General features: G+C 71.6%; 57 protein-coding genes (1 of these 57 cut by a window edge). 30 read left to right on the top strand and 27 right to left on the bottom strand.

Translation table 11 applies throughout. From position 1 onward, the window contains the following. Positions 1-79, bottom strand: the 5' end (the start) of a protein-coding gene (locus ACIPFH_RS32225) for a nucleopolyhedrovirus P10 family protein (RefSeq protein ID WP_401832030.1). It extends 635 nt beyond the left edge of the window; 79 of the gene's 714 nt are visible here — the first part of the coding sequence; its start codon is at positions 77-79; its stop codon lies beyond the left edge, outside the window. A 96-nt stretch (positions 80-175) separates the two neighbouring features. Here ACIPFH_RS32225 and ACIPFH_RS32220 point away from each other — a divergent pair, with 96 nt between their 5' ends. From ACIPFH_RS32220 to amaP, 5 genes are read left to right on the top strand one after another with little or no spacing between them, the layout of a single operon-like run. Continuing rightward, positions 176-661 (top strand): Asp23/Gls24 family envelope stress response protein, encoded by a 486-nt coding sequence (locus ACIPFH_RS32220; RefSeq protein ID WP_401832028.1) that lies wholly within the window; start codon positions 176-178, stop codon positions 659-661. A 43-nt stretch (positions 662-704) separates the two neighbouring features. After that, a complete protein-coding gene (locus ACIPFH_RS32215) occupies positions 705-890 on the top strand; it encodes a hypothetical protein (RefSeq protein WP_356262149.1) in 186 nt (61 codons plus the stop codon). After that, positions 887-1270: an Asp23/Gls24 family envelope stress response protein gene (locus ACIPFH_RS32210; protein ID WP_401832026.1), complete on the top strand. Its 384-nt coding sequence runs from the start codon at positions 887-889 to the stop codon at positions 1268-1270. Before ACIPFH_RS32215 ends, ACIPFH_RS32210 begins: the two co-directional genes overlap by 4 nt. Then, entirely contained in the window at positions 1267-1893 is a 627-nt protein-coding gene (locus ACIPFH_RS32205; RefSeq protein ID WP_401832024.1) for a DUF6286 domain-containing protein, read from the top strand. The genes ACIPFH_RS32210 and ACIPFH_RS32205 overlap by 4 nt, the downstream gene beginning before the upstream one ends. Before the next feature lie 5 nt (positions 1894-1898). Continuing rightward, a complete protein-coding gene (amaP, locus tag ACIPFH_RS32200; RefSeq protein ID WP_401832022.1) occupies positions 1899-2477 on the top strand; it encodes an alkaline shock response membrane anchor protein AmaP in 579 nt (192 codons plus the stop codon). 432 nt (positions 2478-2909) lie between these two features. Here the strand turns inward: amaP and ACIPFH_RS32195 are convergent, their stop codons facing one another. Genes ACIPFH_RS32195 through ACIPFH_RS32175 form a run of 5 tightly spaced genes read right to left on the bottom strand, consistent with a single transcriptional unit; the run spans position 2910 to position 7953 of the window. Continuing rightward, positions 2910-3665 carry an SDR family oxidoreductase gene (locus ACIPFH_RS32195; RefSeq protein ID WP_401832020.1) on the bottom strand — a complete coding sequence of 252 codons (756 nt, stop codon included), beginning with the start codon at positions 3663-3665 and terminating at the stop codon, positions 2910-2912. Positions 3666-3670: 5 nt separating this feature from the next. Further along, positions 3671-5458 (bottom strand): glycoside hydrolase family 15 protein, encoded by a 1788-nt coding sequence (locus ACIPFH_RS32190; RefSeq protein ID WP_401832017.1) that lies wholly within the window; start codon positions 5456-5458, stop codon positions 3671-3673. Positions 5459-5492: 34 nt separating this feature from the next. Beyond that, on the bottom strand, positions 5493-5822 hold the full coding sequence (locus ACIPFH_RS32185) for a hypothetical protein (RefSeq protein ID WP_401832015.1): 330 nt from the start codon (positions 5820-5822) through the stop codon (positions 5493-5495). Continuing rightward, complete coding sequence (locus ACIPFH_RS32180; RefSeq protein ID WP_401832014.1) at positions 5819-6400, bottom strand: SigE family RNA polymerase sigma factor; 582 nt, start codon at positions 6398-6400, stop codon at positions 5819-5821. The genes ACIPFH_RS32185 and ACIPFH_RS32180 overlap by 4 nt, the downstream gene beginning before the upstream one ends. Continuing rightward, positions 6397-7953: a sodium:solute symporter gene (locus tag ACIPFH_RS32175; protein WP_401832012.1), complete on the bottom strand. Its 1557-nt coding sequence runs from the start codon at positions 7951-7953 to the stop codon at positions 6397-6399. Before ACIPFH_RS32175 ends, ACIPFH_RS32180 begins: the two co-directional genes overlap by 4 nt. Before the next feature lie 216 nt (positions 7954-8169). Here ACIPFH_RS32175 and ACIPFH_RS32170 point away from each other — a divergent pair, with 216 nt between their 5' ends. Then, on the top strand, positions 8170-10335 hold the full coding sequence (locus ACIPFH_RS32170) for a carbon starvation CstA family protein (RefSeq protein ID WP_401832010.1): 2166 nt from the start codon (positions 8170-8172) through the stop codon (positions 10333-10335). A 371-nt stretch (positions 10336-10706) separates the two neighbouring features. Beyond that, on the top strand, positions 10707-10958 hold the full coding sequence (locus tag ACIPFH_RS32165; RefSeq protein ID WP_401832008.1) for a YbdD/YjiX family protein: 252 nt from the start codon (positions 10707-10709) through the stop codon (positions 10956-10958). A gap of 323 nt (positions 10959-11281) precedes the next feature. Here ACIPFH_RS32165 and ACIPFH_RS32160 read toward each other — a convergent pair whose 3' ends face one another. From ACIPFH_RS32160 to ACIPFH_RS32150, 3 genes are all read right to left on the bottom strand, one after another. Continuing rightward, positions 11282-12073: an SURF1 family protein gene (locus ACIPFH_RS32160; protein ID WP_401832007.1), complete on the bottom strand. Its 792-nt coding sequence runs from the start codon at positions 12071-12073 to the stop codon at positions 11282-11284. A gap of 92 nt (positions 12074-12165) precedes the next feature. After that, positions 12166-12399 carry a hypothetical protein gene (locus tag ACIPFH_RS32155; protein WP_078615750.1) on the bottom strand — a complete coding sequence of 78 codons (234 nt, stop codon included), beginning with the start codon at positions 12397-12399 and terminating at the stop codon, positions 12166-12168. 80 nt (positions 12400-12479) lie between these two features. Then, positions 12480-13481, bottom strand: coding sequence for a DEDDh family exonuclease (locus tag ACIPFH_RS32150; RefSeq protein ID WP_401832003.1), 1002 nt, complete (start codon positions 13479-13481; stop codon positions 12480-12482). Between the two features lie 318 nt (positions 13482-13799). Between ACIPFH_RS32150 and ACIPFH_RS32145 the strand changes: the two genes are divergently transcribed. The 3 genes from ACIPFH_RS32145 to ACIPFH_RS32135 all read left to right on the top strand — a co-directional run bounded on the left by ACIPFH_RS32145 (position 13800) and on the right by ACIPFH_RS32135 (position 16463). Next, the gene (locus ACIPFH_RS32145) at positions 13800-14507 is read left to right on the top strand and encodes a VIT family protein (protein WP_356250480.1); all 708 of its coding nucleotides are present in this window, start codon (positions 13800-13802) and stop codon (positions 14505-14507) included. A 349-nt stretch (positions 14508-14856) separates the two neighbouring features. Then, positions 14857-15750 (top strand): sterol desaturase family protein, encoded by an 894-nt coding sequence (locus tag ACIPFH_RS32140; RefSeq protein ID WP_401832000.1) that lies wholly within the window; start codon positions 14857-14859, stop codon positions 15748-15750. Then, positions 15747-16463, top strand: a complete 717-nt coding sequence (locus ACIPFH_RS32135; protein ID WP_401831998.1) for a lysoplasmalogenase — start codon at positions 15747-15749, stop codon at positions 16461-16463. Before ACIPFH_RS32140 ends, ACIPFH_RS32135 begins: the two co-directional genes overlap by 4 nt. Before the next feature lie 66 nt (positions 16464-16529). Here ACIPFH_RS32135 and ACIPFH_RS32130 read toward each other — a convergent pair whose 3' ends face one another. The 3 genes from ACIPFH_RS32130 to ACIPFH_RS32120 all read right to left on the bottom strand — a co-directional run bounded on the left by ACIPFH_RS32130 (position 16530) and on the right by ACIPFH_RS32120 (position 20678). Continuing rightward, a complete protein-coding gene (locus ACIPFH_RS32130) occupies positions 16530-17486 on the bottom strand; it encodes a CopD family protein (protein ID WP_401831996.1) in 957 nt (318 codons plus the stop codon). A 94-nt stretch (positions 17487-17580) separates the two neighbouring features. Next, positions 17581-19044: a CoA transferase gene (locus ACIPFH_RS32125; protein WP_401831993.1), complete on the bottom strand. Its 1464-nt coding sequence runs from the start codon at positions 19042-19044 to the stop codon at positions 17581-17583. A 104-nt stretch (positions 19045-19148) separates the two neighbouring features. Beyond that, positions 19149-20678 (bottom strand): S8 family peptidase, encoded by a 1530-nt coding sequence (locus tag ACIPFH_RS32120; protein ID WP_401831990.1) that lies wholly within the window; start codon positions 20676-20678, stop codon positions 19149-19151. A gap of 313 nt (positions 20679-20991) precedes the next feature. On the opposite strand from ACIPFH_RS32120, the gene ACIPFH_RS32115 reads away from it, so the two are divergent. From ACIPFH_RS32115 to moaA, 3 genes are all read left to right on the top strand, one after another. Beyond that, entirely contained in the window at positions 20992-21348 is a 357-nt protein-coding gene (locus tag ACIPFH_RS32115) for a DUF485 domain-containing protein (RefSeq protein WP_356250468.1), read from the top strand. After that, positions 21345-22970 (top strand): cation acetate symporter, encoded by a 1626-nt coding sequence (locus ACIPFH_RS32110; RefSeq protein ID WP_401831988.1) that lies wholly within the window; start codon positions 21345-21347, stop codon positions 22968-22970. Before ACIPFH_RS32115 ends, ACIPFH_RS32110 begins: the two co-directional genes overlap by 4 nt. 173 nt (positions 22971-23143) lie before the next feature. Beyond that, positions 23144-24133: a GTP 3',8-cyclase MoaA gene (gene moaA / locus ACIPFH_RS32105; protein ID WP_401831985.1), complete on the top strand. Its 990-nt coding sequence runs from the start codon at positions 23144-23146 to the stop codon at positions 24131-24133. A 77-nt stretch (positions 24134-24210) separates the two neighbouring features. On the opposite strand, the gene ACIPFH_RS32100 is transcribed toward moaA, so the two are convergent. Then, entirely contained in the window at positions 24211-24429 is a 219-nt protein-coding gene (locus tag ACIPFH_RS32100; RefSeq protein ID WP_359123759.1) for a hypothetical protein, read from the bottom strand. A gap of 197 nt (positions 24430-24626) precedes the next feature. Next, positions 24627-25034, bottom strand: a complete 408-nt coding sequence (locus ACIPFH_RS32095) for a DUF3099 domain-containing protein (RefSeq protein WP_401831981.1) — start codon at positions 25032-25034, stop codon at positions 24627-24629. Between the two features lie 246 nt (positions 25035-25280). On the opposite strand from ACIPFH_RS32095, the gene ACIPFH_RS32090 reads away from it, so the two are divergent. Further along, positions 25281-25559: a GlsB/YeaQ/YmgE family stress response membrane protein gene (locus ACIPFH_RS32090; RefSeq protein ID WP_401831979.1), complete on the top strand. Its 279-nt coding sequence runs from the start codon at positions 25281-25283 to the stop codon at positions 25557-25559. Positions 25560-25695: 136 nt separating this feature from the next. On the opposite strand, the gene tyrS is transcribed toward ACIPFH_RS32090, so the two are convergent. The 3 genes from tyrS to ACIPFH_RS32075 all read right to left on the bottom strand — a co-directional run bounded on the left by tyrS (position 25696) and on the right by ACIPFH_RS32075 (position 29966). After that, on the bottom strand, positions 25696-26964 hold the full coding sequence (tyrS, locus tag ACIPFH_RS32085) for a tyrosine--tRNA ligase (protein ID WP_359123756.1): 1269 nt from the start codon (positions 26962-26964) through the stop codon (positions 25696-25698). 78 nt (positions 26965-27042) lie between these two features. Then, positions 27043-28446: a metallopeptidase TldD-related protein gene (locus ACIPFH_RS32080; RefSeq protein WP_401831976.1), complete on the bottom strand. Its 1404-nt coding sequence runs from the start codon at positions 28444-28446 to the stop codon at positions 27043-27045. Continuing rightward, positions 28443-29966, bottom strand: coding sequence for a TldD/PmbA family protein (locus ACIPFH_RS32075; protein ID WP_401831973.1), 1524 nt, complete (start codon positions 29964-29966; stop codon positions 28443-28445). Before ACIPFH_RS32075 ends, ACIPFH_RS32080 begins: the two co-directional genes overlap by 4 nt. Before the next feature lie 244 nt (positions 29967-30210). Between ACIPFH_RS32075 and fabG the strand changes: the two genes are divergently transcribed. The 3 genes from fabG to ACIPFH_RS32060 all read left to right on the top strand — a co-directional run bounded on the left by fabG (position 30211) and on the right by ACIPFH_RS32060 (position 32220). Continuing rightward, on the top strand, positions 30211-30930 hold the full coding sequence (fabG, locus tag ACIPFH_RS32070) for a 3-oxoacyl-[acyl-carrier-protein] reductase (protein WP_401831972.1): 720 nt from the start codon (positions 30211-30213) through the stop codon (positions 30928-30930). 5 nt (positions 30931-30935) lie between these two features. Then, a complete protein-coding gene (gene fabI, locus ACIPFH_RS32065) occupies positions 30936-31703 on the top strand; it encodes an enoyl-ACP reductase FabI (RefSeq protein ID WP_328482730.1) in 768 nt (255 codons plus the stop codon). 163 nt (positions 31704-31866) lie between these two features. Further along, positions 31867-32220 carry a hypothetical protein gene (locus ACIPFH_RS32060; protein ID WP_401831969.1) on the top strand — a complete coding sequence of 118 codons (354 nt, stop codon included), beginning with the start codon at positions 31867-31869 and terminating at the stop codon, positions 32218-32220. Here ACIPFH_RS32060 and ACIPFH_RS32055 read toward each other — a convergent pair. Then, positions 32201-32890: a FadR/GntR family transcriptional regulator gene (locus ACIPFH_RS32055; protein WP_356250445.1), complete on the bottom strand. Its 690-nt coding sequence runs from the start codon at positions 32888-32890 to the stop codon at positions 32201-32203. The two genes, ACIPFH_RS32060 and ACIPFH_RS32055, sit on opposite strands and share 20 nt — an antisense overlap. A gap of 70 nt (positions 32891-32960) precedes the next feature. Here ACIPFH_RS32055 and ACIPFH_RS32050 point away from each other — a divergent pair, with 70 nt between their 5' ends. From ACIPFH_RS32050 to ACIPFH_RS32035, 4 genes are all read left to right on the top strand, one after another. Then, positions 32961-34415, top strand: a complete 1455-nt coding sequence (locus ACIPFH_RS32050) for a CynX/NimT family MFS transporter (RefSeq protein ID WP_401831967.1) — start codon at positions 32961-32963, stop codon at positions 34413-34415. Positions 34416-34458: 43 nt separating this feature from the next. Continuing rightward, the gene (locus ACIPFH_RS32045; RefSeq protein ID WP_267926429.1) at positions 34459-34575 is read left to right on the top strand and encodes an SGM_5486 family transporter-associated protein; all 117 of its coding nucleotides are present in this window, start codon (positions 34459-34461) and stop codon (positions 34573-34575) included. 208 nt (positions 34576-34783) lie between these two features. Next, complete coding sequence (locus tag ACIPFH_RS32040; RefSeq protein WP_401831966.1) at positions 34784-34990, top strand: hypothetical protein; 207 nt, start codon at positions 34784-34786, stop codon at positions 34988-34990. Between the two features lie 79 nt (positions 34991-35069). Continuing rightward, positions 35070-35588: a SixA phosphatase family protein gene (locus ACIPFH_RS32035; RefSeq protein WP_401831964.1), complete on the top strand. Its 519-nt coding sequence runs from the start codon at positions 35070-35072 to the stop codon at positions 35586-35588. Between the two features lie 210 nt (positions 35589-35798). On the opposite strand, the gene serB is transcribed toward ACIPFH_RS32035, so the two are convergent. After that, positions 35799-37013 carry a phosphoserine phosphatase SerB gene (gene serB, locus ACIPFH_RS32030; RefSeq protein WP_401831962.1) on the bottom strand — a complete coding sequence of 405 codons (1215 nt, stop codon included), beginning with the start codon at positions 37011-37013 and terminating at the stop codon, positions 35799-35801. A 142-nt stretch (positions 37014-37155) separates the two neighbouring features. Then, entirely contained in the window at positions 37156-39264 is a 2109-nt protein-coding gene (locus ACIPFH_RS32025) for a streptophobe family protein (RefSeq protein ID WP_401831960.1), read from the bottom strand. A gap of 245 nt (positions 39265-39509) precedes the next feature. Here ACIPFH_RS32025 and ACIPFH_RS32020 point away from each other — a divergent pair, with 245 nt between their 5' ends. Then, positions 39510-42035, top strand: a complete 2526-nt coding sequence (locus tag ACIPFH_RS32020) for an FHA domain-containing protein (protein ID WP_401831957.1) — start codon at positions 39510-39512, stop codon at positions 42033-42035. Positions 42036-42105: 70 nt separating this feature from the next. Here ACIPFH_RS32020 and ACIPFH_RS32015 read toward each other — a convergent pair whose 3' ends face one another. From ACIPFH_RS32015 to ACIPFH_RS32005, 3 genes are all read right to left on the bottom strand, one after another. After that, complete coding sequence (locus ACIPFH_RS32015; protein ID WP_356250430.1) at positions 42106-42840, bottom strand: transglycosylase SLT domain-containing protein; 735 nt, start codon at positions 42838-42840, stop codon at positions 42106-42108. A 331-nt stretch (positions 42841-43171) separates the two neighbouring features. Then, positions 43172-44245 carry an S-adenosylmethionine:tRNA ribosyltransferase-isomerase gene (locus tag ACIPFH_RS32010; protein WP_401831954.1) on the bottom strand — a complete coding sequence of 358 codons (1074 nt, stop codon included), beginning with the start codon at positions 44243-44245 and terminating at the stop codon, positions 43172-43174. Continuing rightward, positions 44242-44940 carry an SDR family NAD(P)-dependent oxidoreductase gene (locus ACIPFH_RS32005; RefSeq protein ID WP_401831952.1) on the bottom strand — a complete coding sequence of 233 codons (699 nt, stop codon included), beginning with the start codon at positions 44938-44940 and terminating at the stop codon, positions 44242-44244. Before ACIPFH_RS32005 ends, ACIPFH_RS32010 begins: the two co-directional genes overlap by 4 nt. A 241-nt stretch (positions 44941-45181) precedes the next feature. Here ACIPFH_RS32005 and ACIPFH_RS32000 point away from each other — a divergent pair, with 241 nt between their 5' ends. The 4 genes from ACIPFH_RS32000 to ACIPFH_RS31985 all read left to right on the top strand — a co-directional run bounded on the left by ACIPFH_RS32000 (position 45182) and on the right by ACIPFH_RS31985 (position 47828). Beyond that, positions 45182-46327 (top strand): GAF domain-containing sensor histidine kinase, encoded by a 1146-nt coding sequence (locus tag ACIPFH_RS32000; RefSeq protein WP_401831951.1) that lies wholly within the window; start codon positions 45182-45184, stop codon positions 46325-46327. Further along, positions 46320-46961, top strand: a complete 642-nt coding sequence (locus ACIPFH_RS31995; RefSeq protein WP_401831950.1) for a response regulator — start codon at positions 46320-46322, stop codon at positions 46959-46961. The genes ACIPFH_RS32000 and ACIPFH_RS31995 overlap by 8 nt, the downstream gene beginning before the upstream one ends. Before the next feature lie 189 nt (positions 46962-47150). Then, positions 47151-47396, top strand: a complete 246-nt coding sequence (locus ACIPFH_RS31990) for a chaplin (protein ID WP_356250420.1) — start codon at positions 47151-47153, stop codon at positions 47394-47396. 192 nt (positions 47397-47588) lie between these two features. Then, a complete protein-coding gene (locus ACIPFH_RS31985) occupies positions 47589-47828 on the top strand; it encodes a chaplin (RefSeq protein ID WP_356250418.1) in 240 nt (79 codons plus the stop codon). Between the two features lie 201 nt (positions 47829-48029). On the opposite strand, the gene ACIPFH_RS31980 is transcribed toward ACIPFH_RS31985, so the two are convergent. Next, positions 48030-48818 carry a hypothetical protein gene (locus ACIPFH_RS31980; RefSeq protein WP_401831947.1) on the bottom strand — a complete coding sequence of 263 codons (789 nt, stop codon included), beginning with the start codon at positions 48816-48818 and terminating at the stop codon, positions 48030-48032. 153 nt (positions 48819-48971) lie between these two features. Between ACIPFH_RS31980 and ACIPFH_RS31975 the strand changes: the two genes are divergently transcribed. The 3 genes from ACIPFH_RS31975 (at position 48972) to ACIPFH_RS31965 (ending at position 51359) form a co-directional block, all read left to right on the top strand. After that, positions 48972-49769 (top strand): ABC transporter ATP-binding protein, encoded by a 798-nt coding sequence (locus ACIPFH_RS31975; RefSeq protein ID WP_401831945.1) that lies wholly within the window; start codon positions 48972-48974, stop codon positions 49767-49769. Between the two features lie 53 nt (positions 49770-49822). Then, the gene (locus ACIPFH_RS31970; protein WP_356250412.1) at positions 49823-50254 is read left to right on the top strand and encodes an NfeD family protein; all 432 of its coding nucleotides are present in this window, start codon (positions 49823-49825) and stop codon (positions 50252-50254) included. Positions 50255-50396: 142 nt separating this feature from the next. Then, complete coding sequence (locus ACIPFH_RS31965) at positions 50397-51359, top strand: SPFH domain-containing protein (RefSeq protein ID WP_401831943.1); 963 nt, start codon at positions 50397-50399, stop codon at positions 51357-51359. Positions 51360-51445: 86 nt separating this feature from the next. Here the strand turns inward: ACIPFH_RS31965 and ACIPFH_RS31960 are convergent, their stop codons facing one another. The 3 genes from ACIPFH_RS31960 to ACIPFH_RS31950 all read right to left on the bottom strand — a co-directional run bounded on the left by ACIPFH_RS31960 (position 51446) and on the right by ACIPFH_RS31950 (position 53591). Then, the gene (locus ACIPFH_RS31960; protein WP_401831941.1) at positions 51446-51952 is read right to left on the bottom strand and encodes an HNH endonuclease; all 507 of its coding nucleotides are present in this window, start codon (positions 51950-51952) and stop codon (positions 51446-51448) included. A 199-nt stretch (positions 51953-52151) separates the two neighbouring features. Continuing rightward, positions 52152-52688, bottom strand: a complete 537-nt coding sequence (locus ACIPFH_RS31955) for a YbhB/YbcL family Raf kinase inhibitor-like protein (protein ID WP_401831938.1) — start codon at positions 52686-52688, stop codon at positions 52152-52154. A gap of 120 nt (positions 52689-52808) precedes the next feature. Further along, positions 52809-53591 carry a sporulation protein gene (locus ACIPFH_RS31950; protein ID WP_359123722.1) on the bottom strand — a complete coding sequence of 261 codons (783 nt, stop codon included), beginning with the start codon at positions 53589-53591 and terminating at the stop codon, positions 52809-52811. Positions 53592-53742: 151 nt separating this feature from the next. On the opposite strand from ACIPFH_RS31950, the gene ACIPFH_RS31945 reads away from it, so the two are divergent. After that, entirely contained in the window at positions 53743-54384 is a 642-nt protein-coding gene (locus ACIPFH_RS31945) for a DNA-3-methyladenine glycosylase (RefSeq protein WP_401831935.1), read from the top strand. Positions 54385-54745: the final 361 nt, after the last annotated feature.

Below are 54745 nucleotides of genomic sequence, written 5' to 3'. Positions count from 1 at the left end.
CCCGTGGCCCGCCCAGGGGGAGCAGCCTGCCGAGGCCCAGCTGATGCCGTACCGCGCTCGTCCATCCGTCCGACGTCATTGCTCCAGCCTGCCGCATCCCCGGGGCGCACCGGCGCAACCGCGCTTACCGTGGTCAGAGAGACCAGGAACGAACCGGACGTAAGGACGTACGGCGATGACCGAGGCAACGGAGCAGCAGCACCGGACGCAGATTCCCGACGGCGGCGCCGAGCCACTGGGGACCCGCAAGGCGACCAGGCGCGGCGGCGGGGACCCGTCGACCCGGGGACGGACCACCATCGCCGACGGGGTCGTGGAGAAGATCGCCGGCCTCGCGGCGCGGGACGTCCTGGGCGTCCACACGATGGGCAGCGGGTTGAGCCGCACCTTCGGCGCCGTACGGGACCGGGTGCCCGGCGGCTCGAAGTCGGTGACCAGGGGCGTGAAGGCCGAGGTCGGCGAGGTGCAGACCGCGCTCGACCTGGAGATCGTCGTCGACTACGGCGTGGCCATCGCCGACGTGGCCCAGGCCGTGCGGGAGAACGTGATCGCGGCCGTGGAACGGATGACGGGACTGGAGGTCGTCGAGGTCAACATCGCCGTGAGCGACGTCAAGCTGCCCGACGAAGAGGACGAGGAGCCGGAGCCCCGGATCCAGTGACACGCAGACGGCCGGGTGACCGGACCGCCGAGGGGAGAGCACCTTGAGCATGGCCGTGGCCGGCATGATCGCCGGCATGGCACTGGGCTTCGCCGGATACTTCGGCGGGTTCGGGGCCTTCCTGCTGGTGGCGGCACTGGGCGCCATCGGGTTCGTCGTCGGCCGGTTCCTCGAGGGGGACCTGGAACTCGGCGACTTCTTCCGTACCCGTGACGACCGGCGCCGGTGACCTCCGTGGACGAGGGGAGCGTCGCCGTCGGCGGCCGCCCGTCCGTCGTTCCCCCGGGCGAACGCGGCGCGACCCGCATCGCCGACCGGGTCGTGGCGAAGATCGCCGCCCAGGCCGCGCGCGAGGCGGTGGGCCCGCTGCCGGCCGACGCGGCGGGCCCGCACGCCACCGTCGTCGTCCACCATGAGGCCGCGCACGTCCGGGTCCACCTCGAACTCGACTACCCGACCGATATCGGCGGACGCTGTCATCGGGTGCGTCGGCATGTCACCGAGCGGGTAGGCGCGTTGGTGGGAATGGAGGTCCCGGAGGTCGCCGTCGACGTGGAGCGGCTGCACCTGACCACGGCCTCCGGCGTGGCACACGGGAGGACGCGATGAGCGAGCCCGGAGGCTTGCAGGGCACACTGCCCGTTCTGGAGAAACCCACGCGGGACGACGGCCCCGGCGCGGCGGCCCCCGCCGACCACCGCTTCTGGTCGACGCGTCGCGTCCCGGCGGCTGTCGTGGCGGCGTTGCTGCTGGTCGTCGCGGGCGCCTTCCTCTACGACGTGGCCGCCGTCCGCGCCCACCGGTCCGCCATGGCCTGGCGGAGCGGACTGGCCCGGCAGCTCGCCGAGCGCCCCCTCGACGACGTCTGGGTACTGGTCGGCGCCGGGGCCGCGGCGGCCCTCGGCCTGTGGCTGATCCTCCTGGCCGCCACCCCGGGCCTCAGGGACCTGCTGCCGATGCGCCGCACCCACCCGGACGTCCGGGCGAACCTCCACCGGGACGCGGCCGCCCTGGTACTGCGCGACCGGGCCATGGAGGTCGCCGGCGTGCAGTCGGTACGGGTACGCGCGGGCCGCCGGAAGGCGGACGTCCGCGCGCTCTCCCACTTCCGCGACCTGGACGACGTGCACGCCGACCTGGACGCCGTCCTCACCGACGCGGTCCGTGGCCTCGGCCTGGTCCGGCCGCTCACCCTGTCGGTCCACGTACGGCGACCCGGGAAGAAGGGGTGAGGACGATGCTCGCCACCGTGAACCGCGTGCTTCTCGGGGTCGTCGGCCTGGTGCTGCTCGCCGTCGGCGGCGCGGTGCTGGCCGTGGGCCTCGGCGCCTCGGCGCCGTCCTGGTGGCTCCACGACGGGCCGCACGACAGCCTGCTCACCACCGCCGAACGCACCCGCTGGCGCGGCGAGGCCTGGTGGTGGCCGACGGTGATCGCGGTCCTGGCCCTCCTCGTGCTGCTGGCCCTGTGGTGGCTGGCGGCGGTCCTGCGCCGCCGCCGACTCGGCGAACTCCTGGTCGACACGGGCGACGGCGCGGGGGCGCTGCTGCGGGGCCGCGCCCTGGAGGGCGTACTCACCGGTGAGGCGGGGCGGCTGGACGGCGTCGCCCACGCCCACGTGGCGCTGACCGGCAGCAGGGAGGCGCCCGCGGCGCGGGTCCGGCTGCAGCTCGAGCCCCACGTGGACCCGGCGACGACGCTGGACCACCTGACGGAACAGGCCCTGACCCACGCGCGCGATTCGGCGGCGCTGAGGACGCTCCCGGCGGAGGTACGGATGCGAGGCGTCAAGCACAAGGCCGAAAGGGTCAGTTGAGCTGCCCCCGGAGCGCGGGGGCCGCGCCGGACCGCGCCCCGGCCGCAGTGCGGCCGTGCGGCCGGACCGCGCCCCGGCCGCACGGCCGCGACCGGCCCCCGAGCCCCGCACCCACGAAACCGGCCGGAACCCGCGCCGCGCCGCCGCCGAACCGGTCCGGCCTCCCGGCCCGGCAGCGGATGTCGCACCCGTTCGGCCCTCCCGCGCAGCCCGGCAGTGGACGTGGCACCCGTTCGGCCCTCCCGTGCGGCCCGGCAGCGGACGTCGCACCCGTCAGGTCCGACCCCCCGGGCCGGCAGCGGACGTCGCACCCGTCAGGTCCGACCCCCCGGGCCGGCAGCGGACGTCGCACCCGTCAGGTCCGACCCCCCAGGCCGGCAGCGGACGTCGCACCCGTCCGGCACTCCTGCCCGGCGCCTGACGTCGGACCCGTCAGAAGCCGTGTCGCATTCCGCCGTCGACCGGGACCATGAGGCCCGTCAGATAGGAGGCCGCCGGCGACAGCAGGAACGCGGCCGTCCGGCCGAACTCGGCCGGGGTGCCGTAGCGCCGCAGCGGGATCCGGGACTCGTTCGCGGCCCGGGTCGCCTCCGGGTCGGCCGACAGCCCGTCCAGCTCCCGCACGCGGTCGGTGTCGATGCGGGCCGGCAGCAGGCCCACGACCCGGATCCCCCTCGGCCCCAACTCGTCGGAGAGCGACTTCGCGAACCCGGCCAGTCCCGGCCGCAGGCCGTTGGAGATCGTCAGCCCGGGGATCGGTTCGTGCACCGACCCCGACAGCACGAACCCGATGACCCCGCCCGCCTCCAGCTCGGCGGCAGCCGCCCGCGCCAGCCGGACCGCCCCGAGGAAAACCGACTCGAACGCGGTCTGCCACTGCTCGTCCGTGTTGTCCGCGACGAACCCGGGCGGCGGACCGCCCACGCTCACCAGCACCCCGTCGAACCCGCCGAAGGCATCGCGCGCCGCCGCGATCAGCCGCGCCGCCGCCCCGGGGTCGGCGTTGTCCACGGCGACACCGACGGCGTTCGGCCCCAGTTCGGCCGCGGCGTCGGCGACGCTCTTGTCGCTCCGCCCGGTGAGGACGACCTTCGCGCCGTCCGCGACGAGCTCGTGCGCGGCGGCGTTGCCGAGGCCGCGGGTGGCCCCGGTGACGACGTACACCCGGTCCTTCAGTCCAAGATCCATGCCCTCTATCCTGCCTCCTCGTCCCCGAACAGGGCGAGGGCGGTGTTCACCAGGCCGATGTGACTGAACGCCTGCGGGAAGTTTCCGAGGTGGCGGCCGGTCGTCGGGTCGTACTCCTCCGCCAGCAGCCCCACGTCGTTGGCCAGGCCCACCAGCCGTTCGAACAGCTTCCGGGCCTCCTTCCCGCGGCCCGTCATGTGCAGCGCGTCCGCGAGCCAGAACGAACAGGCCAGGAAGGTGCCCTCGTCGCCCGGCAGGCCGTCGACGGTCGCGCCTTCCGTGCTGTAGCGGCGCAGCAGACCGCCGTGGCCGAGTTCCTCGCGGACCGCGTCGACGGTCCCGACCACGCGCGGGTCGTCCGGCGGCAGGAAGCCGACGCGCGGGATCAGCAGCAGCGAGGCGTCCAGGTCGCGCGAGCCGTAGTACTGGGTGAACGTGTTGCGCACCGGGTCGTAGCCCTTCTCGCACACCTCGCGGTGCACCTCGTCGCGCATCGCCCGCCAGCCCTCCAGGTCGCCGCGCAGCTTGGGATACTCCTCCAGCGCGCGCACGGCCCGGTCGGCGGCCACCCACACCATCACCTTGGAGTGCACGAACTGACGCCGGCCGCCGCGCACCTCCCACAGTCCCTCGTCAGCCTGCCGCCAGTTCTCGCAGAGCCACTTCATCAGCGCGCACTGCAACGACCACATGTGCGGCCTGGGCGACATGCCCGCGGTCCGGGCCAGCGACAGCGAGTCCATGACCTCGCCGTAGACGTCCAGTTGAAGCTGGTCCACGGCTCCGTTGCCGATGCGTACGGGCCTGGAGTCCGCGAAGCCGGACAGCCAGGGCAGCTCGCACTCGGGCAGTCGGCGCTCGCCCGCCAGCCCGTACATGATCTGGAGGTCCGCCGGATCACCGGCGACGGCGCGCAGCAGCCAGTTGCGCCAGGCCTCGGCCTCGTCCTCGTAGCCGGCCGCAAGGAGAGCGCCGAGGGTGAGGGTGGAGTCGCGCAGCCAGCAGTAGCGGTAGTCCCAGTTGCGCACGCCGCCCATCTCCTCGGGCAGGGAGGTGGTGAGCGCGGCGGCGATACCGCCGGTGGGCACGTAGGTGAGGGCCTTGAGCGTGATCAGGGAGCGGACGACGGCGTCCCGGTGGGGCCCGTCGTAGCGGCAGCGGGCGGCCCACGCCTGCCAGTCGTCGACGCTGACGCGCAGCGCCTCCCACGGGTCGACGAGCGGCGGGCGCGACTGGTGCGAGGGATGCCAGGTCATGACGAAGGCGACCGACTCCCCCTCCGCGACGGTGAACTGCGAGTGGGTGCCGAAGTCCTCGCCCCAGGTGGGCACGGCCGGCTCGCTGCGGAACCAGACCGCGTCGGGACCGCCGATCGCCACCCGATGACCGTCGGACCGGCGCATCCACGGGATGATCCAGCCGTAGTCGAAGCGCAGCCGCAGCGTGCTGCGGACGGTGACCCGTCCGCGCAGGCCCTCCACGATCCGTACCACGTCGGGGGCCCGGTCGCGTTGGGGCATCAGGTCGGTGACCCGGATCGCGCCCTCGTCGGTCTCCCACTCGGTGTCCAGGACGAGGGTGTCCGGCCGGTAGGCGCGCCGGGTGCAGACGCCCTGCACCCCCTTGGGGGCGATGCGCCAGTGGCCGTTCTCCTCATCGCCGAGCAGGCGCGCGAAGCAGGCTCCGGAGTCGAAGCGAGGCAGGCAGAGCCAGTCGACGGAACCGTCCATGCCGACCAGGGCGGCGGTCTGTTCGTCGCCGATGAGCGCGTAGTTCTCGATGCGGGGGTGCACGCAGTTCCGGGTTCCCGGCGGGCCCTGAGGGCAATCAGGGCTGCGGCCGGGCGAGTGACGTCGGGCTCACCGGTGCGCCGGCGCCCGAGAAGACGACCCCCGGGTCCGACGGCGCCTGGTTCAGCACCCACAGACCGATCAGCGTGGCCAGGGCGAAGACGACGGCGATCAGCACGGCGAGCACCACCCGCCGGCGGCGTTCGCGCCGCAGCCACTCGCCGCGCGCCGTGCGGTAAGCGTCCGGGGCGGGCCGCACCCCGTCGGCCAGCGCCTCCAGGGCCTCGCGCAGCTCACGCCGGGTGCGCTCCTCCGCCGACGGCGGAGGCGGTTCCCGCCGGACACGGTCCGGGCCGGTGTCGTTCATCGCCGGGCCTCCATCGCCTGGGTCAGCGCGGCGAGTCCGCGCGAGGTGTGGGTCTTGACCGACCCGCAGGAGATGCCCATCGCGGCGGCGATCTCACTCTCCTTCAGGCCGAGCCAGTGGCGCAGCACGAGCGCCTCGCGCTGCCGGGCCGGCAACTGCTGGAGGGCGTCGATCAGCACCCGCTGGTCGTCGTGCAGCAGCGCCGTGCTCTCCGCGGAGGCCACCGTCTCGTCCGGCAGCTCCGGCGGGCTCTCCACATGCCGACGGGCGACCTGGAGGTGACGTATCCGCATCCGGGTCAGGTTGCAGACGGTGGACCGCAGATAGGCCTCCGCGGCCTCCACGTCCCGCAGCCGCCGCCACTTGCGGTAGATCTGGTAGTACGCCTCGGCGACCACGTTCTCCGGGTCGTCGGCGCCCAGCAGCACGGCGAGCCGCAGCATCGAGGAGTAGTGCAGCTCGAAGAGCCGGGCCAGGCCGGCCTCGCGTTCCAGCTCGGCCGGATCGCTCACCGCGGGGGCGAGAACCCGCTCCTCGACGAACGGCTCCGGCACGGGTATCGGGGGTCTGCGTCTCACGGGTGGTTCGCTCCCGTCTCGGGGCGCCGCCTGACGGTCAGGCGGGACGGCAGGTCGGTGGTGTCGGCGCCACGCGGGACGCCGAGCCGTTCGAGGGTCGCGGTGCCGGCCACCGCGACGGTCAGGTTGAGCAGCAGGGCCACGATCCCGGCGTAGACCTCCAGCGGGCCGAACCCCAGGGTCACGATGGACGAGAACCCCTCGCGCACCACCAGGAAGGTCCCGGCCGCCATGCCGGCCGCCCATCCGGCGAGCAACGCGCGCGGATGCAGCCGCCCGGTGAACAGCCCGACGGCCACGGCCGGGAAGATCTGGAGGATCCACACCCCGCCCAGCAGCTGGAGATTGACGGCGTCCTGGTCGCGCAGTCCGAACACGAACGCCACCGCCCCCGCCTTCGCGGTCAGCGACACCGCTTTGGCGATCCGCACCTGGCGCTTGGGCGTGGCCGTCGGATGCACGTACTCGACGTACACGTTCCGGACGAAGCTGGTGGCGGCGGCGATCGACATCACGGCGGCCGGGACCAGCGCACCCACGGTGATCGCGGCGAACACCAGCCCGGCGAGCGGAGCGGGCATCAGCCGGTCGACGAGCATCGGCACGGCGGCCTCGGCGCTCCCCTTCGGCGCGCGCACCCCCGCCGCGAGGGCCGCGACGCCGAGGAAGCCGAAGAGGGCGAGCAGTCCCGTCCAGGCGGGCAGCGCCGCGGAGACCTTGCGCAGGGTGCGCGGCCCGTCGGCGGCGAACCCGGCGGTGAGCACGTGCGGGTACATCAGCAGGGCCAGCGCGGAGCCGAGCGCGAGCGTGGCGTACGCGGGTCGCTGCGCGGGGGAGAGGGCCAGCGGGGAGTGGGCGACGTCCGTCCCGCCGAGCCGGTGGGCCGCGCTCTCGAACACCGCTCCCGGACCGCCGAGCTGCCGGAGCACCAGCCAGCACACGGCGGTCAGCGACACGAACACCGCCACCGCCTTCAGCGCCGAGATGACCGCGGGCGCCCGCAAGCCGTGCCGGTACGTCGCCACCGCGAGCCCCGCGAACAGCGCCACCATCACCAGGTCCCCGGCCGCGCCCCGCGGGTACACGCCCCCGGCCGTCAGCACCGCCCGTATCCCGAGCAGTTGCAGCGCGAGATACGGCATCGTCGCCAGGATCCCGGTGAGCGCCACCACCAGGGCCAGCGGCGGCGACCCGTACCGCCCCCGCACGAAGTCGGCGGCGGTCACATAGCCGTTCCTGCGGGCCACGCTCCACAGCCGGCTCAGCAGGACGAAGGCGAGGGGGCAGACGATCACCGTGTAGGGCACCGCGAAGAACGCGGGCGCGCCGTTGCCGTAGGCCAGTCCCGGAACGGCCGTGAAGGTGTAGGCGGTGAAGATCGTGCCGCCGAGCAGCAGCCAGGTCCAGACCGGGCCGAGGCTGCGGTCGGCGAGCGCCCAGCCCTCCAGGGAGGGCAGCCGGTCGCTGGGCCGCAGCCGGCGAGCGGTCACGGCGAGCAGCGACGCCCCGCCGATCACGGCGAGGAACGTCGTGGTCATGGCGCCATCGGCCATGGGTCACCGTCCTTGGTGTGCCTGTGCCCTCACCCGTTGGTTGCGCGGACGGCGGTTTCGGTTGACGGAGAACCGGCGGGAAATCCTCTGGAAATTCGCTGTCAACCGCTCCCGGCGGGTGGGCAACTCTTGCACAGACCGACAGCGAGCGGGAGAGCCGCCCGTCGCTGGTCCCGGTGATTTCCGCAACCTCCGTCATCTCGGCGAGGAGCCGCCATGCCTACGTCAGCCCTGCCCGAAACCGGTCCTCGAACGCCGGAAAAGTCCCGCATCACCCCGAAATCGATCCTGCTGTGGAGCGCGGTCGCGCTGATCGGCGCCGTGGCCTGGGGCGTCCTCGCCCTCGCCCGGGGCGAGCGGGTATCGGCGGTCTGGCTGGTGGTCGCGGCCCTGGGCTCGTACGCCATCGCCTACCGCTTCTACTCCCGCTTCATCGCCCGGCGCGTACTGAAGCCGGACGACCGCCGCGCCACGCCCGCCGAACGCCTCGAGGACGGCGTCGACTTCCAGCCGACCGACCGCCGGGTCCTGCTCGGCCACCACTTCGCCGCGATCGCCGGCGCCGGACCGCTGGTGGGACCGGTGCTCGCGGCCCAGATGGGCTATCTGCCCGGAACCCTGTGGATCGTCGCCGGGGTGATCTTCGCCGGGGCAGTGCAGGACATGGTCGTGCTGTTCCTGTCCATGCGCCGGGACGGCAAGTCGCTGGGACAGATGGCCCGTGACGAGATCGGCCGCGCGGGCGGTGCGGCCGCCCTGGTGGCCGTCTTCGCCATCATGATCATCCTGCTGGGCGTGCTGGCGCTGGTCGTGGTCAACGCCCTCGCCCACTCGCCCTGGGGGACCTTCTCGGTCGCGATGACCGTGCCCATCGCCCTGTTCATGGGCTTCTGGCTGCACCGGATCCGTCCGGGCCGGGTCGTCGAGACGAGCTTCATCGGCGTGGCGCTGCTGCTGCTCGCGATCGTCGGCGGCGGCTGGGTGCAGAACTCCTCGCTGGCCGACGCCTTCACCCTGAGCCCGACGACCCTCGTCTTCTGCCTCATCGGTTACGGCTTCGTCGCGTCCGTCCTTCCGGTGTGGATGCTCCTCGCCCCACGCGACTATCTCTCCACCTTCATGAAGATCGGCACGATCGCGCTGCTGGCGGTCGGGGTGGTCGTCGCCGCGCCCGTGCTCAGGGCGGACGCGGTGACCGACTTCGCGTCGTCGGGAGCGGGCCCGGTCTTCGCCGGCTCCCTGTTCCCCTTCCTCTTCATCACCATCGCGTGCGGCGCGCTGTCCGGCTTCCACGCCCTGGTCTCCTCCGGGACCACCCCCAAGCTGATCCAGAAGGAGTCCCAGGTCCGGCTGATCGGTTACGGCGCGATGCTCATGGAGTCCTTCGTCGCGATCATGGCGCTCATCGCGGCCGCCACCCTGGAGCCCGGCCTCTACTACGCGATGAACGCGCCGGCGGGCCTGCTGGGCACGACGGCCGAGTCGGCGTCCCACGCGGTCGCCGGCCTCGGCTTCACCATCACCCCCGACCAGCTCACCCACGCGGCGAAGGCGGTCGAGGAACAGACCCTGATCGCCCGCTCGGGCGGGGCGCCGACCCTCGCCGTCGGCATGTCGGAGATCTTCTCCGGCATCTTCGGCGGCACCGCGATGAAGGCCTTCTGGTACCACTTCGCCATCATGTTCGAGGCGCTGTTCATCCTGACCACGGTGGACGCGGGCACCCGGGTCGGCCGCTTCATGCTCCAGGACATGCTCGGCAACGTCTTCAAGCCGATCGGCCGCGTCAACTGGAAGCCCGGCATCTGGCTGTGCAGCGGCCTGGTCGTCGCCGCCTGGGGCTACTTCCTGTACTCCGGCGCCACCGACCCGCTCGGCGGAATCAACCAGCTCTTCCCCCTGTTCGGCATCGCGAACCAGCTGCTCGCCGCGATCGCGCTGACCGTCTGCACCACGGTCCTGGTCAAGTCCGGCCGACTGCGCTGGGCCTGGGTCACGGGCGTCCCGCTGGCCTGGGTGGTCGCGATCACCTTCACCGCCGGCTGGCAGAAGATCTTCTCCGACGACCCCAGGATCGGCTTCTTCGCCCAGCGCACGCGGTACGCCGACGCCCTCGACGCCGGCCAGGTGCTGCCGCCCGCCAAGTCGCCGGCCGACATGCACACGGTGGTCACCAACTCCACGGTGGACGGTGTGCTGATCGCCGTGTTCCTGCTGCTGGTCGCGGTGGTGATCGTGAACGCGGCCGTGGTCTGCGCACGGGCCGTTCGGTCCCCGGCTCCCCTGCCGACGACCGAGGCACCCTACGTCGAGTCCGTCATCGACGTACCGGCTGGGCAGCGCGAGCCCTTGGCGGAGGCCCTGGCGGAGACCAGGTCATGAGGGCCACGGCCCACGGGGTGCGGGGCGCCGGAGGGCCACCTGACACTGACGGGGCGCCCGGCGCCGAACGAGTCCGGAGCACCGACGGAGGAGGGGGCACTGCCGGCCCGCGGAGCGGGCGCGGGGCGCGGGGCGCGGACCGGACGCGGGGCGCGCGTGGTGGGTCGGCCGCGCGGGGTGCGTGGGCCGTGCGGGGTGCGTCGGCCCTGCGCGGTGCGTTGGGCCTGGGGGGTGCGTCGGCCGTGCGCGGTGCCTGGGGCTTGAGCGTCGCGTGGGCCGTGGGTCTGGTGCGGGGCTCGAGCGGTGCGTCGGCCGTGCGGGGTGCGTCGGCAGCTTCCGGCATGCCCGACGGCGTGCGCGGTGCGTGGGGCTTGAGCGTCGCGTGGGCCGTGGGTCTGGTGCGGGGCTCGAGCGGTGCGTGGGGCCTGAGCGTCGCGTGGGCCGTGAACCGGGTGCGGGGCGTGCGCTGGTATCTGCGGGAGCTGACCGGGGAGGCGGAGTACGACCGCTATTGCGAACGGCACCGGCGCCACCACCCGCTCGCTCCGACCCCGACCCGGCGCGAGTACCAGGTCCTGCGCAGCCTCCACCGCGAGGAAAACCCGCAGAGCCGCTGCTGCTGAACCGCCGTGCCAGGCGGTGATGCCGGGTGGCCCGGCCGGCCGAGCAGTCGGGGGTCGCCCAGCCGGCGGCCGAGTACCCGGGGGTCGCGCAGTCGGCGGCCGGCCCGCTCACCCACTGGCCTGCCGAGCAGCCGTGGGCCGGTCTGCCCGGCAGCGGGCGCCGGGCCGGCCGAGCAGCCGGATGCCGACGCCGGTATCCGGCCGCTCGGTGAACCCGTCGAGGGGGCGGCGGACGGCGGGCGGCGACGCGTGCCGGACCCGGCCTCGTACTTCGGCGGACGCATCCGTATCCGCGGCTGTGGAGGCGGACGCGGACGCGGACCCTAGACCGTCACAGGCTCCGCCTGCTTCGTCTCCCGGGCCGCCGCCTGGGCCCGGTCGCGGGCCTCGCGGCGGACCAGGATCACCCAGCCGACGGGGACGCCCGCGGAGAACAGCCACCACTGGATGGCGTACGCGTAGTTCAGGGCCGCGTCCTCGCTGCCGGGCGGGCCCAGCAGCTCCGGGCTGTCGCCCTTCGGCTCGGGCGCCGTCTGCGCGATGTAGCCGCCGAGCACCTGGACACCGAGCCGCCGGGCCTCCTGCTCACTGTTGATCAGCATGACCTGGCGGTCCGGCAGTCCCTTGAGGTCCTTGATGCCGCTCGCCGCGGTCGTCTCGTCGGGCATCAGCCGCCCGGTGACGGTGACCCGGCCGCCGGGCGGCGGGGGGACCTCGGGGAACGTGGTCTGACTCGGAGCGTCCGCGGGGATCCAGCCCCGGTTGACCAGCAGCACCCTGCCGTCCGTCAGGACGAACGGGGTGAGGACGTGGAAGCCGACGGTCTCGTCGGCGTTGACCCGGCGCCTGACGACGACTTCGTGCGCCGTGTCGAAGGAGCCGGTGGCGGTGACGCTCCGGTACCGCTCGTCGCGGGTGACGGTGTGCCCCGGGGTGGTCAGCCGCTCCACGGGCACCGCCTTGGCGGTCAGCGCGTCGGTGACAAGCTGGTTGCGCGCGGTGCGCTCTTCGTAGCGATGCATCTGCCAGAAGCCCAGCCTGATCATCGTGGGGATGAGGAGGAGGGAGACCAGCGTGAGGATCACCCACTGCCGGGACAACAGGAAGCGGTACACCCCACGACCGTACAACTCGGTCGTGGGGCGCATTCGCCCGGGTACCGGAAGGAAGCCTTCCGGCCCCGGCCCCCGGAGGCTTCCGGGGCGGCTCACACCTTGTCGACGATGCCCGCCCTGCCCTCCGCGCGGGCGCAGTGCGCGCCGCAGTACCAGTGACCCTCCACCTCGACGCCCTGGCCGATGATCTGCACCCGGCAGTGCTCGCAGATGGGGGCCATGCGGTGGATCGCACAGGAGAAGCAGTCGAAGACATGGATCGCGCCCTGCGCGTGCACTTCGAAGGTCATTCCGTAGTCATTGCCGCAAACTTCGCATCTCGCCATGCGCCACAGGGTGAGCCGTCGTCCCCGCCCGGGCGAGTGGGCGGCGGGCGAGTCGCGCGGCAATCACCCGTACGTACGGGTTACTCGTCGGCGGGCTCCACATCACGCAGGAGTTGCCCGAAGGCGGCCTCGTCGACGACGGGGGTCCCGAACTGCCGCGCCTTCACGACCTTCGACGTGCCCGAGTCGGGGTCGTTGGTGACCAGCAGGCTGGTCAGCCTGGACAGGCTCGTGGCGACGTGCAGTCCCGCCTCGGCGGCGCGGTCCTCCAGCAGTTCGCGCTCGACCGAGGTGTCGCCCGAGAAGGCGACCCGCATGCCCTGCTTGAGCATTTTGCCGTCTTCGTACCGCCCTGGATTGGGATGGGGGCAGGCGGGCCTTTTACGGGACGGCCGCCAACTGCCTGGCCGATAGCTGCCGTAGCCGCCGCCCGGCCCGCTCGCCTGCCGGCCGATCAGGGGCGACGGCCGGTCGGTCCACTCCGTCAGCGGCCGGCACTCGAGCAGTGGCAGCCGGACACCGCCCGCCGCCGCGGCCCGCAGACTCGGCCGGAACGCCTCCGCCAGCACGCGCGCGTCGTCCAGCGCGTGGTGGGCCCGCTGCTGTACGACGCCGAAGTGGGCCGCCAGCGACTCCAGCTTGTGGTTGGGCAGCGGCAGGGCGAGTTCCTTGGAGAGCGCGATGGTGCACAGCCGCTGCCGCACCGGCGCCTCACGCTCGGCGCGCGCGTACTCCCGCGCGATCATCTGCCAGTCGAAGACCGCGTTGTGCGCCACGAGCACCCGGCCGTCGAGCCGGGCGGCGAACTCCTCGGCCACGTCCCGGAAGAGGGGCGCACCCTCGAGGACGTCGCTCGTCAGACCGTGGATCCACACCGGGCCCGGGTCGCGCTCCGGGTTGACCAGCGTGTACCAGTGGTCCTCCACCTCACCGCGCGCGTCCAGCCGGTAGACGGCGGCGGAGATGATCCGGTCGTCCCGGGCCAGGCCGGTGGTCTCCACGTCAACGACCGCGTATCCCTGGGGATACGCGGTCGGCCACTCCGTGGGGGAGGACGCTGTCGTCGTGTGGTCTTCGAGCATGGTCACTGAGGATACGGGCCCCCACCGACACCCCGCCGCACCCGCCCCGAAGAGGGGCGCGCGCGAAGCCCTCCGGACCGTACGGGAGTTCGCGGGGCGCACGCGCGCGTGAGGACGCCCACCGGCCGACGCAGGCCAACTCCGGCCCACCGCAGGGTGTTTCACGCCCTCGTGGTCCCGTCGGCCGGAACGCCGTCCGGTGCCGGGGACCCGCGCGACGCCGGCCCACCGTGAACCGGGCCCCGCCGGCGTTCCTCTCTCCCTCTCCACGAGCGTCGGTACGGGACCCCTGGCTGCCCGGGTGTCATCCTCCGTCCTGTGACGGAACCCACCCACGCCGAGGCCCACGGCTCGCTCGGATCCCGGCTGAACTGGCTTCGCGCCGCGGTCCTCGGCGCGAACGACGGCATCGTCTCCACCGCGGGCCTCGTCGTCGGCGTGGCCGGCGCGACGGACGACCGCTCGGTCCTGCTGACGGCAGGTCTCGCCGGTCTGATCGCCGGGTCGATGTCCATGGCGGCGGGGGAGTACGTGTCCGTGTCGACCCAGCGGGACTCCGAGAAGGCCGCGCTCGCGCTGGAGCGGCGGGAACTGCGCGAGCAGCCGGAGGCCGAGCTGGAGGAGCTGACCGGGCTGCTGGAGGAACGCGGACTGTCCCGGGACGTCGCCAGGGAGGCCGCCGTCCAGCTCACGGAACGGGACGCCCTGAAGGCCCACGCGCGCGTGGAGCTCGGCATCGACCCCGACGACCTCACCAACCCCTGGCACGCGGCCTGGGCGAGCTTCTTCGCCTTCACCGCCGGAGCCCTGCTGCCCCTGCTCGCCATCGTGCTGCCCCCGCCGGACTGGCGCCTCCCGGTGACCGTGGCATCGGTCCTCGCGGCGCTGGCCGGCACGGGATGGAGCAGCGCCCGCCTGGGGGCGGCGGCACCGGGGCGCGCGGTACTGCGCAACGTGGGCGGCGGGGCACTGGCGATGGGGGTGACGTACGCGGTGGGGGCTCTGTTGGGTGCGGCGGGGGTGTGAGGTGCGGGCCCGAGGCGACGACCTGTACCTGCCCGCCCGTCTCGGCGCCGACCAGGTGATCCTTTACCGGGCCGCATCCGGGGAGTCCCGGCCGGGACACGCTCGATCCCCTTCCAGGGGGAGCGAGGGACGAACTCGCCCCACACCACGGGCGGTGCCGGCAGCGGCGCGAGGGCGTGCAGGTCGACGACCGGAGAGGGGGCGGTTAGCGCCGAACATCATGGGGCGAAGTGGCGTCCGCTCTCGGCGCCGGTTGGCGGAGATCGCCAACAAGCAAGCGCATACCGTCGGTAATACTTGTGGGTAACAACGTCTAGCCGCGGCCCACCAGCGGTTCTACGGTGCCAACATGCCGAACCTGCCCGATGTCGTGCTGTGGTCGATACCCGCCTTCGTGCTGCTCACCGTGATCGAGGTGATCAGCGTCCGGCTCCATCCTGACGAGGATGCGGCCGGGTACGGGACGAAGGACGCCGCGACGAGCGTCGGCATGGGACTCGGGAGTCTCGTGTTCGACTTCGTCTGGAAGATCCCGATCGTCGCGATCTACACGGCGATCCACGAGCTGACCCCGCCCCGTGTCCCCGTCCTGTGGTGGACGCTCCCGTTGATGCTGCTCGCGCAGGACTTCTTCTACTACTGGTCCCACCGCGGTCACCACGTCATCCGCGTGCTGTGGGCCTGCCACGTCGTCCATCACTCCAGCGAGAAGTTCAACCTCACCACCGCCCTGCGCCAGCCCTGGACCTCGTTGACCGTCTGGCCGTTCTACGTCCCGCTCGTCGCCCTCGGGGTCCACCCGGCAGCGCTCGCGTTCTGCTCCTCCGCGAACCTCGTCTACCAGTTCTGGATCCACACCGAGCGGATCGACCGGATGCCCCGGTGGTTCGAGTTCGTGTTCAACACGCCCTCCCACCATCGCGTCCACCACGCCTCCCAGGGCGGCTACCTGGACCGCAACTTCGGCGGCATCCTCATCGTCTGGGACCGGCTCTTCGGATCGTTCGTGTCCGAGGTCGACCGGCCCGTCTACGGGTTGACCAAGAACATCAACACGTTCAACCCCATCAAGGTGGCCACCCACGAGTACGTGGCGATCGTCAAGGACGTGAGGGCGGCGAGCGGTTGGCGCGAGCGGACGGGCCGTGTGTTCCGCGGGCCGGGATGGCAACCCGCGTCCGCGCCGGGGGCGCCCGCTCCCGCGACCGCCGCCGCCCCGGTCGAGGAGAGCACGGCCGCGTGACCCGCTCCCGAGTCTCCCGTGTCCTCCTTGGCGCGTTCGCCCTCGCCGCAGCCGTCGACCTGCTCAGCCTCGCGGTCGGATCCGGCGCCGGGCACACGGCGGCCAAACCCCTCCTGATGCCGCTCCTCGCCACCTGGGCGGCCCTGCGCGGCGCGCCCCGGCTTCTCGTCGTGGCCCTCCTGTGCGGCTGGGGCGGCGACATCCTGCTGCTGCTCGACGCCGACCCCGCGTTCCTCGCCGGCATGGCGTCCTTCGCCGTCGGCCACGTCTGCTACCTGACGCTGTTCGCCCGCACCGGTCGGCCGAGCGCGCACGGCGGCCTTCTCGCCCCCTGCTACGCCACCGCCCTGATCGCCACCGTCGCCCTGCTGTGGCCCGACCTCCCCGCGGACCTGCGCCTGCCCGTCGCCGTCTACAGCACCCTGCTCACGGCCATGGCGTACTCCGCCACCACCCGACTGGGCCCGGTCGCGGGCGCGGGCGGCGCGCTGTTCCTGCTCTCCGACACCCTCATCGCCACCGGTGTCGCCGACTGGCCGCAGCCGCCGCGCCCCGACCTGTGGATCATGCTCACCTATATCGCCGCACAGTTCCTGCTGGTCCGTGGCGGAACGCGCATCCGAGGGGGAGGGCCTCCCGGACGGCTGCCGGGCGGGGAGCGAGCAAACCCCTCCCATGGTGACGGCGATCAACTGACGGCCCTCAACAGTTGATGCCCGGCCTTCGCTCCATTCATCGTCGGCCTTGGGTCTCCACCCTTGATCCGCGGCCTTGCGCCGTCAACCGTTGACGGGCAGCGGCAAGGCCGTCAACAGCCCCGACGCCGCCACCACCAGGCCCAGCACGACGATCTCCACGCGCGCGGGGGAGCAGGCGGCGAGCGGGTCGGGCGCCCGGCGCAGCCTGCTCCGTGCCCGCAGGGCGAGCAGGGCGACCGCGCCCACGACAAGCACCTTGGCGAGCAGCACCCGCCCGTACGCCGTCGTCGTGAGCTGGTCGAGCACCGTCTCCGGCGGCATCCTGCGCAGTGAACTGCACAGCCCGGTCGCGGTGACCCCGGCGAACAGGACGGCCGCCACGCGCGCGTAGAGCCCGAGCAGTGCGGCGCCCGCCTCGGCGCCGCCCCACCGCCGTAGCGTGCGGAGCACGCTCAGCAGCCCGCCCGCCCACAGCGCCGAGCAGGTCAGATGCACGACAGTCAGTGCGGAGCCGATCAGCGGCGCGTGTTCGGTCGGCGGGTGCGCGCGCAGCGCCTCCGCGAGGATCACCGCCGTGAGCGGCCACACCTGGCGGTTCGGCCGGCGCGTGAGGGCGCACAGCCCCGCCACGGCGAACGCGATCGCCTCCACCAGAGCCAGGACGCCGCCCCGCGAGCCATGGCCGTGCGGCGCCAGCTCCCCGACGGCCGCCGCGGCCGCGAACCCCACGATCGCCGTGTACGGCGCCCAGCTGACCGGCGAGCCGGGCGGGGCGTCGGGCACCCGCCGGGCGAGACCGGCCGCGAACAGTTCTCCCACCTGCACGCACAGCGCCGCGAAGAGCAACGTCCGCAGCAGCGCGACCAGGCCGGAGTCCGGGGTCGCGGCCTCTCCGGTGCCGTGCGCGGCGACGGACGGCCCGAGCAGCGGGACGAGGGCCGCGAGCGCCACCAGGGCGAGCAGCGCCGTCGCCCGGCCGGGGCCGGTGCGGCGTACGGGTATGGATTCGGTTGCTTCGGTCGGTCGTATCAGGGCCATGGCAGGATCTTCACCACGCCCGCCAAACCGCAGCAACTCATCCTGAAACGGTCAAATGTCGCGGCACCCGGACGGGACCGGGCCGTCCGGCGGCTCAGAGCCAGCGCGCCGGATCGGCCCCCCAGGGCCCCGGTGGCCGCACCCAGTCGCCCGGCCCGCCGTCGAACGACACCGGCGGAAGGGCGTATCGCAGCAGCCCCAGAGGGCTGCCGGTCTCCGCGAGCCAGGGCTCGGAGCCGCGGGTCTCGCCCCCGGTCGCCTCCCGCTCGTCCTTCTTGGTCATCCCTTTGCCCGTCCCTTCGCCCATCCGGACGCCCTCGCTGCGTACGCCCCCGGCCCGGACGTTCCCGCCCTCGCCCGCCCGCGTTCCGGCGGTGAGCCACGCGGCGGTCCGGGCCAGCGCCAGCCGTACGAACCGGCTGCCGCCGTCGTACGACTGCTCGGTCAGCGCCCGCAGCACGGCCGCCGCCAGGAGGTAGCCGGTGCCGTGGTCGAGAGCCTGGGCGGGCAGCGCGCCGGGCCGTTCCGCGGAGCCCTCGACGGACGCGATGCCGGTGGCCACCTGGACCAGGCTGTCGAAGCCGCGCCGCCCGCCCCACGGCCCGTACGCGCCCCAGGCCGAGACCTGCGCCACGACCACACCGGACCGGCGCTCGGCCAGCGCCTCGGGGGAGAGCCCGAACCGGTCCAGTGCCCCGGGCCGGTAGCCGGTGACCACGACGTCCGCCGCCGCGAGCAACTCCTCGAAGCGGTGCCGGTCCGCCCTCAGGTCCAGCAGCGCCGAGCGCTTGCCGAAGCCCGTGTCGGCGTGCTGGTCGGCCAGTTCGGGCAGGTGGGGCGCGTCGACCCGCAGGACGTCCGCGCCCAGCAGCGCGAGGGTGCGGGTGGCGACCGGCCCGGCGAGGACCCGGGTCAGGTCGAGGACGCGCAGCCCGGCGGCGGGCAGCAGGGGGCCGTCCGTCAGTGGTGCGAACGTGCGCGCGGGTGCCCCGTCCGACCGGCCCCGCTCCGCCAGGGGGCGAGCGGCGACCGCGGCCGCCTGCTCGTGCGCCGCCCATTCGTCGGGTGTGCGCAGGGCGACGGCCAGGCCCCCGGCCGCGTACACCGCCTGCTCCACGTCCACGGCGGAGCGCTCCGCGAGCGACGCCTCGACGTCGGCCGTACCGGCGTCCTCGGGAAGGCCGAGCGCCCCGAGCAGCCGCTCTCGGTGGTGCGGGTAGTTGGCGTGGGTGCGCACCCAGCCGTCGGCCGTCCGCCAGAACCGTGACAGCGGGGCGAAGAGGACCGGCGCCCGCCCGTCGATCAGCAGCTGCCGCTCGCTGACGAACGCGGTGGCCACCGCCGCGTCGTCCACCCGTACCCCGGGCACCTCCGCGAGACCGGCCCGCCGCGCCCCCAGTTCGGCGCCGGCCAGGGCGCACACGCCCACACAGGCGCGCGCCAGCTCCGGCACGGGGAGGCGCGCCCGCAGAGCACCGTCCCGCACGACGGTCGACACGCGCGCGACGAGGGCGGGATCGCCGCCCAGTTGCGACCAGGCGTACTTGATTTCCGACATGACTGAACTATGCATCATTGATTCGATCAACATATGCGGGAAGGGCCGGGCGGAAATCCGCCCGGCCCTCGAACCGCCCGTCGGTCGCGCCTGCTCTCGGGCGCCTACTTCACGGCACGCAACGCGTTCACGACGCCGTACCCGAAGAAGCCGTTGACGGGCTTGCCGCCCACACAGGTCGCGTCCACGACCCCGTCACCGTTGCCGTCGTACGGCTCGGTCGGGCACGCCGTGCTGTCGGCCTGGAGCTTGAGCAGCGCCTGCAGTTCGGCCGGACTCGCGTGCGGGTGGGTCGACTTCAGCAGCGCGGCCACACCGGCGACGTGCGGGGACGCCATCGAGGTGCCCTGCAGGAAGCCGTACGTGTTGTTCGGCAGCGTCGACAGGATGCGGCCGTTGGCCGACGGTGTGTCCGGGATCTGGTACTTGTCGCCGCCCGGGGCCGCCACGTCGATCGCGCCGAGGCCGTAGGTGGAGTAGTACGACTTGGTGCCCTTGACCCCCGTCGCGCTCACCGTGACGACACCCGGCAGCTGGGTCGGGACGTCGAAGCACTCGTGCGGGTCGACGGTCCGCTCGACCGGCGTGGAGTCGTCCGGGCTGGAGGCGTCGACCAGGGAGTCGGAGTCCAGGTCGTGGTTGGAGTTGCCCGCCGACGCGACGTTGATGGTGCCCTTCTTCTGCGCGTACAGCTGGGCCCTGTTGACCGCGTCGACGATCGCCTTCTGGTCGGGGTCGTCCATGCAGTTGTACAGCCACGGGTCGACGTAGTAGCTGTTGTTCGTGACCTCGACGCCGTGGTCGGCGGCGAACACGAAGGCGCAGACGACGTTCTCCGGGTAGAAGAGGCCGTCCTTGGGGTCGCTCACCTTGATGCCGGCGACCTTCACGCCGGGCGCGACACCCGCCACGCCGATGCCGTTGCGGGCCGCGGCGATCTCACCCGCGACATGGGTGCCGTGGTAGTCCTCAGCCGTGTAGGGGCGCCAGGCGCCCTCGCTGGTGTCCGCGACACCGCCGACGCAGTTGGCCGACTGGGACGCGGAGAAGTTCGGCGCGAGGTCCGGGTGGGTGTCGTCGACGCCGGTGTCGATGACGGCGACCGTCACCTTCTTGCTGCCGGGGTTGATCGTGGCGGCCTTGTCGGCGCCGATCGCGCGCAGGTCCCACTGGTCGGCCTCGAGCGGCTCGCTCTGGCCCGCCGCGTCGGACGCCTTCTCGATCTTCGCGGCCTCCGCCTTGGAGAGGACCTGGGCCGCGCCCTCGTCGGTGGTCCCGGCGGCGCTCAGCGGCGCGGTACGGGTCGCACCGGCCGACTGCACGCCGCGCACCGCGCGTATCTGCGGACCGAAGTCGGGGTTCGCCGAGTGGACGACGAGCACGCCGATCTTGTCGTAGGTCGCGACGACGGTGCCACCGGCCTCGACGACCGCCTGCTTCACCTTCCGGATCGTGCTGTGGTTGGCCTTCGTGTTGACGACGTACGCCAGGGTTCCGGCATCGGCCGCCTGGGTGGCGGAGGCCGCGACAGGGGCCGCGGAGGCCGCCGTCGGCAGGAAGCCGAGGGAAGCGGTCAGTGACAGCACGACGGGCACCGCGAGCGCGAGGCGGCGTCTGGAAGGCAGATGAGCCATGGGGTCTCCACATCATCCGGAAAAGGGACCTGGCCCGAGCACAGGTGCTGCTGGGCAGGTACATGACGGGTGGTGCTGGCCCCGAAGCTATCTCCCTGACTCACCGGCCAGCAATGATTTCCAGGCGGCGAGTTTGCCGACCCATGACCTGACGCGGCGCACGCTCGTTGGTCATGACCTGCCGAAGGCCACTTCGACAAACCCGCCCGACGCGTTGAACCCGTCCTGGTGCGGCGCCGTGACCTTGGGCAGGGAGCGAGAGGACACTCGCCTCCTTTCGCCGTCCGACCCGCATCCGCAACGAGGAGACTTCGTGGCCACCGAGACACCGCCCCCCTCGAAATCCCCAGCCCGACTCCCGTCCGCCGAGGAGTTCGTCGCGGTGCAGGAGAGCGCGGAGTTCGGTGAACTGCGCAGCTCCTACCGCAACTTCGCCTTCCCGCTGACCTTCGCCTTCATCGTCTGGTACCTGCTGTACGTCCTGCTGTCCAACTACGCGGGCGACTTCATGGGCACCAAGCTCTTCGGCAACTTCAACGTGGCCATGACCCTCGGCCTCGCCCAGTTCCTCACCACGTTCCTCATCGCCTGGTGGTACGCGCGGACGGCCGCCGCACGGTTCGACCCCAAGGCCGAGGCGATCAAGTCCCGGATGGAGGACGGAGCATGAGCCCCGCACAGCAGACCCTGATCGCCGCGGGTGAGGCCAGCGAGCACCGCACACTGATCATCATCCTGTTCTCGGTGTTCGTCCTCGCGACCCTCGTCATCACCGTCTGGGCCGGCCGCCAGACCAAGGACGCCGCCGACTTCTACGCCGGCGGCCGCCAGTTCACCGGCTTCCAGAACGGCCTCGCGGTCTCCGGCGACTACATGTCCGCCGCGTCCTTCCTCGGCATCGCGGGCGCCATCGCCCTCTTCGGCTACGACGGCTTCCTGTACTCCATCGGCTTCCTGGTCGCCTGGCTGGTCGCCCTGCTCCTGGTCGCCGAGCCGCTGCGCAACTCCGGCCGCTACACGATGGGCGACGTCCTGGCCTACCGGATGCGCCAGCGACCCGTCCGCACGGCGGCCGGCACCTCCACCATCGTCGTGTCGATCTTCTACCTGCTGGCGCAGATGGCGGGCGCGGGCGTCCTGGTCTCGCTGCTGCTGGGCATCACCAGCGACAGCGGCAAGATCGGCATCGTCGCTCTGGTCGGCGTGCTGATGATCGTCTACGTGACCATCGGCGGCATGAAGGGCACCACCTGGGTCCAGATGGTCAAGGCGGTCCTGCTCATCGCCGGCGCCCTCCTGCTGACCTTCCTGGTCCTGCTGAAGTTCGACTTCAACCTCTCCGACCTGCTGGGCTCGGCCGCCGACAACAGCGGCAAGGGCGCGGCCTTCCTGGAGCCCGGTCTGAAGTACGGCGCCACCGGCACCACCAAACTGGACTTCATCTCCCTCGGCATCGCCCTGGTCCTGGGCACCGCGGGCCTGCCGCACATCCTGATCCGCTTCTACACCGTGCCCACCGCCAAGGCGGCCCGTAAGTCGGTCCTCTGGGCCATCGGCCTGATCGGCGCCTTCTACCTGATGACCCTCGCCCTCGGCTTCGGCGCCGCCGCGCTGATCAAACCGGACGAGATCACCGCCTCCAACAAGGCAGGCAACACCGCGGCGCCCCTGCTCGCCCTCCATCTCGGCGGCGTCGACTCCAACTGGGGCGCCATCCTGCTGGCCACCATCTCGGCCGTCGCCTTCGCCACCATCCTCGCGGTGGTCGCCGGCCTCACCCTCGCCTCCTCCTCGTCCTTCGCCCACGACATCTACGCCAACGTCATCAAGAAGGGCACCGCCACCGAGAAGCAGGAGATCAACGCGGCCCGCTACGCCACCGTCGGCATCGGGGCCGTCTCCATCCTCCTGGGCGCCCTCGCCCGCGACCTGAACGTCGCCGGCCTGGTCGCCCTCGCCTTCGCGGTCGCCGCCTCCGCCAACCTTCCGACGATTCTCTACAGCCTCTTCTGGAAGCGGTTCACCACCGCCGGAGCCCTGTGGTCGATCTACGGCGGCCTGGTCACCGCGGTCGGCCTGGTGCTGTTCTCACCGGTCGTCTCGGGCAAGCCCACCTCGATGTTCCCGGACGTCGACTTCCACTGGTTCCCGCTGGAGAACCCCGGCATCATCTCGATCCCGGTCGGCTTCCTGCTGGGCGTCGTGGGCACCCTGCTGTCGAAGGAGGAGCCCGACAAGGCCAAGTACGCCGAACTGGAGGTCCGCTCCCTCACCGGCACCGGAGCCCACTGAGCAACCGCTGACCACGCCCCCTCCACGCGGCCGCGTCGTAGATCCCTACGACGCGGCCGCGCCCTGCCGCACGGGATCTCGTGGGATCGGGGGCCCTGTCTCTGTCACCGGTGTCACGTAGGCTCTCGAGTGACGGAGAAGAACACGCGATCGTTACGAGGGAGGGGGCCCACGTGCTCATCGACACCTACGGCCGAGTGGCCACCGACCTGAGGGTCTCGCTGACCGACCGGTGCAACCTGCGCTGCACCTACTGCATGCCCGAGGAGGGCCTGCAGTGGCTGGGCAAGCCCGACCTCCTCACGGACGACGAGATCGTCCGGCTGATCGGCATAGCGGTCTCCACGCTCGGTGTCGAGGAGGTCCGCTTCACGGGTGGCGAGCCCCTGCTGCGCCCCGGCCTGGTCGGCATCGTCGAGCGGGTCGCGGCCCTGACCCCCCGACCCCAGATGTCCCTCACGACGAACGGCATCGGCCTGCGCCGCACCGCCACGGCCCTCAAGGCGGCGGGCCTGGACCGGGTCAACGTCTCCCTCGACACCCTGCGTCCGGACGTCTTCAAGACCCTCACCCGCCGGGACCGGCACAAGGACGTCCTCGAAGGCCTCGAAGCCGCCAGCGAGGCGGGATTGACCCCGGTGAAGGTGAACTCGGTCCTGATGCCGGACCTCAACGAGGACGAGGCCCCGGACCTCCTCGCCTGGGCCGTCGAGAACGACTACGAGCTGCGTTTCATCGAGCAGATGCCCCTGGACGCCCAGCACGGCTGGAAGCGCGAGGGCATGGTGACGGCCGGGGACATCCTGGCCTCCCTGCGCACCCGCTTCGACCTCACCGCCGAGGGCGAGGGCGAGCGCGGCTCGGCCCCGGCCGAACGCTGGCTGGTGGACGGCGGCCCGCACCGCGTGGGCGTCATCGCCTCCGTCACCCGCCCGTTCTGCGCCGCCTGCGACCGCACCCGCCTCACCGCCGACGGCCAGGTCCGCACCTGCCTCTTCGCCCGCGAGGAGACGGACCTGCGCGCGGCCCTGCGCTCCGGCGCCCCCGACGAGGAGATAGCCCGTATCTGGCGGCTGGCGACGTGGGGCAAGAAGGCGGGCGCGGGCCTGGACGACCCGTCGTTCGTCCAGCCGGACCGCCCGATGTCCGCGATCGGCGGCTAGGTGTATCGACCCGCGGGGTTGTCCACGCGGGTGATGGGTGGCCGGCCGCCGGGCGGGTCGGCGTCGGCGATCGGCGGTCAGGAAGCTTCCGGGGATTCCCACTCGGCCAGCAGGACGACGTCCTTGAGGAAGCCCCGGACCCCGAGGAACTGCGACAGATGCTCCCGGTGCTCCTCGCACGCGAGCCACGTCTTGCGCCGCTCCGGCGTATGGATCTTCGGGTTGTTCCACGCCAGTACCCAGACCGCGTCGAAACGGCAGCCCTTGGCAGAACAGATGGGGGTCTCGTCACTCACAGAGTTGTCTCACCACACGCACACAAAGGCGACGCCGAGCAGCCACGGGGGGAGCTGCCCGGCGTCGGTCCGTCGCTCCGACGGGGGATGCGGAGCGCGTACGAAGTATGTCACGGCCAGCCGCTCCCACGGCACTGGAACAACATGATTGATCTGAGCTTTTCCTGAGCTTCGCGCACAGTTGGTTCAGGGCCGGCTCATGGCTGCCGCTCAGCCGGATCGGGTGCCGATTCCCTCCGCGGGGATTCCGCGAAGCCCTCCTCTTTCGGGTCGGGGCCCGCCGTATCAGCCTCCCGGGGCAGCGGAGCGATCATGGTTCGCACAGGCGCGCTCAGGAAGGTGGAGGGGAGCGAAGGCACGTTCTCACGCCCCGCGTTGGCGATCACCACCGAGATGTAGGGGAGCACCACCCCCAGGACCAACGCCACGACAGCCACGTGCCGTTCCACGTTCCACAGCGTCGCCGCGAGGATCACCGACACCGTGCGGATCGACATCGAGATGATGTACCGACGCTGCCGACCCCGCACGTCCTCCTGGAGTCCCTGACGCGCACCGGTGATCCGGAAAACCTGAACGTTCCCGCCGCCACCCTGCTTCCGCATCACATTCCACCGTCCGCCCGCATCGACCCCGCCTCGGCCCCTGTCCGGCCCGCACCCGATCGGGGAGCCGCGCCCGGACGACGTCCACGTTACGCCGCGACTGCGCCGCCTTCGAGAGCGGGTCGCCTCCCGTCCGGGCGAACGCTCTGCGTCGTCCCGCGTACGGCCGTACCCGACATGCGCCGTACGGCGAGCCGATCGAGACTTAGGGGCAATGCTCACGTAGAGCCGTACGAGGAGGCAGCCATGGGCTGGTTGTGGGCGATCATCGTGGGATTCGTGCTGGGCCTGATCGCGAAGGCGATCATTCCGGGAAAGCAGCACAGCCCGCTCTGGCTGACCACCATTTTCGGCATGCTGGGCGCGATCGTGGGCAACTCGATCGCCCGTGCGGCGGGGGTCGAGTCGACTTCCGGAATCGACTGGAGCCGCCACGCGTTCCAGCTGATCGCCGCGATCGTCATCGTCGCCCTGGGCGACATGCTCTACATGGCGACGCTGGGCAAGCACAAGCAAAGGACCTGACGGGCGCGCCCCACAGGGGCGCGGGGAACTGCGCGACAGGCCACGACGAATGCCGCGGTCGCAGAACCCGCACCCCTACGGCGCACCCCTCACGGCGCACCCCCTACGTACAACCCGCAGAGCGTGAGCGCACCGCTCAGACGTCGGTGACCTCGACGGCGGCCAGGTTCTTCTTCCCCCGCCGCAGCACCAGCCACCGCCCGTGGATGAGCTCTTCCTTCGCCGGGACGGCGTCCTCGGCGGTGACCTTGACGTTGTTCACGTAGGCCCCGCCCTCCTTCACGGTCCGCCGCGCGGCGGACTTGCTGGCCACCAGGCCGACCTCGGCGAAGAGGTCCACGACCGGACCGAGCTCGGCGACCTGGATGTGCGGCACCTCGGAGAGGGCCGCGGCGAGCGTCCGGTCGTCGAGGTCACCGAGTTCGCCCTGGCCGAAGAGGGCCCTGGACGCGGCGACCACGGCGGCCGTCTGGTCGGCACCGTGCACCAGCGTCGTCAGCTCCTCGGCCAGCGCGCGCTGAGCGGCCCGGGCCTGCGGACGCTCCTCGGTCTGCTGCTCCAGCTCCTCGATCTCCGCATGGGACCTGAAGCTGAAGATGCGCAGGAACTTCGAGACGTCCCGGTCGTCCGCGTTCAGCCAGAACTGGTAGAAGGCGTACGGCGTGGTCATCTCGGGGTCGAGCCAGACCGTGCCGGACTCCGTCTTGCCGAACTTGGTGCCGTCGGCCTTGGTGATGAGCGGAGTGGCCAGCGCGTGCACCACGGCCTCGGGCTCCACCTTGTGGATCAGGTCGGTGCCCGAGGTCAGGTTGCCCCACTGGTCGCTGCCGCCGGTCTGGAGCGTGCAGCCGTGGCGCCGGTACAGCTCCAGGAAGTCCATGCCCTGGAGGATCTGGTAGCTGAACTCGGTGTAGCCGATGCCCGCGTCGGAGTTGAGCCGCCGCGAGACGGCCTCCTTGGCGATCATCTTGTTGACGCGGAAGTGCTTGCCGACGTCCCGCAGGAACTCGATGGCCGACAGCCCCTGCGTCCAGTCCAGGTTGTTGACCATGACCGCCGCGTTCGGGCCCTCGAAGTCGAGCAGCGGCGCGATCTGCGCACGCAGCCGCTCGACCCACTGGGCGACGACCTCGGGCGCGTTCAGCGTCCGCTCCGCGGTGGGCTTCGGGTCGCCGATAAGACCGGTGGCGCCCCCGACCAGGCCCAGCGGACGGTTGCCCGCCTGCTGGATCCGGCGCATCGTCAGGATCTGCACGAGGTTGCCGAGGTGCAGGCTGGGCGCGGTCGGGTCGAAGCCGCAATAGAACGTGACGGGACCGTCCGCGAACGCCTTGCGCAATGCGTCCTCGTCAGTGGAGAGGGCGATCAGCCCGCGCCACTTCAGTTCGTCGACGATGTCCGTCACGGTTCTCGTATCTCCTTGATGATCTTCAGACGGTCCGCGGACCGTCTTCGGGCGGTCGAGCGACCACCGGCTACGAGGTTATACGCCCTGACTGACAGAGCTCATATTGAAGTCCGGCACCCTCAGCGCAGGCATCGCAGCCCTAGTGAACCAGTCGCTCCACTCCCGGGGCAGCGTCTTTTCGGTGCGTCCCGCCTCCGTCGCCCGCCCCAGCAGGCCGACCGGCGACTCGTTGAACCGGAAGTTGTTCACCTCGCCGACGACCTCACCGTCCTCGACCAGGTAGACGCCGTCGCGGGTCAGGCCGGTGAGGAGCAGGGTCGCCGGGTCGACCTCGCGGATGTACCACAGGCAGGTCAGCAGCAGCCCGCGTCCGGTGCTCGCGACCATCTCCTCCAGGGAACGGTCCTCGCCGCCGTCCAGGATCAGGTTGTCGGGCCCGGGCGAGGCCGGCAGGCCGGTCAGGGCCGCGCTGTGCCGGGTGGTCGTCAGGTGCTTCAGCTCGCCCGCCCCGACCCACTCGGTGGGCCGCACGGGCAGACCGTTGTCGAAGACCGACTGGTCACCGCCGGAGGAGTGCGCGATGACGAACGGCGCCGACTCCAGGCCCGGCTCGTTCGGGTCGCTGCGCAGGGTCAGCGGCAGGTCGGACAGCTTCTCGCCGAGCCGGGTGCCGCCGCCGGGCTTGGAGAACACCGTCCGGCCCTCGGTCGCGTCCCGGCCGGACGCCGACCACAGCTGGTAGATCATCAGGTCGGCCACGGCGGTCGGCGGCAGCAGCGTCTCGTACCGCCCGGCGGGCAGCTCGATCCGCCGCTCCGCCCAGCCCAGCCTTACGGCCAGCTCGGCGTCGAGCGCCGCCGGATCGACGTCCTTGAAGTCCCGGGTCGAGCGCCCGGCCCACGCCGAGCGCGTCCGGTCCGGGGACTTGGCGTTGAGCTCCAGCGTCCCGTTGGGCTGGTCGTGCCGCAGCCGCAGTCCGGTCGACGTGCCCAGGTACGTCGAGACGAGCTCGTGGTTGGCGAAGCCGTACAGCTCGCGACCGCCCGCACGCGCGCGTGCGAACGCCTCGCCCAGCGCGGGCGCGAAGTCCGCGAACACCGCCGACGAGGTCTCCGCGGGCCCGTCGGTGAACTCGGGGGACCGGTCCACGCCCCTGACCAGTGGCTGCGCGTCCTCCGCGGGGCCCGCACCACGCGCGGCCGCCTCGGCGGCCCGCACGAGGGACTCCAGCTCGTCCGCGGTGACGGCGGCCCGCGAGACGACACCGGAGGCGGTGCCCTCCTTGCCGTCGACCGTGGCGATCACGGTGAGTGTGCGCCCGCGCGTGACGCCGTTGGTCGTGAGCGCGTTGCCGGCCCAGCGCAGGTTCGCCGTCGACTGCTCGTCGGCGATGACGACACAGCCGTCCGCCCGCGACAGCTCGAGGGCGCGCTCGACGATCTCGTGCGGCTGCTGCGCCTTCTTGGTGCCCGCGCTCATCGACCGGCCTCCTGCGTGGTGTTGAGGATGTTTACTCCCTTGAAGAGGGCCGACGGGCAGCCGTGCGACACCGCCGCCACCTGGCCCGGCTGGGCCTTGCCGCAGTTGAAGGCGCCGCCCAGGACGTACGTCTGCGGACCGCCCACCGCCGCCATCGAACCCCAGAAGTCGGTGGTCGTCGCCTGGTAGGCGACGTCCCGCAGCTGGCCGGTGATCCGCCCGTTCTCGATCCGGAAGAACCGCTGGCCGGTGAACTGGAAGTTGTAGCGCTGCATGTCGATGGACCAGGACCGGTCGCCGACGACGTAGATGCCCCGGTCGACGCTGCCGATGAGACCCTCCGTCGACATACCGGCCGGGTCCGGCCGCAGCGACACGTTGGCCATGCGCTGCACCGGCACATGGCCGGGGGAGTCGGCGAAGGCGCAGCCGTTGGACCGCTCGAAGCCGGTCAGCTTCGCGATCCGCCGGTCCAGCTGGTAGCCGACGAGCGTGCCGTCCTTCACGAGGTCCCAGGACTGGCCCTCGACGCCCTCGTCGTCGTAGCCGACGGTCGCCAGGCCGTGCTCCGCGGTGCGGTCACCCGTGACGTTCATCAGGTCCGAGCCGTAGCGCAGCTTGCCGAGCTGGTCGAAGGTGGCGAAGGAGGTGCCCGCGTAGGCGGCCTCGTAGCCGAGGGCCCGGTCCAGCTCGGTGGCGTGCCCGATCGACTCGTGGATGGTCAGCCACAGGTTCGACGGGTCGACGACCAGGTCGTACAGCCCCGGCTCGACGCTCGGCGCCCGCATCTTCTCGGCGAGCAGTTCCGGGATCCGGTCGAGCTCCTCGTCCCAGTCCCAGCCGGTTCCCGTGAGGTACTCCCAGCCGCGTCCGGCGGGCGGCGCGATCGTGCGCATCGAGTCGAACTCACCGCTCGACTCGTCGACGGAGACCGCGTTCAGCGCGGGGTGCAGCCGCACCCGCTGCTGGGTGGTGACCGTCCCGGCGGTGTCGGCGTAGAACTTGTTCTCGTGGACGGTGAGCAGCGAGGCGTCCACGTGATTGATCCCGTTCGCCGCCAGCAGCCGCGCGCTCCAGTCCGCGAGCAGCGCCGCCTTCTCCTCGTCGGGGACGGTGAACGGATCGATCTCGTAGGACGAGATCCACGTCTTGTCCGCGTGCACCGGCTCGTGGGCGAGCTCGACCCGCTCGTCCGAGCCGGCGGCCTTGATCACCTGCGCGGAGAGCTTGGCCATCGCCACGGCCTGCGAGGCGACCCGCGCGGCCGCGTCCATCGTCAGATCCACGCCGGACGCGAAACCCCACGTACCGCCGTGCACCACCCGCACCGCGTACCCGAGGTCGGTCGTGTCGGACGACCCTGCGGGCTTGGCGTCCCGCAGCCGCCAGGACGCGCTGCGCACCCGCTCGAACCGGAAGTCCGCGTGCTCCGCCCCGAGCGCACGCGCGCGTGCGAGAGCGGCGTCGGCGAGGGCGCGTAGGGGTAGGGCCGTGAAACTTTCATCGATGCTATGGGGCACCTACGTCTCTCCCTGGTGTCGTCCGGTGTGAAGGCCTCGATCATGTCGCGCCCGGCGCCTCCCGGACCACACCTTTCCGCCCCGCTTCCGCAAACTTTCTGTAGGGACCCGACAGCCAGTCCGGTGAGCCACTGTCGGTGCCCGAATGTCCGTAGCCCGAAGCGGACCGATAGGTTTCGAGGGAAGCCACCTGCCGTCCAGTGTTCGGGCGGGTGCGTCAGACGCCTATCGAAAGGGTGATCCGTTGAGCCGCTCGGTTCTCGTCACCGGAGGAAACCGGGGCATCGGCCTCGCCATCGCCCGCGCGTTCGCCGACGCCGGAGACAAGGTCGCGATCACGTACCGCTCGGGCGAGCCACCGGCCGCCCTGACGGAACTCGGCTGCCTGGCGGTCAAGTGCGACATCACCGATTCCGAGCAGGTGGAGCAGGCCTACAAGGAGATCGAGGCCGAGCACGGCCCGGTGGAGGTCCTGATCGCCAACGCCGGCATCACCAAGGACCAGCTCCTGATGCGCATGTCCGAGGAGGACTTCACCTCGGTCGTCGACACCAACCTCACCGGCGCCTTCCGCGTGGTCAAGCGCGCCAACCGCGGCATGCTGCGCGCCAAGAAGGGCCGCGTCGTCCTGATCTCGTCGGTCGTGGGGCTCTACGGCTCGCCCGGGCAGGCGAACTACGCCGCCTCCAAGGCAGCCCTGGTCGGCTTCGCGCGCTCCCTCGCCCGTGAGCTGGGATCGCGCAGCATCACCTTCAACGTCGTCGCGCCCGGCTTCGTCGACACCGACATGACCAAGGTGCTCACCGACGAGCAGCGCGCGGGCATCGTCTCGCAGGTCCCGCTCGGCCGGTACGCGCAGCCGGAGGAGATCGCCGCGACGGTGCGGTTCCTCGCCTCGGACGACGCCTCGTACATCACTGGAGCCGTCATCCCTGTTGACGGCGGACTGGGAATGGGTCACTGATCACCATGAGCGGAATCCTCGAGGGCAAGCGCGTCCTGATCACCGGTGTGCTGATGGAGTCCTCCATCGCCTTCCACACCGCCAAGCTGGCCCAGGAGCAGGGTGCCGAGATCATCCTGACCGCGTTCCCGCGGCCCACGCTGACCGAGCGCATCGCCAGGAAGCTGCCGAAGCCCACGAAGGTCATCGAACTCGACGTGACGAACGACGAGCACCTCGGCCGGCTGGCCGACATCGTCGGCGAGGAGCTCGGCGGCCTCGACGGCGTCGTGCACTCCATCGGCTTCGCGCCGCAGGACGCCCTCGGCGGCAACTTCCTCAACACGCCCTTCGAGTCGGTCGCCACGGCCATGCACGTCTCGGCGTTCTCCCTGAAGTCGCTGACCATGGCGTGCCTGCCGCTGATGCAGAACGGCGGCTCGGTCGTCGGCCTCACCTTCGACGCGTCGTTCGCCTGGCCGCAGTACGACTGGATGGGTCCGGCCAAGGCCGCCCTGGAGGCCACCAGCCGTTACATGGCGCGCGACCTGGGCAAGCAGAACATCCGCTGCAACCTGGTCGCGGCGGGCCCGATCGGCTCGATGGCGGCCAAGTCCATCCCGGGCTTCGCCGAGCTGGCCGCGGTGTGGGACGAACGTTCCCCGCTGGAGTGGGACCTCAAGGACCCCGAGCCGGCCGGTCGGGGTGTCGTCGCCCTGCTGAGCGACTGGTTCCCGAAGACCACGGGCGAGATCGTGCACGTGGACGGTGGCCTGCACGCCATCGGCGCCTGATCCCCGACCCGCTGTGACGCCCCGTTCTCCCGCCTGTGCGCGGGGAGCGGGGCGTCACCCGTTCGGCTCACCCGGCCAGGCGGGGGAGTGCCCCGGCAAGGCACTCTGAAGTGCGGGTTCCTTACCGCGCTTTCCTCCCCAGCACGGCCGAGGAGGTCCCCTTGTGCGCCTGTCTCGCAGCCTGGCCCCAGTGACCGTCGCCGTCTGTCTCGTCCTGTCGCTGCCGTACGACGCGCTGCCGCACGCGCGCGTGGCGGCCCGCCGGGCCACCGCCGCACCCCAGGAGCCGTTCGGCGCGGAGTGCCGCACCGATGTCCGCGGCTCGCGCGTCGTCGCCCACTGCCACAACCCCTACGCCGACACCGACCGCGTACGCCTGCACATCGAGTGCGACCGCTGGTGGGACCTCGACACCGACGGCACTCCCGTCGACGTGGGTCCCGCCCGGACCGTGCGGCTCACCGGCCGCTGCTGGAAGGAGGTCCGCTCGGCGTGGATCAGCCACCAGAAGCGGTGAACCGTCCGGGCCGGCACAGCAACGGATAGCCGGCGGCCTCGACGGCGGCGGCCTCCGCGTCGCCCGCGCGGATCGCGTCCACCAGCCGTGTGTGGTCCATGTACGTCTCCGGCGTCAGCTCGTCGCCGACGTCCTCGCGCAGCCAGTCCCGCAGCACCTCGCCGAGGTCGGCGTACATCGCCGTCATGACGTCGTTGTGGGAGGCCGCCACCACCGCCAGGTGGAAGGTCGCGTCCGCCGTCACGAACGCCTCGGCGTCGCCCGACCCCCATGCCTCCTCACGCCGCAGGAGGAGCGCTTCCAGCTGCTTGAGGTCCTTCTCCGTGCGCCGTCCGGCAGCCAGCTTCGCCGCGCTCGACTCCAGCGTGGAGCGCAGCTCGGCGATGTGCCCCGGGTCGGCATCGGCGAAACGGCGGTGCATCACACCCGCCAGCTCGCTGGTCGCCACGACGTACGTGCCCGAGCCCTGCCGGATGTCCAGCAGCCCGTTGTGCGCGAGCGCGCGGACGGCCTCGCGGACCGTGTTGCGGGCTACGCCCAGCTGCTCGACCAGCTCGGGTTCCGTGGGGATGCGCGCGCCGACCGGCCACTCGCCCGAGGTGATCTGGGTGCGCAACGCGGCGATGACCTGCTCGGACAGCGCCGAGCGGCGGGGATGGCTCAGTGGCATGGCACACCTTCGCACGGGCGGGGCGTCCGAGGGGCACCCGGGCATGGACAACCAATCATCCCATGATTCTATGATGGGCGGCATGGCGAGCGAGCAGACCCGGACGACGACATTCCCGCCCCCGCGCCCTTCGGCCGAGGGCGCGCCGCCGCGCACGGCCACGCGCGCGTGGAACCGGAGCACACGGCTGCTCGTCGTCGGCATCGTGCTGGCCGCCCTCAACCTCCGGCCCGCCATCACGAGCCTCGGCGCCCTCCTCGAAGAGGTCCGCGGCGGGCTCGGCATGAGCGGCAGCGTGGCCGGGCTCCTCACCTCCGTACCCCCGCTCTGCTTCGCCGTCTTCGGCGTCACTGCACCCCGTCTGGCCCGTCGCTTCGGGCCGGGCGCGGTGGTGTGCGCCGGCATGGCCGCCATCACGGCGGGACTCCTGCTGCGCCCCTACATGGGAGGCACGGCCGGGTTCCTCGCCGCCAGTGCTCTCGCCCTCATGGGCATCGCCGTCAGCAACGTCCTGATGCCGGTCATCGTCAAGCGCCACTTCCCCGACCGGGTCGGCTCCATGACCGGCCTGTACTCGATGGCCCTCGCCCTCGGCACCTCCACCGCCGCCGCGATCACCGTGCCCATTACCGGGGCGCTGGGCGGCAGTTGGCGGACCGGGCTCGCGCTGTGGGCGGGCCTGGCGGCGGCGGCCGTCCTGCCGTGGCTGCCGCTCGCGCGCGACCGCGGGACGACACCGGGCGGCGGCGCGGACACGGCGGGGGAACAGCCGAAGCGGGATCCGCGGGCCGCCCCGCCATCCCCCGCGCGCGTACAGCAGGCCCTCCCGGCCGCCCGGCGGGGCGACGAGCACTCCCCGCAAGGCGGCGAGCACATACCGCAGGCCCACGCGGGCATACCCCGGCCTCACGCGCGCGTGCCGGGGCCGTCGGCCGCCCCGCTGCGTATCACCCGCAGCCGCACCGCCTGGGCGCTCGCCGTCTTCTTCGGCCTCCAGGCCACCGCCGCGTACATCACCATGGGCTGGATGCCGCAGATCTTCCGGGACGCCGGCGTGCCCGCGAGCACGGCCGGACTGCTCCTCGCCGTGACGATGGCGATGGGCGTGCCCCTGGCCTTCGTCATCCCGCGCGTCGCCACCCGGCTGCCGCACCAGGGCCCGATCGTGCTCGCGCTCGGCGGCTGCGGCCTCGTCGGATACGCCGGCCTGTACCTCGCGCCGGCCGGCGGGGCCTGGGCCTGGGCCCTGCTGCTCGGCATCGCCAACTGCGCCTTCCCGCTGGCCCTCACGATGGTCGGGATGCGCGCCAGGACCGGCCCGGGGGTGGCCCAGCTGTCGGCGTTCGCGCAGAGCACCGGCTACCTGATCTCCATCCCCGGCCCGCTGCTGGTGGGGGTGCTCTACCAGCACAGCGGCGGCTGGGGCCTGCCCCTCGCGCTCATGGCGGCCCTGATGGTCCCGCAGACGGTCGTGGGCGTCCTGGCCGGCCGTGACCGCACGGTCGAGGAGGAAGCCGCCCGCTGACCCCGGGAGGACCGCAGCGGGCGCGAGGTGCGAGACTTGCCGTATGCCAGTGCTCGATCCGAACCCGCGCAACGGCCAGAAGAAGATGCTGCTCGTCTTCGGCTCGTTTCTCGCCATCTTCGTCGTCATCGCCGTCATCGCGACCATCGCCTCGCCCTGACGGCCCGGCCGTGACGACCCTGCCGCGACCCCGTCCCGGGGCCGGGGGTGGGGTTAACCCCCCGTCCCCTAGGGGGTGAGGGTCAGGGTCAAGTGGGTGGACCTCCGGATGGGTTGGAGGCCGCCGACTACGTAACTTCGAGGGGTGACCGCGAGACGCGGATCGCCTGCCAAGGTCCACGGACCACTCGAAGACAGCGGAGGCACCCATGCCGGCCCCCACGCACACCCGGCCCCACCCGGCCACCTCGGGCGGCGCCGACTCCCGGCTGCCCTGGTGGGCCCTCGCCCTGCCGACGCTCGCCTTCATCATCCTGCTCGTGCTGATACTGAACCCCGCCGACGCCCACGCGGCCACCGGCGACCCGGCGATCACCCATCTCGTCGAGCGCGTGCACCAGCTGGTCACACGCTAGGACGGTGCTCAGGACCGCTGGTGAAGCCGCGTGTCAACTCCCTGCGCCCCATGGCCTGTTTCATGCGAAGCTGGGACTCATGAGCGTCGCAGAACAGCGCAGGATCGTCCTCTTCCGCCATGCGAAAGCCGACTGGCCGCCGGTGACCGACCATGAGCGTCCCCTCGCTGAGCGGGGCCGTAAGGACGCCGCCGTCGCCGGACGCAGACTGGCCGACACCGGCATCCACATCGACCTGGCCCTCTGCTCCACCGCGACCCGTACCCGTGAGACATGGAAGCTCGCCGTCCAGGAGTTTCCGCAGCGGCCGAAAACCGTCTACGAGGAGCGGATCTACGAGGCCTCGCCCGGTGAGCTGATCGCCCTGCTCAACGAAACCCCCGACGACGTGCGTGACGTCGTCCTGATCGGCCACAACCCGGGCATCCAGGGGCTCGCCGACATCCTGTCCGGCCAGGCCGACGGCGACGCGGGCGAGCGGATGGAGCGCCGTGGGTTCCCGGCAGCGGCCTTCGCGGTCGTCTCCTTCGACGGCTCCTGGAAGTCCCTGGAACCGGGCGCCGCCACGCTGCGCGAGTACTGGGCGCCCGCCGAGTAACCCACCCCGTCACGTGAGGGGGCCCGGCACCGCGGCGGTGCCGGGCCCTGCCCATTGCGTCCGTGAGTCCGTGCGTCTGCGTATCCGCGTACGCCGTAGGCCCGCGTGTGCCGGTACGGCCGCGTGTCGGCGCGTGCCCGGGCGCCCAGGTGTCCGGGCACGTGCCGACACGACCGCGCAGCGCTGTTGCTCGTCTACGACCGGGCGGGGCTACTGCTCGTCGTGCGTCTCGGCGGCCTCTACCTCTTCGCGGGTGATGCCGAGCAGATACAGAACCGTGTCCAGGAACGGCACGTTCACCGCCGTGTGCGCCGCCTCGCGCACCACCGGCTTGGCGTTGAAGGCGACGCCGAGACCGGCCGCGTTCAGCATGTCGAGGTCATTGGCGCCGTCGCCGATCGCCACGGTCTGCGAGAGCGGCACACCCGCCTCCGCGGCGAACCGGCGCAGCAGCCGCGCCTTGCCCGCCCGGTCCACGATCTCGCCGGTGACCCTGCCGGTCAGCCTGCCGTCGACGATCTCCAGGGTGTTCGCCTGGGCGAAGTCCAGCCCGAGCCGTTCCTGAAGATCGTCGGTGACCTGGGTGAAGCCGCCGGAGACGACCCCCACCTGGTACCCGAGCCGCTTCAGCGTCCGGATCAGTGTGCGGGCACCCGGCGTCAGCCGCACCTCGGCGCGCACCTTGTCCACGACCGAGACGTCCAGCCCCGCCAGCAGCGCCACCCGCGCGTGCAGCGACTGCTCGAAGTCGAGCTCACCGCGCATCGCCGCCGCCGTCACCGAGGCGACCTCGTCCTCGCAGCCGGCGTGCGCGGCGAAGAGCTCGATCACCTCGTCCTGGATCAGGGTGGAGTCGACGTCCATGACCACGAGCCGCTGGGCCCGCCGGTACAGGCCCGCGTCGACCACCGCGACGTCCACCCCCAGCGCCGCCGCGTCCGTGACCAGGGCGGTGCGCAGCGGCGCGGTCTCCACGCCGGAGACGGCGAACTCCACGGCCGTGACGGGGTACTTGGCGAGCCGGAAGATACGGTCGATGTTCCCGCCGGCCTTGGTGATCTTCGCGGCGACCGCCGCCGTGGCCTCCGCGGTGAGCGGATGCCCGAGCACGGTGACCAGCGACCGGCCGAGGCCGCGCGGCCGGTTGTCACCGATGCCGGAGATGATCTCGGCCTGCATCTTCTTCGACTCGGCCCAGCTGTGGACCGTCGACCGCAGCTCGCCCTCCAGACCGGCGGGCGGCTCGGTCACGAGCGCGCACAGCACCATCCGGCCTCGGGTGACGACCTGCTCGATGTCGACCACGTCGACGGAGAAGGCGGCGAGGGTGTCGAAGAGGCCGGCCGTGATGCCCGGCCTGTCCTTGCCGAAGATCTTGACAAGGAGCGTGGGGACGTCGGAGGACGAAGTCTGCGAAGCGCTCATGGTGTACCCACCGTATCCGGCACCCAGTGCCGCTCGCCGCCGAGGTCCGCCTGACGGACGGGTAACAGTGGATGTCAGCGAGGTGGCGCGCACCTGGACAGCCGACCGCGGGTGTCCCCGACCGCGCCCCTCACCGCGCCCCTCACCGTGACCCCCCGGGCCCCCTGGGCCCCCTCGGAGGGCGGGGAGGGGGCGGTGGGGGAGGAGGCGGCGGACCCTCCTCCGGCCCGGACCGCGTACGCTCACCGGGACGCGGGCCATCGGGCCGCCGCGGTGGGCGCGGAGGCGGCCCCGTCGGCCGGACCACGGTCGGTGCGCCGTAGACGTCGTCCGGTCCCGGCGGCCGCCCGCCGTCCGGCGGGACGCCGGGTGGCCCGCCCGGCACGGCCTCGTCCCGCCGGGAGCTCTCGTACGGCCTCGACGGTCCGGACCGGTCGCCGCGGGCCTCCGGCCGCGCGTCCTGCACCTCGCGTGCTCCCCGCCCCTCCCGCAACTCTTCCGGGACCCGCAGGTAGGGATTGGTCTCCGGATTCGGCGGCCGGTACGAGGGCGTCCCCGGCGCGTACGGCCCCGCCGGGTCACCCGGCTGCCCCGAAGGCCCTCGGCCCGCGCCGGGGCCGCCTGCCGCAGCACCCCCCACGTCATCCCGTGCCAGTGGCGCCGCCCGCCGCCCCGCGGCCCCCGTGGCGCATGCCAGCAGCGCACCGGCGGCTCCCGCCCCCGCGCCCCACAGGGCACCCAGCAGCAGCGCCGCGCCGAGGTGCCCGTGCAGCTCGATCCCGGCACCGAAGGCGTCGAACCCCAGCACGGACAACGAGGCGTCCACGGACACGCTCGTCAGCCAGGCGATCAACGGCAACGCCAAGCCCGTCGCCACCCCCAGCCGCACGGCGCAACGCCCCGCGAACCCGACCACACCGACCCCACGCCCGCCGGGCCCCCCGGAACCTGCTCCCGCCCCGAAGCCTGCCTCCGCCCCCGAGCGTGCTCCCGCCCCGAAGCCTGCCTCCGCCCCCGAGCGTGCTCCCGCCCCGAAGCCTGCCTCCGCCCCCGAGCGTGCTCCCGCCCCGAAGCCTGCCCCCGCCCCCGAACCGGCCCCCGCTCCCGAGCCCGGAAAGAACCCCCTCGACGTCGACCCCACCGGCGTCCGCACAGCCGCCAGCACCCCCGCCAGCAGCATCATCAGCGCCGCCGCCACGCCGAGCAGCCACACCCGTCCGTCCAGCTCGGCGAGGCGGCCCAGCGTCACCGACTGCTCGGTGCCGGCGCCCAGCAGATCGTCCAGCGGGTCCGGGAGAACGCTCGTCAGCACGCCCGTCGCCCGCCCGTCCCAGGGGACGAACAGGCCGATCGGGATGCCCAGCCAGACCCCGTTCGGCGCGCCGAGCAGCGCCGCTCCCGCGATCCGCTCGGGGTGGTCGTCGCCGATCGCCGCGTACGCGGCCGCGGCGAACCCGGCCGCCACGGCCACCAGCAGCACGGTCACCACGGCGGACGCCGCCGGCCGCACCGCGCGGTGCACCGCCTCCCAGCCGGGTGGCAGCGGAGTGCGGCGCGAGGCCAGCAGGGCGATCAGCAGGATGCCGAGCGACCAGCCGAGACCGCCGAGCAGCGTGGGCGCCGTGTCGACGGTGAAGCCGACCGCGGCCTTCGCGTCGACGAGGTCGCCGAGCCGGTCGGGCAGCAGCCCGCCGACGTCCCCGAGCCCGGGGATCTCCAGGCCGCCGCCGCCCCCGCCGCCCGCGCCGGGCAGGTCGTCAAGGCCCAGCGCGCCCCCGTCGAGCGTGATGACGTCGTGCCCCGCCCAGACCAGTCCGCCGAGCATCGCCACGTACAGCGCCACCACCGCGCCGACGCGGGCGAGGAGTTCGGCCGGGGCGATCACCGCTCCTGCCCCGCGCAGGGACCGCAGGAAGAACCACGACAGGAGCAGCGCACCGACCAGGCTCACCCCCAATGGCGTGATCTCGATGGCGGTGTTCGCCTCCGCGCCGGTGAGCCCGAAAGCGGACACGTCGCCCGACGGCGTCACCGAGCCCCCGGCGCCCAGGGCCACCACCGCGGCGGTCATCGGGCCCAACGAGCCGACGGAGTCCGCCTCCAGCAGGTGCAGCCCCAGCGCGGCCGTACCCGCCATTCCGATCAACGCCCAGCTCACCGCGGCGATCGCGGCGAGCGTCACGTCCGTCCACGGCACGCCCCCGCCGCGCGCCGCGCTCCCACTGCCTTCGACACCCGTACCGGCACTCATGCAGACCCCCCGATCCGCGGCGCGCGGCGGCGAAGATCGCCGCTTCCGTCCCCCTCGCGTGCTTTACCACTCTCCGGGCCGGTTTCAACCCCGTCAACGGGAACGGCCGATACGCTCGCGCACGCTCTTCACAAGGCCCGACTTTCGGTCAGGGGGCCGCTACTGAAATAGTTCCCCCCGATGTTCGACATCCCTAGACTCCCCGTTGATGGGGCTAACTCGGGGGACAACTCAGTGGGGCTGGAGTGCCGGAACTCGTACTGGAATTGAACGGACGCACCTGGACGCTCGATCCGTCCAGGCAATACACCCTCGGACGTGATCCGCAGGGAGACATCGTCCTCGACGACGCCAGGGTGTCCTGGCGTCACGCCACGGTCAGCTTCAACGGGCGCGGCTGGGTCGTCGAGGACCACGGGAGCACCAACGGCACGTTCGCGCAGGGGCAGCGGATCCACCAGCTGGACATCGGTCCCGGCACGGCTCTGCACCTGGGCAACGCGACCGACGGACCGCGCCTGAATCTTTCGGGAGCGCAGGCGCCCGCCGCGCAACCCCAACAGCAGCCGTACGCCGCGCAGGCCGCGAATCCGGGCTGGGCCCAGCAGGCCCCGCAGCCGCAGCCGCCGCAGGCCGGCTGGCAGCCGCCGCAGCAGGGCGCGCCGAACGTCCCGCAGCAACAGGGGCCGGGCGAGCCGTACGTGCAGAAGGTGCCCGGTGGAGGCGCGGGGGCGCCGCCGGTCTACGGAGACCGCAGCCCGACCACGTTCCACCAGTTCTCCCTCGGCCGCGTGATGCGCATCGGCCGTGCCCTGGAGAACGAGCTGGTCGTCTCCGACCTCCAGGTCTCGCGGCACCACGCCGAGTTCCACTCGACGCCCGACGGCCGTATGGAGATCCGCGACCTCGGCTCGCACAACGGCACCTACGTCAACGGCCAGCCGATTCCCAAGGGCGGCTCGGTCCAGCTGGGTCCCACCGACATCGTCGGCGTCGGCCACTCGACGTTCCGGATCGTGGGCGACCGGCTCGAGGAGTTCGTCGACACCGGTGAGGTCTCCTTCTCGGCCCGCCACCTGACCGTCACGGTCGACGGCGGCAAGCAGATCCTCAAGGACGTCTCCTTCGGTGTCCCGGAGAAGTCGCTGATCGCGGTCATCGGACCGTCCGGTTCCGGCAAGTCGACCCTGCTCAAGGCGCTCACCGGCTACCGGCCCGCCAACCAGGGTGACGTCCTCTACGACAACCGGAACCTCTACAAGCAGTTCGCCGAGCTGCGTCAGCGCATCGGTCTGGTCCCGCAGGACGACATCCTGCACAAGGAGCTGACCGTCAAGAGGGCTCTCAAGTACGCGGCCAAGCTCCGCTTCCCCGCCGACACCACGGGCGCCGAGCGCGACGCCCGCATCGACGAGGTGCTGCGCGAGCTCAAGCTGGACGTCCACAAAGAGAAGAAGATCACCTCCCTCTCCGGCGGTCAGCGCAAGCGCGTCTCGGTGGCCCTGGAGCTGCTCACCAAGCCGTCGCTGATCTTCCTGGACGAGCCGACCTCCGGCCTCGACCCGGGCATGGACCGCGATGTCATGCAGCTGCTGCGCGGCCTCGCCGACGACGGCCGTACGGTCCTGGTGGTCACGCACTCGGTGGCCGAACTCGCGATCTGCGACAAGCTGCTGGTGATGGCGCCGGGCGGTGCGGTCGCCTACTTCGGCCCGCCCGAGGAGGCGCTGAACTTCTTCGGCTACGACACCTGGGCCGATGTCTTCTCCGCCTTCGAGAACTACCGCGACTACGACTGGGCGGGCCGCTGGAGGGGCTCACAGCACTACCAGATGTACGCCGCGGACATCGACGCCATCGCGCCGCAGTCCGTACAGATGCCGCCGATGCAGGCGATGAAGCCGCCCAAGCCGCAGGGCTGGATGTCCCAGTTCGTCACGCTGGTGCGCCGCTATGCCTCGGTGATCGCCTCCGACAAGGGCTTCCTGGCCCTGACGGTGATCCTGCCGGCCGTCCTCGGCGCGGTGAGCCTGCTCATCGACTCCGGCAACAGCCTGCTGCCCAACCCGGTCAACCCGAAGACCGGCCGGATCATCCCCAACGGCACGGCCACCACCGTCCTGCTGATCCTCGCGGTCGGGGCCTGCTTCGCGGGCGCCGCCAACTCGGTCCGCGAGCTCATCAAGGAACGGGTCATCTACGAGCGGGAACGCGCCACCGGCCTGTCCCGCTCCGCGTACCTGATGTCCAAGGTGTTCGTGCTCGGCGTGGTCACCCTGCTCCAGGGACTGATGGTCGGCGTGATCGGCTTCGCGAGCCGTGAGATCCCGAAGGAGGGCCTGGTCCTCGGCACCGCCACCATGTTCGAGCTCTCGATCCCGATCATGGCGCTGGGCTTCACCTCGATGATGTTCGGCCTGGTCATCTCGTCGCTGGTGAAGACGGCCGAGAAGACCATGCCGCTGCTGGTCATGTTCGCGATCATCCAGGTCGTCTTCACCGGCTGCCTCTTCACCCTGAACGGCGCGGTCGGCGTCAACGAGTTCTCGTACCTGATGCCCTCGCGCTGGGCGGTCGCCGCCGCGGGCGCCACGCTGGACTTCAACAAGATCAGCCCGCCCAAGGACGGAGGCGAGACGGATCCGCTGTGGGAGCACACCGTCGGCGCCTGGGGCCTGGACATGGCCGCGCTGATCGTCCTCGGCGTGATCTGCGGCTTCTTCGTGGCCCGCTTCCTGCGCCGCCACGAGCCCGAGGTCATGCGCAAGTAGTCGCCGTCGTAGTACGCCGATGGGCGGCACCCCGTACCAGGGGTGCCGCCCATCGGCGTGCGGAGGTCGCTCAGTACGCGCTGTCGACGTTGTCGATCGTGCCGTACTTGTCGGCCGCGTAGTTCGCCGCGGCGGTGATGTTGGCGACCGGGTCGTAGATGTTCCAGGACGTCCCGGCGACGTGGTACGCGGCGAAGGTCGGCGGGATCACCTGGAGCAGGCCCTTGGACGGGATGCCGTTGATGGCGTTGATGTCCCAGTTGTTGATCGCCTTCGGGTTGCCCGAGGACTCCCGGATGATGTTGCGGTGCAGACCGCTGTAGGAGCCCGGGATGCCCTTGGACTTCATGATGGCCAGCGAGTGCTTGATCCAGCCGTCGAGGTTGTTGGCGTAGCTCTTGGTGGCGACCTTCTTGACCGCGACGCGCTTGGCGGACCGGCTCGCGGCCTCCTTGGCCTTGTGCGCGGCTGCGGCCTTCTTCGCGGCGGCCGCGGCTGCGGCCTTCTTCTTCGCGGCTGCGGCCTTCGCGGCGGCCTCGGCGGCCGCCTTCTTCTTGGCGGCGGCGGCCGCGGCGGCCTTCTTCTTCGCCTCGATGGCGTCGACCTTCACGCTCGTCGCGGCCAGCTGGTCGGTCACGTTGGCCTTGACGTCCTGCACCGGCGCGGAGCTGTAGGCGACCCGGGCCGAGGAGACGGCGTCCGTAGTGGTCGTCTGCGCGTCGGCCGGCACCACGGAGAAGGCGAGGGCGGCGGCACCGAGCGTGGCTGCACCGGCGATCGCGATCTTGTGAGTGTTCTTGGGCATGCGGAAGGACCTCTTCGAAATAGCGCGGAGGTCGCTCTCTTCGTCCGACGGCGGACAGCGGGTGCTTTCGGCACGAGCGCCGGGGGAGAACCCGTGGCGCTGAGCGACATGAGCCATTCTTAGCGGCCGCAAAAAGGCCAGGCAAAGGTGTGACGTACGATCCTCGATAGTGGATCAGGGAAGGGCAAATCGGGACAGATAGAACCATCTGTCCCGTTCACCGCGTCCCCTTTGATTCCTATTGCCCGTAGTACGTGATCCGCGCCCTATGTGCGGGCTCACACGGGTCCTGCCCCGTTCTCACTGATAGTTGCCCGAGCAATGCTCAGCGTCAGTGCTCCTCCGGCAGGAGGAGGTGCACGTCCCCGAACTCGTGCCACAGGTAGCGCCCGTCCAGCGCCTCGTCATAGCCACGGCCGATCGCGGCCCGTCCCGCCACCGCCTCCAGCATCAGCAGATGCGAGGCCTCCGGTTCGTGCAGCCCGGTCAGCAGCCCGTCCACCACCCGCACCCCACGCGCGGGCGTGACCACCAGATCCGTCCAACCCGCACGCGCGCGTACGACCCCGTTCGCCCCGGCCGCCGACTCCACGGCCCGCACGGCGGTCGTCCCCACCGCGATCACCCGTCCGCCCGCCCGACGCCCACGGGTGCTCCGCACGGCGTTGATCAGCCGCGCCGACGCCTCGGGCACCGCGAACCGCTCCGGATACGGCGGCTCGTGCGCCTCCGCCGAGGCGACCCCGGTGTGCAGCGTGATCGGCGCGAACTGCACCCCCCGGCTGACCAGCTCCGCCACCAGCCCCGCGGTGAAGGGCCGCGCCGCACTCGGCATCTCCGCACTGCCCGACCCGTCGGCCGACGGCAGCGCGAACACCGTCTGGTAGACGGACAGCGGCTGATCCCGCTCCGTATAGGAGTAGCGGATGGGCCGCCCGTACTCCCGCAGCAGCCCCGGCACCGCCCCGGCCGGAGACACCCGGGCCCACCACAACCGCCCGCTCCCCGGACTCAGCGGCTCCTCCAGCGCCAGCCGCACCTCCCCCGCCAGCCGCACCTCGGTCCCCACGGGCCCACCCGCACGCGCGCGTGTGGTGCCCTTGCCGTCCGGATCCCGCAGCTCGACCGCCCACCGCCCGTCATCACCGCGCGTGGAGAAGTGCGCCACCACGCGCGCGTGCCCGACCCGCCCGTCCACGGCCGCCGCCAGCGTCGGCGAGGTGTTCACCACGAGCAGGTCCCCGGCCCGCAGCAGCCCCGGCAGCTCCCGGAACGCGTGATGCGCCACCTCCGTCCCCCGCGACACCAGCAGCCGCACGTCGTCCCGGTCCCGTCCCGGCCCGCGTTGCTCGGCCGGCACCCGCGCCGACAGCTCCTCGGGCACCCGCTCCACGGCCAGCGTCATCGCCGTGCCTCCAGCAGCGACCGGGCCGCGTACCGCCCGCTCGCCGGGCGCGCGTCCAGCAGCCGAAGGAAGGCCGGCGCCACCCCGGCCGGATCCGGCCGCGGATCATGGTCGTCCGGTACGGCCGCCGCGTACAGGTCCGTGGCCATGTCCCCGGGGTCCACCGCCCACACCCGCAGCCCCGGCTCCTCCTCGGCGAACACCGCCGCGAGATGGTCCAGGGCCGCCTTGGACGCCCCGTAGCCGCCCCAGGTCTCGTACGCCTCGGCCGCCGCGTCGGAGCTGACGGTGATCACCGCGCCCGCCCGCCCCCCGCGCAGCAGCGGCAGCGCCTCCTGGACGAGCCCCAGCGCCGCCACGACGTTCACCTCCAGCGCTCGCCGCAGCCCGTCCAGGGGGAGCTCCGCCAGCCGTACCAGCGGCTCGGCGCCCAGCGCGCTCGCGTTGTTCACCACCAGGTCGCAGCCCCCGAGCCGCCGGGCGGCCGCCACCAGCCCGGCCCGGTGCGCCGCGTCCGTGACGTCCCCCGCACGGGCCTCGACCCGGGTCCCGCGCGACCCCACGGCCGCAGCCGTCTCCTTCAGCGGCTCCGCGGTCCTGGCGTCGAGCACCAGATCCCAGCCCCGCTCGGCCAGCGCCTCGGCCAACGCCCGCCCCAACCCCTTCGAGGCTCCCGTGATGATCGCTACCGGCATGACAACCGTCCCCTCGTCCGATCCGCCTCCGTTCGGCGGTGATCCCAACGTAGGAACGGGCGCCCGCCCCCGCCTCGGACGCGGGACGCAAGCCGCAGGGGCCCTTCGTCGTACGCCCGCGCACCCGGTTCCTGCGCACCGGGCCGCGCCACCGGGGACTTCGGACCTAGGTCTTCCGCCCCAGTCCGTGGCCGTCACAGGTCCGATCCGCTCTGTCACACCCCGCCGGTACCGTGAGGGCATGAGTCAAGGCCCCCGGTCCGGCCTCGCCGCGGTGAGCACCGCGCTGCTGGCCATGAGCAGGCACCTAGAGGTCCGTGACGTCCTCAAGACGATCGTCGCCTCCGCCCGCGAGCTGCTGGACGCGCAGTACGCCGCACTGGGCGTCCCCGACGACCACGGCGGCTTCGCCCAGTTCGTCGTCGACGGCGTCAGCGACAAGCAGTGGAAGGCCATCGGCCCGCTGCCCCGCCAGCACGGCATCCTGGCGGCGATGCTCCAGGAGGCCCGGCCCGAGCGCCTCGCCGACGTCCGCAAGGACCCGCGCTTCGAGGGCTGGCCGTCCGCCCACCCCGAGATGTCCGACTTCCTCGGCCTGCCCGTCCGGGACGGAGACGAGGTCCTGGGCGCCCTGTTCCTGGCGAACAAGAACTGCGCCAGGCCCCACGGCGGCTGCGGCTTCACCGAGGACGACGAGGAACTGCTCTCGATCCTCGCCCAGCACGCCGCGATAGCCCTCACCAATGCCCGCCTGTACGAGCGCAGCCGCGAACTGACGATCGCCGAGGAACGCTCCCGGCTGGCCCACGAACTGCACGACGCGGTCAGCCAGAAGCTGTTCTCCCTGCGCCTGACGGCCCAGGCCGCCGCCGCCCTCGTCGATCGCGACCCCGCGCGCGCGAAGGACGAACTGCAACAGGTCGCCGCGCTCGCCGCGGAGGCCGCCGACGAACTGCGCGCCGCCGTCGTCGAGTTGCGCCCCACCGCTCTCGACGAGGACGGCCTCGTGGCCACCCTCCGCACCCAGATCCAGGTCCTCGACCGCGCCCACACCGCGCGCGTGACCTTCACCAGCCACGGTGTCCGCGCACTTCCCGCCGCCCAGGAGGAGGCCCTGCTGCGGGTCGCCCAGGAGGCTCTGCACAACGCTCTGCGCCACTCCGGGGCGCAGAGCGTCGAGGTGACCCTCGGCAAACGCGGCCCGGACACGGTCCTGCGCGTCACGGACGACGGCGCCGGGTTCGACCCGACGACGGTCCGCAGGGCCGGCCGCCACCTCGGCCTGGTCTCGATGCGGGACCGGGCGAGTGGGGTCGGTGGCACGCTCACGGTGCAATCGGCGCCCGGCAAGGGCACCACGATCGAGATGGAGGCTCCCGGTGGCTGACGCAATCAAGGTGCTGCTCGTCGACGACCACCAGGTCGTCCGCCGGGGCCTGCGCACCTTCCTGGAGGTGCAGGACGACATCGAGGTCGTCGGCGAGGCCGCCGAAGGCGCCGAAGGGGTCGCCCTCGCCGAGGAGTTGAAGCCCCACGTGGTCCTGATGGACGTCAAGATGCCAGGCATGGACGGCGTCGAGGCCCTGCGCAGACTCCGTGAACTGGACAACCCCGCGCGCGTGCTGATCGTCACCAGCTTCACCGAACAGCGCACGGTGGTCCCGGCCCTGCGCGCGGGCGCCGCCGGATACGTGTACAAGGACGTGGACCCCGATGCCCTCGCCGGCGCCATCCGCTCCGTGCACGCCGGCCACATCCTGCTCCAGCCGGAGGTCGCCGTCGCACTCCTCTCCCAGGACGAGGGCAACTCGGGCCAGGGCAGAGGCGGCGCACTCACGGAACGGGAGCGCGAGGTGCTCGGCCTGATAGCGGACGGCCGTTCCAACCGCGAGATCGCCCGAGCCCTGGTGCTGTCCGAGAAGACCGTCAAGACGCACGTCTCGAACATCCTGATGAAGCTCGACCTGTCGGACCGCACCCAGGCCGCGCTGTGGGCCGTACGCCACGGCGCGACCCGCTGAAACACGCTCCGGCGCACCACCCGGAGCGTCGCGGGGCGCTCCGGCGGCGCCACGCGGAAGGTCGACTTCCGATCCGAGATTCATACCGTCGTGGGAATGTCCCCCGGATGGCGCATCCTTCGTGGCGCTCCGCCGTTCTCCAGTGCGTGCCGCGGCGACTGCCGCGGCGATCGCTAGGAGGGCTCAGAAGTGAAGAACCTGAAGAAGGCAGCGGCCGTGACGATGGTGGCCGGTGGCCTGATGGCCGCCGGTGCCGGCATGGCCTCCGCCGCCGACGGTGCCGCCGCCCTCGGCGAGGCCAAGGGCTCGCCGGGCGTCGTCTCGGGCAACCTCGTCCAGGCCCCGGTGCACGTCCCGGTCAACGTCGTCGGCAACAGCGTGAACGTCATCGGCGCGCTGAACCCCGCCTTCGGCAACCTGGGCCTCAACCACTGAGGTCCGGTTCGCACCCGCAGTGACCTCCGGCCTCCCCCGGCCCCCACCGGGGGAGGCCGGTCTGTTTGTCGCTCCAATGATCCGAACGAGGTGTCTTCCCGGCAGACGCCGCACCGTCACCGGGCACTGCCGCGTTGGGCAGCGCACGACCCGCGGCCGGGTCGGACACGCAACCCAGGAGGAACGCTTTCCATGAACATCGCCAAGAAGGCCGCTGTCGCCCTCACCGTCGCGGGTATCGCCGCGGGCGCCTCGGCCGGCGCCGCCGTCGCCGACGCGGGTGCCGAGGGCGCGGCCGTGAAGTCGCCGGGCGTCATCTCGGGCAACCTCGTCCAGGTGCCGCTGCACATCCCGATCAACCTCTGCGGCAACACGATCAACGGGGGCGGCCTGCTGAACCCGGCGTTCGGCAACACCTGCTTCAACGACTGAGTTCGTAGCCGCACCACAGAGGGGCCCACCCGTCACCGACGACGCGTGGGCTCTTCTGCATGCCGGGCCCTTTCCACGCCGGTCGGCACGATCGGCCCGTCCGGCGCTCGAGGACGCGGCCCTCTTCAGGGCCGACGGGGCTCCGGGGGCAAAGTCCCCGGGTGACGCCCACGCCGACGGACGCCACCGACGAAGCCACGCTCACCGCACCCCCCGCTCCCGCTCCTCCACAACGGAGTTGTACGCGGCGACCAGAGCCCGCCGAGCCGTCCGCTCCACAGGCCGCAACGCCTCCGCGCGCACCGCCATCTCCGCCGAGCTGACCGCACCGCCCGGCCCGTTCTGCTGAGCGAGGGCCACCAGCAGTCCCACCCGCTGTGCCAGTTCCAGCACCCGCACCGCCCGAGGCGGATACCCGGGCGCCAAGACCTCCCGCCCCTGCTCGGCCCGAGCCCGGTACGCGTCGATCGCCGCCTCCGCCACCGGCCCCGACCCCGCCAGGTCCAGCCGCGACAGCACCGCCGTGGCGTCCCGCAGCGCTTCCGCCAGCTCCCGCTCCGCCTCGCCCAGCGACGGCACATCGGCCGGCGGAGCCTCCCGCACCGGCAGGCAGTGCCACACGACCTCGACATGCGCATCACCGTCGGGCCCGGCCTCGTACACCTCTGGCACCAGCCCGTACCCGGCGCCGTGACAGACCACCGCTTCCTCCGCCTCCAGCGCCCGCTTGTTGAACTCCGGCGGTCCGCTGAGTCCCAACGGATGCCCCGGCGCGGGGAGCGCCACCCGCAGCCCGCTCACCCCGAGCACCCGCAGCCGCCCCCATGCGAGCGTGAGTCCGACGGGCGCCGCCTCGCCGGGCAACCCCTCCACCCGGTGCACGGCGTCCTCACCGACGACGGCGAGTACAGCGTCGTCCGGCGATACAAATCCGGCCAACAGGGCATTTCCCCAAGCGGCGAGGCGACCAGAGCGCGGTTCCGAGAGCATGGCCCCACCCTAAGGACCGGACCGATGGAACGGGCCGCCCGACCGGTGGCGTAGATTTTCCCGCAGAGGCCGCGCCCAGCCATGCGCGGCGGTCCGAGCCACAGGCGCCCGCGACAAGCGACCGGCCACACTGCAAGGGGAGACAACGCGCTCATGAGCGATGTTCTGGAGCTTCAGGACGTATCCGTGGTCCGTGAGGGCCGGGCTCTGGTGGACCAGGTCTCCTGGTCGGTCAAGGAGGGCGAGCGCTGGGTCATCCTCGGTCCCAACGGGGCCGGCAAGACGACCCTCCTGAACATCGCCTCCACCTACCTCTTCCCCAGCGCGGGCACCGTCTCCATCCTCGGCGAGACCCTCGGCAGGCCCGGCACGGACGTCTTCGAGCTGCGCCCGCGCGTCGGCATGGCCGGCATCGCCCTCGCGGACAAGCTCCCCAAGCGCCAGACCGTCCTGCAGACCGTGCTGACCGCCGCGTACGGCATGACGGCCGGCTGGCAGGAGGAGTACGAGGACGTCGACGAGCAGCGCGCCCGCGCCTTCCTCGACCGCCTCGGCATGAGCGACTACCTCGACCGGAAGTTCGGCACCCTCTCCGAGGGCGAGCGCAAGCGCACCCTCATCGCGCGCGCCCTGATGACCGACCCCGAGCTGCTGCTCCTGGACGAGCCCGCCGCCGGCCTGGACCTCGGCGGCCGCGAAGACCTGGTACGCCGCCTCGGCCGCCTCGCCCGCGACCCCATCGCCCCCTCGATGATCATGGTGACCCACCACGTCGAGGAGATCGCCCCCGGCTTCACCCACGTCCTCATGATCCGCCAGGGCAAGGTCCTCGCCGCCGGTCCCGTCGAGCTCGAGCTCACCTCCCGCAACCTCTCCCTCTGCTTCGGCCTCCCGCTCGTCGTGGAACAGGTCGGCGACCGCTGGACGGCACAGGGCCTCCCGATGGCCTGACCGCTCCCTGTGCGCCCTGTCCCCGGCGGGACATGCGGCCCTACCATGACGGTGTGAACGACATCGACGCGTGGGTGTGGTGGCTCGTCGGCGCGGCAGCGCTCGGTATCCCCCTCGTGGTGACCGCAATGCCCGAGTTCGGCATGCTCGCGGTCGGCGCGGTGGCCGCCGCCGTCGCGGCAGGCCTCGGCTTCGGAGCCGTCGCCCAGGTGCTCGTCTTCATCGTCGTCTCCGTCGCCCTGATCGCCGTCGTACGCCCGATCGCGACCCGCCACAGCAAACAGCGTCCCCAACTCGCCACCGGCATCGACGCGTTGAAGGGAAAACAGGCTGTCGTGCTGGAGCGGGTCGACGCCTCGGGCGGTCGTATCAAACTCGCCGGAGAGATCTGGTCGGCCCGCGCGCTCGACACCGGTCGCGCCTACGACGTGGGACAGGAAGTCGACGTCGTGGACATCGAGGGGGCCACGGCGATCGTCATCTGACCTTGTACAACTCCCGCACCACGCAAGTGAACAGAACACCTCCCGAGCCGTACGACGGTCTGTCACACTCGACCAGCAAGATCTTCAACAGGCATAAGATCTTCCGAAAGCGCCGAGGCGGAGAAAGGTACGGGGATCCGCGATGGAACCGGTCATCATCGTCCTGGTCATTCTGGTGGTGTTGGTCTTCATCGCCCTGATCAAGACGATCCAGGTCATCCCGCAGGCGAGTGCCGCGATCGTGGAGCGGTTCGGCCGCTACACGCGGACACTCAACGCGGGCCTCAACATCGTGGTCCCGTTCATAGACACCATCCGCAACCGCATCGACCTGCGCGAACAGGTCGTGCCGTTCCCGCCGCAGCCGGTGATCACCCAGGACAACCTGGTCGTGAACATCGACACGGTCATCTACTACCAGGTGACCGACGCACGGGCCGCGACCTACGAAGTCGCCAGCTACATCCAGGCGATCGAGCAGCTCACCGTCACCACACTCCGCAACATCATCGGCGGCATGGACCTCGAGCGGACCCTGACCTCACGCGAGGAGATCAACGCGGCGCTGCGCGGAGTCCTCGACGAGGCGACCGGCAAGTGGGGCATCCGCGTCAACCGCGTGGAACTGAAGGCCATCGAGCCCCCGACCTCCATCCAGGACTCGATGGAGAAGCAGATGCGCGCCGACCGTGACAAGCGCGCCGCGATCCTCACCGCCGAAGGCACGCGCCAAGCCGCGATCCTCACCGCCGAGGGCGAGAAGCAGTCCCAGATCCTGCGCGCCGAGGGTGAGGCCAAGGCAGCCGCCCTGCGTGCCGAGGGCGAGGCCCAGGCCGTGCGCACGGTCTTCGAGGCCATCCACGCCGGAGACGCGGACCAGAAGCTCCTCTCCTACCAGTACCTCCAGATGCTTCCGAAGATCGCCGAAGGTGACGCCAACAAGCTCTGGATCGTCCCCAGCGAAATCGGCGACGCTCTCAAGGGGTTGTCCGGCGCGATGGGCAACTTCGGCCCCTTCGGTGGCAATTCCGGGGGCGGCAACTCCGGCAACGGCGACGGCAACGGCGGCGGCACGGAACGCCGCGAGAAGCCGTCGATCGACTGACCCGCCGCCCCGCTGACCGCTGACCCGCACACGACCGGGGCCCACCTCCTCTCGGAAGGTGGGCCCCGGTCGTGCGGCGATACGGGCTACGCCGCGTCCAGGGTCAGCCACTCCGGCAGCCCGGCCAGGTCGTCCTGCCCCAGAGCCAGCAGCATCGCGTCCGCGGGCGTCGGCTCGAACGGCTGCCGCAGCAACGGCATGTCCGCCTGCTCCGGAGTCCGGTCGGCCTTACGGTGATTGTCCTCCGCGCACGAGGCGACCGTGTTCAGCCACACGTCCTGACCTCCCTGCGCCCGCGGCACCACGTGGTCCACGGTCGTCGCCCGGCGACCGCAGTACGCGCAACGGTGCCGGTCCCTTATCAGCACACCCCGCCTCGACCACGGAGCTTGTCTTCGGAAGGGCACCCGTACGTACCTGCACAGCCTGATCACCCGAGGCGCCGGGATGTCGACCTCGGCTCCGCGCATGCGCAGTTCGGGGTGGGCCTGCTCGACGACGGCCTTGTCCTGAAGCACCAGAACGACGGCTCGGTTCAACGTCACCGTCGACAGCGGCTCGAAGCTCGCGTTCAGTACCAGCGTGTCCCGCATACCAGCCCACCTCCTGTGTGCACCGGCCCACCCCCTGGCGGACTGGGATCAACTCTGGCCGGGCACGCCGAGATGGACAACGCAATATCTGCTGCTCCACGGGAGGTGTCCCCCGCGACCCCCGGCAACAAAATGCCCGCCTCTGATCACTTCCAAGACCAGAGGCGGGCAAACGTTCAATGAACGATGAGCTGACTCATCACTCCGCGGGGACTTCGTACTCCCCGATCAACTGGGCGCGGGCGAGCGTGTGGAACCGCAGGTTGAAGCCCACGGCAGCGGGCGAGGCATCGGCGTCCGGACCGAGCTTCTCCTGATCCACCGCGTACACCGTGAAGACGTACCGGTGCGACCCGTCCCCCGGCGGTGGCGCGGCCCCGCCGAAGTCCTTGCTGCCGTAGTCGTTGCGCGCCTGCACGGCACCCTCCGGCAGCCCTTCGAACTTGCCGCTGCCCGCACCCGCCGGCAGCGCGGTCACCGAGACCGGAATGTCGAACAGGACCCAGTGCCAGAATCCGCTGCCCGTCGGGGCGTCGGGGTCGTAGCAGGTCACGGCGAAACTCTTGGTCCCGGACGGGAAACCCTCCCACCGCAGCTGCGGCGAGGTGTTCCCCGCCGCGTGGACCTGGGCGTCCTTGAGCGTCGCCCCCTCCTGCACATCCTCGCTCGTGACCGTGAACGACGGCACCGGCGGATGGAAATCGTGGGGCAGCGGCCGCCTCTTCGGCTCGGTCACCTCGACACCTCCTGATTGATCGGAAAGGCACTCCCTTCGGAGCCTACGACCTCCGAGCCCCGCGCGAGCACGCACAGAGGGCCCGGAACGCCGTACGGCACTCCGGGCCCTCTCTGTGTCTCAGAACCAGTTGCGCTTGCTGCCGACCTCCGACAGCCACTGGTTGAGGTACGCCGCCCAGTCGGTCCCCTGGTAGTCGTTCAGACCCACCTGGAACGAGCGGAAGGTGTCGCTGCCCTCGCTGAACAGCCCGGGCTTCTTGTCCATCTCCAGTACGACGTCCATCGTGTGCTCGTCGGCCACGAAGCTCAGCTCGACCTGGTTCAGTCCGCGGTACTGCGACGGCGGGAAGAACTCGATCTCCTGGTAGAACGGCAGCTTCTGCCGCGTACCGCGGATGTGCCCGCGCTCCAGGTCCGCGTTCTTGAAGCGGAAGCCCAGCTGGATGAAGGCGTCCAGGATCGCCTTCTGCGCCGGCAGCGGGTGCACGTTGATCGGGTCCAGGTCGCCGGAGTCCACGGCGCGGGCGATCTCCAGCTCGGTGGTGACACCGATGTTCATGCCACGCAGCGTCTGGCCGTCGATCGTGGTGACCGGCGTCTCCCACGGGATCTCGAGACCGAACGGCACCGCGTGCACGGCACCTGCCTGGAGCTCGAAGGCGCCCCCGAGCCGCAGCTTCGTGAACTCGATGTCCTGCTTGTACTCCTGGTCGCCGCTCTCGACCTCGACCTTTGCCTGAAGCCCGACCGACAGCCCCTCGATCTGCTGGTTGACGGATCCACCCTGGATCCGCACCTCACCCTGGACGACACCGCCCGGAACGACGTTGACCTCGGTCAGCACCGTCTCGACCGAAGCCCCGCCGGCCCCCAGACTCGCGAGCAGCTTCTTGAACGCCATGTCTCTCCCTCTACGACCTTCTTCTTACGGGATCCCTCGATCCCTACAAACGCGATCCCGGCGTGACCGGTTCCGCGCCCCACACCCTGGCAAGCCGGATGCCCGCTGACCACCCCGACGCACCTGTACGTCTGCATTACGCTCGGAGGCCATGATCGCGACCCCCGACCGTACGCCCCTGCCCAGGACCTTCTTCGACCGCCCTGTCCTGGAGGTGGCCCAGGACCTGCTCGGCCGTCTCCTCGTCCGTACGACCCCCGACGGTCCGATCACCCTGCGCCTCACGGAGGTCGAGGCATACGACGGCCCGAACGACCCCGGCTCGCACGCCTATCGCGGCCCCACGGCCCGCAACGGCGTGATGTTCGGTCCGCCCGGACATGTGTACGTCTACTTCACCTACGGCATGTGGCACTGCATGAACCTCGTCTGCGGCCCCGACGGCGCGGCGAGCGCTGTGCTGCTCCGCGCCGGCGAGATCGTCGAGGGCGCCGACTCGGCCCGCAAACGTCGACTCTCGGCCCGAAATGACAAGGAACTGGCCAAAGGACCCGCCCGCCTGGCCACCGCCCTCGACGTGGACCGAACCCTCGACGGCACCGACGCCTGCGCCACGGGTGAGACCCCGCTGAGGATCCTGACCGGCACCCCGGTCCCGCCCGACCAGGTGCGCAGCGGTCCGCGGACCGGAGTCTCCGGCGATGGAGGGGTCCACCCCTGGCGATACTGGGTCGCCGACGACCCCACGGTGAGCCCATACCGGGCCCATGTCCCCAGGCGCCGCCGAAGTTGACTCGCTGTTGGCCGGGGCGTAACGTAGCCCGAGCCGCTTGAACCGGGTACGGCAATCGCCAGCAGCCGGAAGCGGCCAACCCACTACCTACGACGCCCCTCAGCGGGAGCGAATTCGGCATGCCTGCATGCCTGAATTCCAACGCGGTGCCACTCGATTATGAGTTGCGGAGGGAATCGGCTAACGTAGTGAATGTCGAAAGGCCGACAGGCGAAAGCCCAAAGGTCAAAGACAATCCCGCCGACAGGGAATCGGATCGAGAAAAGGATCTGATAGAGTCGGAAACGCAAGACCGAAGGGAAGCGCCCGGAGGAAAGCCTGAGAGAGTCTCTCGGGTGAGTACAAAGGAAGCGTCCGTTCC

Source organism: Streptomyces sp. NPDC088157, assembly GCF_044741545.1.
GTDB lineage: Bacteria > Actinomycetota > Actinomycetes > Streptomycetales > Streptomycetaceae > Streptomyces.
The sequence above is the reverse complement of the archived record's forward strand: the minus strand, read 5'-3'. Positions and strand labels throughout refer to the sequence as shown.

What these genes read in the sequence shown, in the direction of transcription:
- ACIPFH_RS32220 (WP_401832028.1), top strand. Translation starts at nt 176, where the DNA reads ATGACCGAGGCAACGGAGCAGCAGCACCGGACGCAGATTCCCGACGGC.
- ACIPFH_RS32205 (WP_401832024.1), top strand. Translation starts at nt 1,267, where the DNA reads ATGAGCGAGCCCGGAGGCTTGCAGGGCACACTGCCCGTTCTGGAGAAA.
- amaP (WP_401832022.1), top strand. Translation starts at nt 1,899, where the DNA reads ATGCTCGCCACCGTGAACCGCGTGCTTCTCGGGGTCGTCGGCCTGGTG.
- ACIPFH_RS32195 (WP_401832020.1), bottom strand. Translation starts at nt 3,665, where the DNA reads ATGGATCTTGGACTGAAGGACCGGGTGTACGTCGTCACCGGGGCCACC.
- ACIPFH_RS32185 (WP_401832015.1), bottom strand. Translation starts at nt 5,822, where the DNA reads ATGAACGACACCGGCCCGGACCGTGTCCGGCGGGAACCGCCTCCGCCG.
- ACIPFH_RS32175 (WP_401832012.1), bottom strand. Translation starts at nt 7,953, where the DNA reads ATGGCCGATGGCGCCATGACCACGACGTTCCTCGCCGTGATCGGCGGG.
- ACIPFH_RS32170 (WP_401832010.1), top strand. Translation starts at nt 8,170, where the DNA reads ATGCCTACGTCAGCCCTGCCCGAAACCGGTCCTCGAACGCCGGAAAAG.
- ACIPFH_RS32155 (WP_078615750.1), bottom strand. Translation starts at nt 12,399, where the DNA reads ATGGCGAGATGCGAAGTTTGCGGCAATGACTACGGAATGACCTTCGAA.
- ACIPFH_RS32150 (WP_401832003.1), bottom strand. Translation starts at nt 13,481, where the DNA reads ATGCTCGAAGACCACACGACGACAGCGTCCTCCCCCACGGAGTGGCCG.
- ACIPFH_RS32140 (WP_401832000.1), top strand. Translation starts at nt 14,857, where the DNA reads ATGCCGAACCTGCCCGATGTCGTGCTGTGGTCGATACCCGCCTTCGTG.
- ACIPFH_RS32130 (WP_401831996.1), bottom strand. Translation starts at nt 17,486, where the DNA reads ATGGCCCTGATACGACCGACCGAAGCAACCGAATCCATACCCGTACGC.
- ACIPFH_RS32125 (WP_401831993.1), bottom strand. Translation starts at nt 19,044, where the DNA reads ATGTCGGAAATCAAGTACGCCTGGTCGCAACTGGGCGGCGATCCCGCC.
- ACIPFH_RS32120 (WP_401831990.1), bottom strand. Translation starts at nt 20,678, where the DNA reads ATGGCTCATCTGCCTTCCAGACGCCGCCTCGCGCTCGCGGTGCCCGTC.
- ACIPFH_RS32110 (WP_401831988.1), top strand. Translation starts at nt 21,345, where the DNA reads ATGAGCCCCGCACAGCAGACCCTGATCGCCGCGGGTGAGGCCAGCGAG.
- ACIPFH_RS32095 (WP_401831981.1), bottom strand. Translation starts at nt 25,034, where the DNA reads ATGCGGAAGCAGGGTGGCGGCGGGAACGTTCAGGTTTTCCGGATCACC.
- ACIPFH_RS32090 (WP_401831979.1), top strand. Translation starts at nt 25,281, where the DNA reads ATGGGCTGGTTGTGGGCGATCATCGTGGGATTCGTGCTGGGCCTGATC.
- ACIPFH_RS32080 (WP_401831976.1), bottom strand. Translation starts at nt 28,446, where the DNA reads ATGAGCGCGGGCACCAAGAAGGCGCAGCAGCCGCACGAGATCGTCGAG.
- fabI (WP_328482730.1), top strand. Translation starts at nt 30,936, where the DNA reads ATGAGCGGAATCCTCGAGGGCAAGCGCGTCCTGATCACCGGTGTGCTG.
- ACIPFH_RS32055 (WP_356250445.1), bottom strand. Translation starts at nt 32,890, where the DNA reads ATGCCACTGAGCCATCCCCGCCGCTCGGCGCTGTCCGAGCAGGTCATC.
- ACIPFH_RS32050 (WP_401831967.1), top strand. Translation starts at nt 32,961, where the DNA reads ATGATGGGCGGCATGGCGAGCGAGCAGACCCGGACGACGACATTCCCG.
- ACIPFH_RS32045 (WP_267926429.1), top strand. Translation starts at nt 34,459, where the DNA reads ATGCCAGTGCTCGATCCGAACCCGCGCAACGGCCAGAAGAAGATGCTG.
- ACIPFH_RS32040 (WP_401831966.1), top strand. Translation starts at nt 34,784, where the DNA reads ATGCCGGCCCCCACGCACACCCGGCCCCACCCGGCCACCTCGGGCGGC.
- ACIPFH_RS32035 (WP_401831964.1), top strand. Translation starts at nt 35,070, where the DNA reads ATGAGCGTCGCAGAACAGCGCAGGATCGTCCTCTTCCGCCATGCGAAA.
- serB (WP_401831962.1), bottom strand. Translation starts at nt 37,013, where the DNA reads ATGAGCGCTTCGCAGACTTCGTCCTCCGACGTCCCCACGCTCCTTGTC.
- ACIPFH_RS32025 (WP_401831960.1), bottom strand. Translation starts at nt 39,264, where the DNA reads ATGAGTGCCGGTACGGGTGTCGAAGGCAGTGGGAGCGCGGCGCGCGGC.
- ACIPFH_RS32015 (WP_356250430.1), bottom strand. Translation starts at nt 42,840, where the DNA reads ATGCCCAAGAACACTCACAAGATCGCGATCGCCGGTGCAGCCACGCTC.
- ACIPFH_RS32010 (WP_401831954.1), bottom strand. Translation starts at nt 44,245, where the DNA reads ATGACGCTGGCCGTGGAGCGGGTGCCCGAGGAGCTGTCGGCGCGGGTG.
- ACIPFH_RS32005 (WP_401831952.1), bottom strand. Translation starts at nt 44,940, where the DNA reads ATGCCGGTAGCGATCATCACGGGAGCCTCGAAGGGGTTGGGGCGGGCG.
- ACIPFH_RS32000 (WP_401831951.1), top strand. Translation starts at nt 45,182, where the DNA reads ATGAGTCAAGGCCCCCGGTCCGGCCTCGCCGCGGTGAGCACCGCGCTG.
- ACIPFH_RS31985 (WP_356250418.1), top strand. Translation starts at nt 47,589, where the DNA reads ATGAACATCGCCAAGAAGGCCGCTGTCGCCCTCACCGTCGCGGGTATC.
- ACIPFH_RS31980 (WP_401831947.1), bottom strand. Translation starts at nt 48,818, where the DNA reads ATGCTCTCGGAACCGCGCTCTGGTCGCCTCGCCGCTTGGGGAAATGCC.
- ACIPFH_RS31975 (WP_401831945.1), top strand. Translation starts at nt 48,972, where the DNA reads ATGAGCGATGTTCTGGAGCTTCAGGACGTATCCGTGGTCCGTGAGGGC.
- ACIPFH_RS31965 (WP_401831943.1), top strand. Translation starts at nt 50,397, where the DNA reads ATGGAACCGGTCATCATCGTCCTGGTCATTCTGGTGGTGTTGGTCTTC.
- ACIPFH_RS31960 (WP_401831941.1), bottom strand. Translation starts at nt 51,952, where the DNA reads ATGCGGGACACGCTGGTACTGAACGCGAGCTTCGAGCCGCTGTCGACG.
- ACIPFH_RS31950 (WP_359123722.1), bottom strand. Translation starts at nt 53,591, where the DNA reads ATGGCGTTCAAGAAGCTGCTCGCGAGTCTGGGGGCCGGCGGGGCTTCG.
- ACIPFH_RS31945 (WP_401831935.1), top strand. Translation starts at nt 53,743, where the DNA reads ATGATCGCGACCCCCGACCGTACGCCCCTGCCCAGGACCTTCTTCGAC.